The organism is Methylobacterium hispanicum (genome assembly GCF_022179285.1).
Classification (GTDB): domain Bacteria; phylum Pseudomonadota; class Alphaproteobacteria; order Rhizobiales; family Beijerinckiaceae; genus Methylobacterium; species Methylobacterium hispanicum.
Map to the genome: position 1 here is coordinate 54075 of NZ_BPQO01000019.1, position 56370 is coordinate 110444.

Below are 56370 nucleotides of genomic sequence, written 5' to 3' on the forward strand. Positions count from 1 at the left end.
TCCGCTCCGACGACCCCAACGGCAACGCCGTCGGCCTGCTGCACCAGGAGATGCGCACCCTCGGCTCGCTGATCATGCGGGCCGGCGACGCGCATCAGGTGCCGGCCGGCGGCGCGCTCGCGGTCGATCGCGACGGGTTCTCGGAGGCGGTGACCGCCGCGCTCGGCGCCCATCCCAACGTCGAGATCCGCCGGGAGGCGATCGACGACCTGCCGCCCGAGAGCTGGGGCCCGACCATCGTGGCGACCGGACCGCTCACCGCGCCCGGCCTCGCCGAGGCGATCCGTGGGCTGACCGGCGCGGAATCGCTCGCCTTCTTCGACGCCATCGCGCCGATCGTGCATCGCGACTCGATCGACATGGGCAAGGCCTGGTTCCAGTCCCGCTACGACAAGGCGGGTCCGGGCGGCACGGGGGCCGACTACATCAACTGCCCGCTCGACCGGGAGCAGTACGACGCCTTCATCGCGGCGCTGATCGCCGGTGAGAAGACCGGGTTCAAGGAGTGGGAGGCCTCGACCCCCTATTTCGACGGCTGCCTGCCGATCGAGGTGATGGCCGAGCGCGGCCCGGAGACCCTGCGGCACGGTCCGATGAAGCCCGTCGGCCTGACCAACCCGCACAATCCCACCGTGAAGGCCTGCGCGATCGTCCAGCTGCGCCAGGACAACGCGCTCGGCACGCTCTACAACATGGTCGGCTTCCAGACGAAGCTGCGCCACGCCGAGCAGGTGCGGATCTTCCGCACGATTCCCGGCCTGGAGAACGCGGAGTTCGCCCGCCTCGGGGGTCTCCACCGCAACACCTACCTCGACAGCCCGCGGTTGCTCGACGCCACGCTCCGGCTGAGGGCGCGGCCCGCCTTGCGCTTCGCCGGCCAGATCACCGGCTGCGAGGGCTACGTGGAGAGCGCCGCGGTCGGGTTGATGGCGGGGCGCTTCGCGGTGGCCGAGGCCGAGGGCCGTCCGCTGGCGCCCCTGCCGCAGACGACGGCGCTGGGCGCGCTGATCGCCCACATCACGGGCGGGCACGTGGAGGCGGCCGACGAGGGCGCGCCCCGCTCCTTCCAGCCGATGAACGTCAATTTCGGCCTGTTCCCCCCGCTCGACCGGATGCCCCGCAACGAGACCGGCCGGCGCCTGCGCGGCCCCGAGAAGGCGGCGCTGAAGAAGCGCGCGCTGACCGACCGGGCGCGGGCCGACCTCGCGGCGTGGATCGGCGGGGACGCGCCGCGCGCGGCGGCGGAGTAGGGCCGCGGCGGCCTCGCGGGCGCCCGGGATCCCTGAGGATCGAAGCACCCCGGACCGGGCTCTCGCAGCCGGGTCCCGGAGCCGGTCAGCGCAGCGGGATCTCGACCGTCCGCGGCGCGCCCTCCTTCGGCCCGTCGAACAGCACCAGGGCGCGCAGGCGGTCCTGCGTCCGCTCCAGCGGCAGGAGCGCCTCGGGCTTGACCTTCCTGCCGTAGCCGTCGAGGGCGAGCGCCTGGACGGGGGCATCCGCACCGTTCCAGCGGAAGATCGCGTAGTCGCCGGCCTCCACGCCGTCGCCCTTCGGGTCGAGCATCGGGCCGGCCAGGATCAGGAAGCCCTCCGGCACGGCGGCGAGGTCGCGCACGCCCCGCGCCCGGCCCTCGCTGTCGCGCCCGAGCGCCAGCCGGCTGACCGCCGCGGCGCCCGCCTCGCCCTCGAACAGCCCCTCCAGCGGCACCGAGAGGATCACGGCGTCGCCGTCCCGGAGGACGGGGCCGCGGAAGCCGACATGGAGCCGGCCGTCCCGCACCGCCACGCCCTCGACCGTCACCCCGCCCTCCTCGAGCGGCCGGTCGTGGAAGGGCCTCAGCAGAGGTTCGTCCCCGATCAGCCGCGCCAGAGCCCGCGTGGCGGCGATCTCGGGCGCGCCCGTGAGCACGCCGGTCTCGCGATCGACCGCGCCCGGGTCGAAGCGGATCCGGAACAGCTGCCGCGTCGCCTCGGCCCGCGCCACCGTGCCGGCCTCGGGCTTGCCGGCGGCGTGCCGCGGGCGGCCGTGCGAGCCGATCACGTAGAAGGCGCCGTCGGCGTAGGCGACGCCCTCCGCGTCCAGTTCGAGCGGCTCGCCCTCGTGGGCGGCGTCGGTGAGCCGGATGAAGCTGCCGGCCCGCATGGCCCCCTCGTGCAGGACCACGATCTGCGCGCCCTGGGACTCGTCGTCCGCCACGAGGCAGACGCGCGGGAAGCCCGCATCGGTCGCGCAGGCGATCCCGCTGACGTCGTCGGCCTTGGCGCTCGCGGCGGCGTCCTCCGGGCGCTGCCTGTCCGGCTCGCCGTAGAGCTTGCCCGAGACCCGCCAGGGCTCGGTGCCCGCCGCGCGGGCTGGCGGGCTCGCGGGTGCCGCGAGCAGGGCTGCGAGGAGCACGGCCGCGGGGCCGGGCCGGAGGGTCGGTCGGGCAGTCATGGAGCGTGATCGGGGATCGAGGGAGGCGATACCCTAGACGATGGACGCCGCGCGAAGAAGCGTGGCCGGCGCGTTGCCCGCCTCAGGCTGCCTGTCCCCAGACCATCACGCGCCGGCCCGGCCGGTGGCCGTCGTCGCCGGTGTCGCGGAAGCCGAGCTTGGTGAGCAGGCCCCAGGAGGCCGTGTTGGCCGGGCGGCACTCCGCCACGATCGTGCGATGGGGGAACCGGCCCTTGAGGAGGCCGAGGATGCCGGACACCGCCTCGGCGCCGAAGCCGCGCCCGCGCGCGGCGCCGCCGATCCAGTAGCCGATCTCGACCGCACCCTCGCCCCTGAGATGCGCGCCCACGACGCCGACGAGGGCGCGGTCGGCCCGCGCCCAGGCCCCGAGGAACCGGTCGCGGCCGCGTCGCCCGCTGGCGATCATGGCGTGCGCGTCCTCCAGCGTGAACGGATCGGGCAGGAAATCGACGGCGCCGGTGATCGCCGGGTCGTCGGTGAGGCGGCGCATCGCCTCCGCGTCGCCGGGGACGAGGCCCGCGATCACGAGCCGCTCGGTCGTCAGGCGGGGCAGGTCGGCGAGCGTGTCCCGGCGGATGCGGCGGAGGAACATCACGGCGCAACTGGGGCGCCGCGGACCGTCGGGAAGGTACGGTTCCGCGTCGAGGCCTAATCCCGAGCGCGCACGAAAAAACCCGCCCCGGAGGTCCGGGGCGGGTCGGTCGGTCCCAGCCGTACGGGCCGCGTCAGTTCGGGTGGATCACCATGGCGCTGAACGGGTGCACGTAGGCCTGCAGCATCACGAGGCCGCCCACGAGGCAGGCCAGCACGATCGAGTGCCAGAACACGAAGCGCAGGATCTTGCCCTCCTGGCCGAAGTAGCCGGTGGCCGTCGAGGCCACGACGATCGACTGGGCGTCGATCATCTTGCCCATCACGCCGCCCGACGAGTTGGCCGAGGCCATCAGGATGCCCGACAGGCCGAGCTGCTCCGAGGTGATCTTCTGCAGGCCGCCGAAGAGCACGTTGGAGGCGGTGTCCGAGCCCGTCAGCGCGACGCCCAGCCAGCCGAGCAGCGTGCCGAAGAACGGGTAGAGGATGCCCGTGCCGGCGAAGGCGAGGCCGAGCGTGGCATCGACGCCCGCGTAGCGGGTGAGCACGCCGAGCGCCAGCATCGCCGCGATGGTGATGAGCGAGTAGCGCAGCACCCAGATCGTCTCGATGTAGGCGGTGACGAGGCGCTTGGGCGAGAAGCGCATGATCAGGCCGGAGATGAGCGCCGCGAACAGCACGCCGGTGCCCGTGTAGGACATGTAGGTGAAGGCGAAGACCGCGGGCTCGGCCTTCGGGTGCGCCTCGACCGGCGGCACCTTCATGATCACGTTGTGCAGGCCCGGCACCTCGTACTTCCAGGTGAAGAGCGGGTTGACGATGCCCTTGAACCAGCCCGTGCCCCAGATCGCGACGACGACCGAGAGGATGATCCACGGAACCCACGCCATCATGATCTCGCGCGAGGTCGCGGTGCGGCCGCCGAGTTCGACCTTGGGCAGGTCGCCGGGCACCGCGGCGCCGAGCGAGGCGGGGCGGGGCGTGCCGTAGCCGATCGACGGGTCGTTGCCGCGAAGTGCCGGCGAGGCCCAGATCTCCTTGGGCTGCCAGAACTTCAGGAACAGGACGAGCGCGCCCATCGAGACGAGGGAGGCGCCGATATCGACGATCCACGGGTTGACGTAGTTCGAGATCAGGAACTGCGCGGCCGCGAAGGAGGCGCCGCAGACCAGGATCGGCGGCCAGATCTTGATCATGCCGCGGAAGCCCGCGAACACCCAGATCAGCCAGAACGGCACGATCACCGAGAAGAAGGGCAGCTGCCGGCCGATCATCGCGCCGAGCACGTAGGGGTCGTAGCCCGTGACCGAGGCCAGCCCCTGGATCGGGGCGCCGAGCGCGCCGTAGGCCACCGGCGCGGTGTTGGCGATGAGCGAGAGGCCCGATGCCGCCAGCGGCGAGAAGCCGAGGCCGATCAGGATCGCGCCCGTCACCGCCACCGGGGTGCCGAAGCCGCCCGCGCCCTCGAAGAAGGCGCCGAAGGCGAAGGCCACCAGCAGGAGCTGGATGCGCCGGTCCGCCGTGATGCCGGCGACCGATTGCTGCAGGGTCGCGAACCAGCCCTTCTCCACCGTGAGCCGGTAGAGGAAGATCACGTTGAGGATGATCCAGCCGATCGGGAAGAAGCCGGTGACCATGCCGAGCACGGAGGCGCGCAGCGCCAGATCCATCGGCATGGTGAAGAGGACCGTCGCCACCAGAAAGGCGATGATGAGCGAGAGGACAGCGGCGATGTGCGCCTGAACTTTGCCGCTCGCGATCATGCCGAGCAGCGCAATCACAGGAAGCGAGGCAGCCAACGTCGACAGCCATGCATTCCCGAATGGGTCGTAGACTTGGTTCCAGGTCGTCACAGGGCGCGTATCCTCCGGTCGGGCCGCTTTGGAACGGTCCCGTTGCTGGGCCTCTAACAGAGCCGTGCTGTCCGCTCAACGGCCGCTCGCCCGCGTCCGGGGCGGACGGGCCGTTAGGCCACGGCTAACCATCCGGACCTTCGGCGGGCCGCCGCGGGCCGGCCTTAGCCCGCACGAAACCACTGCCGTGTCTCATTGGTCGGGCGGGAGAGACGAGCGATGGTGAGACGCGGCAGCTGGGGGGAAGGCGAGCTCTACGAAGCGCTCTGCCTGCTGACGATCGGGGCCTGCCTCTGGATCATCGGCGCGCAGTTCCACGTCTTCGAGGAGCTGAACGCGTTCGTGACGCGCCACGGGGTCTCGGACCTCTTCATGCTGTTCGCGCTGATGGGGCTGGCGATGTTCGGCGCCAGCGTCCGCAAGTCGCTCCTGCTGCGCGAGGCCCTGCGCGAGCGCGATGCGGCGGCGCGCGAGGCCGAATCCATCGCCCGGCACGACGTGCTGACGGGGCTCGCCAACCGCCGGCTCTTCCTCGAATCCGTCGAAGCGGAGCGCGCGGCCGCAGGCCCCGTGCCGACCCGGGCGGTGCTGCTGCTCGACCTCGACCGCTTCAAGCCCGTCAACGACATCTACGGCCACGCCGCCGGCAACGCGGTGCTCTGCGCGGTGGCCGAGCGCCTGCGCCGGATCATCCCGGCGGGCGGCGTCGCGGCGCGGCTCGGCGGCGACGAGTTCGCCGTGCTGGTCCCGCTCGACGGGGGCAGCGACGGGCTCGTGCGCCTCGCCCAGGCGATCATCGCGGCGATCGGCGAGCCGGTGCTCTGGTGCGGGAACGCCCTGAAGGTCGGCGGCACCGTGGGCATCGCGCTGATCGAGCCCGACATGGCCGACGCCGACGCGGTGCTGCACGCGGCCGACCTCGCCATGTACCAGGGCAAGAAGGACGGCCGCGGCACCTACCGGGTCTTCAAGAGCGCGATGGACCTCGAGCTGCGCGCCCGCGCCCAGCTCGAGAGCGAGCTGCGCGACGCCATCCAGCGCGGCGAGATCGAGCCGTTCTACCAGCCCGTGGTGGCGCTGCCGGAGAAGACGCTCATCGGCGTCGAGGTGCTGGCGCGCTGGCGTCATCCGGTCCGCGGCCTGCTCACGCCCGGCCACTTCATCGCCATCGCGGAGGAGACCGGCATGATCGCCGACCTCAGCTATCGCCTCCTCCGCGAGGCCTGCCTCGACGCGCGCGACTGGCCCTCGCACCTGCTGCTGGCGGTCAACATCTCGCCGCAGCAGTTCCAGGACCGCTGGCTGTGCGAGCGCGTCCTGGCGATCCTCACCGAGACGGGCTTCCCCCCGTCGCGCCTGGAGGTGGAGATCACCGAGAGCGCCCTGGTGCAGGATCTGGAGGCGGCCCGGACCACGCTGACCTCGCTGCAGAACCTCGGCGTGCGCATCGCGCTCGATGATTTCGGCACCGGCTATTCCAGCCTCTACCACCTGCGCGAGCTGAAGTTCGACAAGCTGAAGATCGACCGCTCCTACGTCGACACGATCACGATGAGCGACGAGCGGGCCAAGCTCGTCGACGCGATCATCAAGCTCTCGGCGAGCCTCGGCCTCGTCACCACGGCAGAGGGCATCGAGACGGATGCCAGCGTCGACTGGCTCTCGGGCCAGGGCTGCGACTTCGGCCAGGGCTACCTCTTCGGCGCGCCGATGCCGAAGGCCGAGATGACGGCGCTGCTCGCCGCGCCGGACGCGCACGGGATGAGCGCGCCGATGAGGGCGGTGGCGTGACGGCCCCGCTACCGCGCGCTCCGGGCGGCCCGCCATAGGCGCCAGAGGCGGCGCCAGCGCGGGATCTCCACCAGTGTGTTGAGCGGATCGTAGGAGACCCGCTCCATCGCCGCGAGATAGTCCTCGGCCAGCGCGAGCGGCAGGAAGGCGAGGCGCGCGGCCGGCGCCAGGGCGGCGTGCTGGGCGCGGACGGCCTCGAGATGGCGCCGCGCCACCCCCCGCAGGTCGGCGCAGGCGCCCTTCAGTCCCGGGCCGCCGCGTCCCGTCACGATGTCCTCGCGGGTGACGCCGTGCCGGGTCAGGATGTCGGCCGGCAGGTAGACCTGGCCCGAGCGGGCGTGCCAGGGCAGCGCCCGCAGCAGGCCGACGATGCCGTAGGCGACGCCCGCATGGCCCGCCGCCGTCGCGCCGCCGGGATCGGCGCCCTCCGCCACGATCAGGCTGGCGATCCGGAACAGGCTGGAGGCGGTCTCGCCGCAATAGCCCTCTAGGTCGTTCAGGCGCGGCATCGGGTCGTCGTAGAGGTCGAAGACCCGGGCGTCGATCAGGTCCACGAAGGGCTGGCGCCCGAGGCGGCGCCCGACGATCGCGTCCTCCAGGGCCGCCGCGACCGGGTTCGCCCGGACGTCGCCGCGCGCCTCGCCCTGGAGCGCGTCGCGCCACCATTGCAGGCGGATCTCCCCGGCCATCGGGTTGGTGGCGGCCTCGCGCACGCGGGCGACCGTGAGGCTGAAGGCGTAGAGCGCGAAGAGGTGGGGCCGCGCCGCGGCCGGAGCGAAGAGCGTGGCGAAGTAGCGGTCCGGGTCGCCCGCCCGCACCAGCGCCTCGCAGTGGCGGAGGGCGAAGTCGAGGCCTCCCCCCTCACCCGCAGGCGCCGCGTTCTCGCTCACCCGGTCGGCCATCCGGTTCCTCAGCCCACCGCGATCAGGGCGGCGGCGACCTTGCGGTTCTCGCCCGCCAGGATGTTGTAGGTGCGCGCCGCCGCGCCCGTCTGCATCACGTCGAGGCCGACGCCCATGTCCTTGAGCCAGACCCGCAGGTCGGGGGGCAGCGGCACGATGTCGGCGCCCGTGCCCACGAGGAGCAGCTCAATCGCCCCAGCCTCGGCCTGGACCGGGCGGAGCGCCGTGCGGTCGATCCGACGCGGGTCCGCGACGTCCCAGGCCCGGATGCCGGCGGGCAGGACGAGGATCGAGCCGCGATGCGACATGTCGGCGAAGCGGAAGCCGCCGTTGCCGTAGGCGTCGATCGGGAAGCGCCCCGGCAGGAAGCCCGCGTCGAAACCCGCCAAACCGCTACTCCGCCGCCTGGGGCACGCCGCCCCGGCTCTCGGAGGCCCGCTTCACGCCCGAGAGCATCAGGCCGAGATAGATCAGCACCGGGGTCGAGACGAAGATCGCCGAGTAGGTGCAGATCACCACGCCGCAGAGCATCACCACCGCGAAGCCCTTGATCGCCTCGCCGCCGAACAGCACCAGCGCCAGCAGCGACAGGGCCGTCGAGATCGAGGTCATCACGGTGCGCGACATGGTGGAGTTGATCGAGAGGTTGAGCAGCTCGACGGTCGGGATCGTCTTGTAGCGGCGCATCAGCTCGCGGGTCCGGTCGAACACCACGACCGTCTCGTTGAGCGAGTAGCCGACGATGGTCAGGATCGCGGCGATCGAGGTCATGTTGAACTCGATGCGGCTGATGATGAAGATGCCGACCGTCAGCACGATGTCGTGGAGCGTGCCCACGATGGCGCCGAGCGCCAGCTCCCGCTCGAAGCGGAACCAGAGGTAGAGCAGCACGGCGACGACCGAGAGCACGACGCCGAGCGTGCCGGACTGGACCAGCTCGCCCGAGACGCGCGGGCCCACCGTCTCGGTGCGGCGGAAGTCGTAATCGGCGTCGAAGGCGGCGTGCGCCTTGTTCATGACCGCGGTCTGGCCCTGCTCGCCGGCCTGGAGCGGGAAGCGCACCAGCACCTGCCCCTCGCCGCCGAGTTCCTGCACCTCGGTCTCGCCGAAGCCGAAGCCGTTGGCCGTGTGGCGGATCGCGCCGACATCCGTCGTCTTGCCGGGCTTGGCCTGAAGCTCGACCAGGGTGCCGCCCTTGAAGTCGATGCCGAAGTTCAGCCCCACGGTCACGAACAGCACCACGGTCGCCACCGACAGGATCGCCGAGAGCGGGAAGGTGATGCGCCGGAAGCGCATGAAGTCGAAGTGCGACTCGTCGGGCCAGAGGCGGAGCAGGCGCATGATCGGTCTCGTGCTCGGGAAGGCTTCTCGCGGTCTCCCCTGGTGTTACGGGCTCGGAACGGCAGGGTCTTCAGAACGGCAGGGCCTTGGGCCGGAAGGTGTTGTACCAGAGCGCGATCATCATCCGGGTCAGCGTCACGGCGGTGATGACCGTGGTGAGGATGCCCAGGATGAACACGACCGCGAAACCCTTCACCGGGCCGGAGCCGAGGAAGAACAGGATGATGGCCGCGATCGCCATGGTCGAGTTCGAGTCGATGATGGTGGCGAACGCCCGGTCGAAGCCGGCCTGGAGCGCCGAGATCAGCGAGCGCCCGGCGCGGGCTTCCTCGCGCATGCGCTCGTAGATCAGCACGTTGGAATCCACCGCCGTGCCGATGGTGAGCACGATGCCGGCGATGCCGGGCAGCGTCATGGTCGCCTCGAGCACCGACATCAGGCCGAGGATCAGGCCGACGTGGACGATCAGCGCGATGTTCGCGATGAAGCCGAAGGTGCCGTAGGTCGCGAACATGAAGGCGATGACGAGGCCCGCCGCCACGAAGGTGGCGAGCTTGCCGGCCTCGATCGAGTCGCGGCCGAGGCCGGGGCCGACCACGCGGCGCTCGACGACCGTGAACTTCGCCGGCAGCGCGCCCGCCCGCAGCAGCACCGAGAGGTCGTTGGCCTGCTGCACCGTGAAGTTGCCGGTGATCTGGCCCGAGCCGCCGGTGATCGCCGTGCGGATGACGGGCGCGGAGACGACCTCGTTGTCGAGCACGATCGCCATGCGGCGGCCGACGTTCTCGGCGGTGGCCTGGCCGAAGCGCTGGGCGCCCTTCAGGTTGAACTTGAAGCTGACCATCGGCTCGCGCGACTGCTGGTCGAACGAGGGCTGGGCGTCGGTGAGGTCGCCGCCGTCGGCCATGATGCGTCGCTCGACGGGGACGCGGGCGCCCTTCTCGTCGCGGGAGGGCAGCAGGTCGACGTCGCCCGAGGGCGAGTCGGCCAGCATGCGGAACTCGAGCTTGGCGGTCGAGCCGAGGAGCTTCTCCAGCCGCTCCGGGTTCTGCTCGCCCGGCACCTGGATCAGGATGCGGTCGGCGCCCTGCTGCTGGATCGACGGCTCGGTGGTGCCGGTCGAGTCGAGGCGGCGGCGGATCACCTCGATGCCCTGACTCACCGCGCGCCGCGTGCGGTCGGTGATGCCCTGGTCCGTCAGCGTCATGCGGATCAGGCCGTCCGGCTGCTCGGTAATGTCGAGGGTGCGCGCGCCCGTCTGGCCGACCAGCGCGTTGGAGATCGGCTGGGCCAGCTCGCGCAGCTTCGGCATCGCCTTGGCGCGCGCCGCCGCGTCCGCGATGCGGACCTGCACGCCGCGCGGCTGCAGGCCGATGCCGCCGTCGGCCCGCACGCCCTCCTGCTGCAGGATGCGGCGCACGTCGTCGCGCAGGGCCTTGGCCTGCGAGGCGACGAGTTCGTTCTGATCGACCTCGAGCAGGAGCTGCGAGCCGCCCTGCAGGTCGAGGCCCAGCACGATCGCGCGGCTCGGCACGATCCAGGCCGGGAACCAGCTCGGCAGCGAGGCCATGAAGGCCTTCCGGCTGTCGGCCGGGAAGAAGCTCGGCACCGCCAGGCTGAGGCCGACCAGGATGACGGCGAGCGTCGCGAAGATCTTCGAACGGGAAAAGCGCAACATCCGCCGTCGTCTCTTGTGTTCTCAGGCCCGCCGCGGGGGCGGGCGTCGCGCGTGAGAGCCGTCAGGCGGCCTTGACCGGGCCGCCCTTGACGCGGACCTCGGAGATCATCGTCCGGACGATCTTCACCCGCACGTTCGGCGCGATCTCGACCTCGATCTCGGAGGCGTCGTCCTGCACCTTGGTGACGCGGCCGACGAGGCCGCCCGTGGTCACGATCGTGTCGTCGCGGCGCACGTTCTTGACCAGGGCCTGATGCTCCTTGACCCGCTTCTGCTGGGGTCGCAGGATCAGGAAGTACATGATCACGAAGATGAGGACGAACGGGACCACCTGCAAGGCGATCTCCGCGCCTCCGGCCGGGGCGGATCCTTGCGCGAAGGCGGGGGTGATCAAGCGCGTCTCCTGAAACAACACAGGGGCCGGCACGCGGGCCGGACCCCTCGAAAAGCGCGCGGACTATAGCCGCCGCCGACCCGAAAGCAACGGCGCTCGGCGGACCTTCCGCCACAGTTCCGGCGATCGGTGCGCGGGATCGATCGCAATCGACGGCCCGGCTCCCGCAAGAGGCGCGGGTCCCCTCTCCCATAGGGAGAGGTCTGCTTTCGCAGAAAGCCGGGTGAGGGGTATGACGTCGCGGGATGGGGCTCGGCGCTGAACGCGCGTCGACGGCGTGCGCGATTCTGTGAGGTCATACCCCTCACCCCAACCCTCTCCCTACGGGAGAGGGAGTGCGGCGCGGTCCCGTGCCCGAGCCTGGGGCAGCGTCATGCGATCGCCCCGGGTGGATCGCGTGGGCTTGGCGGGTGTATGCGCCGGGGCAGACGCTACCCTTGCGCCACCCCCGGATGCACCCCGCGATGACGACGACCCTCGACGACCTGATGCCGCTGCTGGAGCGGATCGCCACCGCGCTGGAGCGGGCGGCCCCGCCGCAGCGGCTGCCGACCGACGTGAGCGCCGCCGACGCCTTCGTCTGGGGGCCGGACCGCCGGCTGCAGCCGGTGCCGCAGGTCAATCGCGTCGAGATGGGGCTTCTCACCGGCATCGACCGCAACCGCGACATCCTGGCCGACAACACCGCACGCTTCGCCAAAGGGCTGCCCGCCAACAACGCGCTGCTCTGGGGCGCGCGCGGCATGGGCAAGTCCTCGCTCGTGAAGGCGGTGCAGGCCGAGGTGAACGCCCGGCGTGCCGCAGGCGACCTGCCGATGAAGCTCGTCGAGATCCACCGCGAGGACATCGAGGCGCTGCCCGACCTGATGGCCCTGCTGCGACCGGACCCGCACCGCTGGATCGTGTTCTGCGACGATCTCTCGTTCGACGCCGACGACACCTCGTACAAGTCGCTGAAGACGGCGCTCGACGGCGGCATCGAGGGGCGGCCCGGCAACGTCCTGTTCTACGCCACCTCGAACCGGCGGCATCTGCTGGCCCGCGAGATGGTGGAGAACGAGCGCTCCACGGCGATCAACCCGGGCGAGGCGGTGGAGGAGAAGGTCTCGCTCTCCGACCGGTTCGGGCTCTGGCTCGGCTTCCACAAGTGCAGCCAGGACGAGTACCTGGCGATGATCCGCGCCTACGTTGACCATTACGGCTTGAGCTTGGACCCGGATCGGCTGCGGGCCGAGGCGCTCGAATGGTCGACCACCCGCGGCTCGCGCTCGGGCCGCACCGCCTTCCAGTTCATCCAGGATCTCGCCGGCCGGCTCGGACAGCGGCTCGGCTGAAACGCGAACGGCGGCCGTCGCCGGCCGCCGCTCCCAGATCCCATGTCCCGGACAATCAGTTGCTGGCGAGCTGGCTCATCGGGTCGATCGGCGCGCCGCCCTTGCGGATCTCGAAGTGCAGCTGGGGCGAGGTGACGTTGCCCGAGGCGCCGGACTTGGCGATCGTCTGGCCGCGCTTCACCTTCTCGCCGGGCTTCACGTCGATCTCGCCGTTGTGGGCGTAGGCCGAGACGTAGCCGTTCTGGTGGCGCACCAGCACGAGCTTGCCGTAGCCCTTCACGTCCGAGCCGGCGTAGGCGACCGTGCCGTCCTCGGCGGCCTTCACCTGCGTGCCCTCCGGGACCGCGATGTTGATGCCCTCGTTGCCGGACGTGCCGTAGCCCGAGATCACCCGGCCCTTGGCCGGCCAGCGGAAGTTCTGCTCCGGGGCCGCCGGGGCGGCCGGCGCCTGGGCGACCGAGCCGGTGCTCGCGGGCTCCGCCTTCTCGGCAGGCTTGGCGGCGACCTTCTTCTCGGCCGCGGCGGCCTTCTCGGCGGCCAGCTTCTCGGCGGCGGCCTTGTCGGAGGCGGCCTTCGCGGCCTCCTTCGCGGCGTCCTTGGCGGACTTCGCCTCGGCGAGCTTCTTGGCGGCCTCCTTGGCGGCCTCCGCCTTGGCGAGCCGGGCCTCGGCCTCGGCCTTGCGGGCAGCTTCCGCCTTCGGGTCGGGCTTCGCCTCGGCCTTCGGCTCGACCTTGGCGGTCTGGCCGGGGCGGACGTGCTTCTTCTTCTCGGCCTCGAGCGCCGCGGCCTTCTGGGCAGCCTCCTTGGCGGCCTTGGCCTCGGCGAGCTTCCTCGACGCTTCCTTGGCCGCCTCTCGGGCGGATTCCTTGGCGGCTTCGGCCTTCGCCGCCGCCTCGCGGGCGGCGGCCTCGCGCTTGGTCTCGGCGACGCGCTTCTGCTCGTCCTGGCGCTTCACCTCGGCCGCCTTCAGGCGCTCGGCCGGTGCGGCCGGCACGGCGCGGGCGCTCATGGCCGGCGTCGCGGCCGGGTTCATGCCGGACGCGTTGTAGACCGGGATCACGATCTGGCGGCCGGGGGTGATCTGGCTGGCGCTGGTGAGCCCGTTGGCCGCGAGGATCGCCGAGGCCGGCACGCCGAAGCGGGTCGACATCTGGTTCAGGCTGTCGTTCTGCGCGACCGTGATCGTGGTGCCGCCGCTGGCCGACCAGCCGGCCGCGCCCGTCGAGGCGACCCGGGTGGCGGGCGCGGCGGATGCGGGCTTCATCGCCACGGGCGGCGGCGCCGGCAGGGCGCGGGGCGTGATCGGCGCCGACGGGGCACCGAGCGCCTCGGACTGGATCCGGCCCGTGCGGATGGCGGGCGCCGGCGCGAGGTCGGTGTCCGGCAGGCTGCCGGTCGCGGCCGGCTCGCTCGCGCGGTTCGACGCGAACGGGTTGGTGAAGGGATCGCCGAGACGCATCGTGTCCGACGAGCAGGCGGCGGCACCGCCGCCGATGATTCCGATGAGGGCGACGCGCGACAGCGTCCGCATCCCCCGACCAGCCACGCGAACCCGCATCGACGCACCCGTTTGCCTGACGCAACTTGATGCGGTCATTCAAACCGGATTCAGGTTAAGCAACCGTTCCCGTAAACCACGTTCGGCGAGGGTGCGGAACTCTCCGAGGACTTGGCCCGGATAGGGCGCGGGGCATCCGGCCGGCCCGACGCTCGCCGTTTCCGAACGCGGCGCCCCCCTCTCCCCGCGTGCGGGGAGAGGGGATCCGGCGTCACCGGCCGAAGCCTGTCTACAGGGCGAGCGCCCGCCCAGGAACCAGTCCGGCGAGCCGGGCCGGCGGACCGGTCTCGCAGCCCTCCGGGGCGTGGCGGTAGAGCGTCAGCCGGCAGTCGCCCGCGTGTCCGAGGCCCGCCACGAGGCGCCCGTCCGGGGCGAGCGCGGCGATCCAGGCGGGGCTCAGCGCGCCGACCGCGCCGTTGATCAGGACCCGGTCGAAGGTCTCCGCCCCGGCCCAGTCCAGCCCGTCCGCGTGCAGGACGGCGACCGGCGCATCCGGGGTAATCCGTCCGCGCGCCGCGTCCGCCAGGGTGGCGTAGCGCTCCAGGCTCGTCACCGCGGCGCCGAGTTCGGCGAGCAGCGCCGTCACGTATCCGGAGCCCGTGCCGACCTCCAGGACGCGCTGGCCGGGCGCGACGCGGAGCAGCGCCAGCATCCGGGCGACGGTGCCGGGCGCCGTCATCACGGCCCCGCAGGCCAGGGGCAGGGCGAGGTCGCGCCGGGCGAGGTCGGCGTGCTCGGGCGGCGCGAAGCGGGCGCGCGGCACCCGCTCCATGGCGCGCAGAACCGCCCGGTCGCGCAGGCCCCGCCCGAGCAGCGCCAGCACGAAGGCCGCGTTGCCGACGGCCTCCTCGGCGGGGCCGTCGTGGAGGGCCGCCGCGGCGGCGCCGTCGGGCTGCACCCGCGCTACTCGGCAAACGCCTGGGCGAAGCGGGTCAGCGTCGGCTCGTCGGTGAGGTCGAGGCGCAGCGGCGTCACCGAGATGCGGTGCTCGGCGATGGCCTTGAGATCGGAGCCGTTGCCCGGCTCGAAGCGCGCCTTGGCGAAGGCGAGCCAGAAATACGGGTTGCCGCGCCCGTCCGTGCGGGCGTCGATGGCGAGCAGCGCCTGGTTGCGCTGCCCTTGCGCGGCCACCGCGATGCCCTGCACGGCGCCGGGCTCGCAATCGGGAAAGTTCACGTTGACCAGGATGCCGGGCTCGATCCCCGTCTCCAGGATCTTGGCGATCACCCGCTTCCCGTGCTCCCGGGCGCAGTCCCACTTCAACGAGCCGCGCCCGCCGGGACCGTAGGCCTGGCTCAGCGCGATCGAGCGGATCCCCAGGATCGTGCCCTCCATGGCGGCGGCGATCGTGCCCGAATAGGTCACGTCCTCGGCGACGTTCTGGCCGCGGTTGACCCCCGACAGGACGAGGTCCGGCGGATGGTCGGCGAGGATGTGGCGCACGCCCATGATCACGCAGTCGGACGGCGTGCCCTTGATGGCGAAGCGCTGCTCCGAGACCTGGCGCAGGCGTAAGGGATCGTTCAGCGAGAGCGAGTGCGACACGCCCGACTGGTCGGTCTCGGGCGCGACCACCCAGACGTCGTCCGAGATCTCGCGGGCGATCGCCTCCAGCGTGGCCAGGCCCGGCGCGTGGATGCCGTCGTCGTTGGTGACGAGAATGCGCATCAGTTCGCGGGTCCCTCGATCCGGGTGAGGCCGCCCATATAGGGCTGCAAGGCCGACGGCACCGTGACGCTGCCGTCGGGATTCTGGTAGTTCTCCATCACGGCGATGAGCGCGCGGCCGACCGCGACGCCCGAGCCGTTGAGCGTGTGCACGAACTGAACGCCCTTCTGGCCCGTGGGGCGGTAGCGCGCGTTCATCCGCCGCGCCTGGAACTCGCCGCAGACCGAGCAGGAGGAGATCTCCCGGTAGGTCTCCTGGCCCGGCACCCAGACCTCGATGTCGTAGGTCTTCTGGCTGGCGAAGCCCATGTCGCCGGTGCAGAGCGTCATCACCCGGTAGGTGAGGTCGAGCTTCTTCAGCACCGCCTCCGCGCAGGCCAGCATGCGCTCGTGCTCTTCGGCCGACTTCTCGGGGGCGGTGATCGAGACGAGTTCCACCTTGTTGAACTGGTGCTGGCGCAGCATCCCGCGGGTGTCGCGGCCGGCCGCACCCGCTTCCGCGCGGAAGCAGGGGGTGAGCGCGGTGAAGCGCAGGGGCAGCTCGTCCTCGGCGAGGATCGATTCGCGCACGAGATTGGTCAGGGGGACCTCTGCCGTGGGGATCAGCCAGAAGTCGTCGCCCGCCGCGAACTGGTCGTCCCGGAATTTCGGCAGCTGCGCGGTGCCGAACATCGCCTCGTCGCGCACCAGCACCGGCGGCGCCACCTCCGTGTAGCCGTGCTCGGTGGTGTGCAGGTCCATCATGAACTGGCCGAGCGCCCGCTCCATCCGGGCGAGGTGGCCCTTGAGCACCACGAAGCGCGAGCCGGAGATCTTCGCCGCCGCCTCGAAATCCATGAGCCGCATGGCCTCGCCGATCTCGAAATGCTGGCGGCCCGCGCTCAGGCGCTCGCGGCCGGCCTCGTGGCGGCGGTACTCGACGTTGCCGTGCTCGTCGGCGCCCTCCGGCACGTCGGGCTTGGGCCGGTTCGGGATCGCGGCGAGGCGCTCGTCCAGAACCCGGCCGGCCTCGGCCTGGGCGGCCTCCAGCGCGGGTCCCTCCTCCTTGAGGCGGGCGACCTCGGCCATCAACTCCGCGGCGCGGGCCTCGTCCCGCGCCTTCTTGGCGGCGCCGATCTCCTTGGCGAGCGCGTTGCGGCGCTCCTGGTTGGCCTGGGCCGCCGAGGTCGCGGTCTTGCGGGCGTCGTCGAGGGCGACCAGCTCGGCCGACAGGGGCGCGAGGCCGCGGCGCTCGAGGTCGCGGTCGAAGGCGTCCGGGTTCTCGCGGATGGCGCGGATGTCGTGCATGGGCTGGCTCGGGCGATGATGCGCCCGCTTTGCCGCATCGCGCCCGGCGCGACAAGGTTTGGGAGGACGCGACCCAGGCGCCGCTTCGGCTTCGACCCGCGCATCGCTCTCCCTCCCCCCTCTGCGGGCAGGGCGATCGCGTATGCCGGGCGAGCCTGACCGCGGTCAGGCGCGGGTCCCCTCTCCCATAGGGAAAGGTCTGCTTTCGCAGAAAGCCGGGTGAGGGGTATGAGGTTTCCGAACGAGACGCTGCCCTGAACGCGCGTCGACCGCGTGCTCAGGTCTGCGGCGTCATACCCCTCACCCCAATCCTCTCCCTATGGGAGAGGGGGCGCGGCGCGGTTCCAGTGGCGATCTCGGAGACGACCCCCGCCCTATGCGATCGCCCTGCCCGCAGAGGAGGGAGGGAGGCGCGGCGGGGATCGTGCGCCTTCTCTAAGACAAAAGTCTTGACATACGAGAACAAAACGAGTACATCCCTCGCACGCGCCGCCCCGGTGTCGCGGCGGGGCCTGCACCCCGCCGCGGCGCCGCAGCAGGGAGCCTGCACCGGATGACCGCCGGAGCGGGTGCATGGGCGGCGCGGCGGTTCCCGCGTCACCGGCCGGTCAGCCGGTGCCCCGGGCGCCTCTGCGCGACTCAGGGCCGTTCTCGGCCGCCAGCCCGGAGCAACACGGGACAGCGCCGACAGTCCGGCCTGCACAGGTCGTTGGAACCGATGCCGGGCCCACTACGAGGTCCGGTGCAGGACGCGTGAAGTCTGCCGAGCGGAGGGTGGGAGCGCCGGGCAACGGCATGACCCGCCCCCGCAAGATCGGGGTCGATGCAGGCGGGAGAGAAGAAACCGCGACGACAAGCCGGGCCGGACCGGGCGCAGACGCCTCTCCGACCCGCGGGACGCCGGGGAACTCGGCATCCGTACGCACAACACTCAGGGTTCCGCGGCGTCCCGCGTCCCCTCTCGGATCCTCTCTTCGGCCCAACCTCCGGCGGTGCTCACCGCGCGGAGCCGAACCCGCATCGGAGCACCGCCATGATCCGGCCTGCCCGGCCGCGCCGCCGATCCATCGACGGGCCGACCGGTCCCGCTCAGGCCGCGAGCCGCTCCGCCGCCTCCGCCGGGGCATCCGCGCGGGCGGCCTCCTCGCGCAGGCGCTCCTGCTCCTCGCGAAAACTCGCCAGGATCGCGCCGGGCAGCGCGTCGAGAACCGCGTCGAGGGCGTCGGGCGCCGCGTCCGGGGCGGGCGGCTCGGACGCGGCCTCCCGCACGGGCTCGGGGGCCGCCGGCGCGGTCCGCATCGCCCGCGCGGCGCCCTGCGCCGCCGCCCAGGCCACGCCCTCGTCGCGGCTGGCGCGGCGGGCCGCCTCGCGGGCCGCTGCCGCCTCGGCGATGGCGCGGGCGACCTCGCGGGCCTCGTCGCGGGCGGCCTCCGCCTCGAAGCGGGTGAGCAGCGCCATCACGGCCTGCATCTCGCCGAAGGGCATGTCCTCGCAGGCGGTGAGCGCCCGCTCGATCATCCGGCGCGACAGGCCGGCACCCCGCGCCGCGGTCGCGCCGTCCTGCGCCTCGCGCCACGCGCCGAGCGCGGCGGCGATGGCGGGCAGCAGCGCCTCGGCGAGGCCGGCGCGCCGGTGCAGTTCGGCGACGCCGCGGGGCTCGCGCATCAGCACCGCGACGCGGGCCGGTTCGAGCTCGGCGAGGTCCGCGAAGGCGATCTCGGCGAACCCGACCTGCCCGGAGAGGATCGCCCGCAGGATCAGGCCCGCGTTGAGCTGGCCGGTGGCGCGCAGGTGCCGCACGACCCGCGCGACCGAGGCCGCACCGGCCCCGGCGCAGAGGTCGAGCACCGCCCGCTCGCCGGCCTCCCGGCTCATCCGGGCGCCGCGCTCCGGCGTGAGCCAGCCGCAGCCGGTGACGAAGTGCTCGAGGTCGCGGGCGAGCCGCGCGCCGACCGCGTGGCGGACCTCGATCGGCAGGTCGGGCCGCGCCAGCAGCGCCTCCCGGAGCACGGGCGCGGCGCCGTGGCGCTCGACCATGCGCAGCATCCGCCCCGTTGTGATGCGGGCGGTGGGGTTGCGGGCGAGCACCGCCAGGGTCTCCGGCCCGGCGATCTCGGCGAGCGCCCCGGCGACCGCGTGGGAGAGGTGGTGTCGGGCGGCGATCGCGGCGCGCACCGCCTCGCAGCCCATCGCGGCGGCGTCCACGAGGTCCGCCTCGGTGAGGACCGGCGAGCGGGCGAGGACGAGGCAGGCCACCTCGGTCTGGTCGCTCGCGAGCGCCACGATGAGGGGGCGCGGCGCCCGCGCGGAGGCCGCGCAGGCCTCGGCGAGCGCCCGCCGCACGACCGGGGCCGGGTCGTCGAGGAGCGAGAGGATCGCGGTCTTGGCCTCCCAGGCGGCCTCCGGCCCGAGATTGCCGTAGAGGTAGGCCCGGGCCAGCGCCTGGGCGGCCTCGGCCCGGTGGCCGGCGGACGTGTGCTGCGTGGAGGCCAGGAACTGTCGGATGATCATGGACCGCTCCGGGTGGCGAAGAGCGAGGTCTGGAGGGCGGGCGCCGGGAGGGCCGCGAGGTCGGCCGGGCGGCGGGGCGGCAGCGGCGGATTGCGGATGACCGCGCCCGGCGCCGGCAGGGCCGCGGCGAGCGCGCCGGTCGTCGTCGGGGCGTCGGCCTCGACCCGCACGACGTCCGCGCGCGGGTCGGAGCGCGGGAAGTAGCTCGGGGCGGGGCGCTCGGGCGGGGCCGACGGCCCCTCTGCCCGGCCCTGCCAGAGCCTGCCGACCCCCTGCGCGACCGGGCCGGTGCGCCGGTCGGTCTGGAACAGGCTGCGCAGGTCCGCGCCCGCGGCGTAGGCCGAGGCCGCGTAGGAGGTGGTGGCCTGCGGCAGGCCGCTCGCCTGGGCCTGGATGCCGAGGTCGGCCACGCCCCGCGCCGCCGCCGAGAGGGTGGCATAAAGCTCGGAGACGCTGCGCGGGCGCCCCGCCCGGTCGTAGAACAGGGCGCGGTTGGCGGCAGCCGCCTCCGGCATGTCGAGGGCGGCGGCGCGGTCCGGCGTGTCGCGGGCGGCACCGATGAGGGAGGCGGCGCCGCGCGCGCCCAGCACGTGGGCGACGTAGAGGTCGCCCGCATTCGGGTCGCGGCCGAGCGCGGCGGTGAGCGCCTCGCCGTTCTTCTGGGTGAGCGCGCCCGCGAGCGTCGCCGAGATCTTCGGGTCGCGGCGCAGGTCCAGGATCTGCTGGCGCTGGGCGGGGTCCTCCACCGCGTAGCTGCCGTCGGGGCGCGCCGTGATGGCGTCGGCGTAGGATGAGAGGCCGAGCCGGGGGCCGGCGTTCTTCATCACCCCGAGCCAGGTCTGCTCGATGAACTGGAACAGGCCGGTGGCGCTCGACGTGCCGGCCTTGGCCGCGGGGTCGAGGGCGGATTCGCGCTGCGCCGTGGCGAGCAGGTAGTCGAAGCCGGCGCCGCTCGCCCGGGCTCCCTCGCGGATCGCCTGCACGACCCCTGCATTGACGCCCGCACTGGCGCCCCGCGGCGCCGCCGCGGCGGGCTCGGGGGGGCTGGAGGGCGTGGTGAACAGGAACATCGGGTCCGCCGCGAGAGGAACCGCGCCGGTTCGGGAAGCCCCTGGCGCCGGGGCGGCGCGATCCGCGCCTTCCCTGCCCGACCCTGTTGCCGGTATGGTAAAGAAAGCTTGAAGTGCGGCCCCGCTCCGCTCACCCTGCGGCCGCGATGCGCTGTACGCTGAGGCTCCGGCCGGACGAGGATCCGCGCCCCTACGCCGTGCTCGACCGGGCCGAGGGCGATCCCGCGGCGGCGCTGGTCCCGGTTCCGGCGGGCGTCGTTCTCCTCGGCGCCGAGCACGGGCGCGACGTCGTGCGGCTCGGCGCGCTGCTCGCGGTGCACGAGGCGCAGGCCGGGCTGCCGGATGGCGGCTTGCGGATCGTGCCGGTGCTGGGAACCGCCCGCGCGGTGCTGTGGGCGGCGAGCTTCGCGGAGGCCGGCCCGCGCCTCGCCGCGCTCGGCCTCGACCCCCGGGCGCTGGCGGAACAGGGTCTGGCCGAGGCCGAGCGCGCCCTGGCGCGGACGATGGCGGCGCTCAGTGCCGCCGCCGCCGGCGTGCCGCTCGTGGAGGTCGTGCGCGACGCGGCGGGCACGCTCAGGGGCGTTTGAAGTCCCCGCCGCCCCGCGGCCGGCGCATCTCGAACCGGTTCTCGGGCGTGATCCGGAAATAGTCGAAGTAGCCGCCGCGCAGGATCGGCTCCATGGCGGCGGTGTCGACGCGCCCGTCCGCCACGAAGCGGTCGTCGATGTAGATCGAGACCACCTGCCCGATCACCAGGAAGTTGGCGGGCTCGGACCCGTCCAGCGGCCGCAGCGGAACGGTCTGCAGCCAGCGGCACTCGATCGCCGCGGCGGCCTCCGCCACGCGGGGCGCGCGCACCTTGCGGGAGGGCGCCGTGGCGAGGCCCGTGTGGGCGAACTCGCTCTCGCCCCGAGGCAGCGGGGCGGAGGAATCGTTCATCGCCTCGCGAAGGCCGTGGCTCGCGAGGTTGCAGACGAAGTCGCCGCCCTCCTCCGCGAAGGTCATGGCGTCCTTCCGGCCCGAGGAGGAGAACGCCACCATGTCGTCCGCGACCGCGTTGAAGAACGAGTAGGGCGCGAGGTTGAGCCGTCCGTCGCGGTCCATCGTGCTGATCCAGCCGATCGGGCGAGGCGCGACGATCGCCTTGAGCGGGTTGTGCGGCAGGGTGCGGTTCTGAAAATCGTAGTCCATGGCGACCTCAGAGCCGCGTGACGATCTGGGCCAGCTCCGGCCGCGGCCGGTCGCTCGGGATCTCGGCCGGGCGGCCGATATGGATGAAGCCCGCCATCCGTTCGGCGGGCGCGAGGCCGAGCGCGTCGAGCGCGCGGCGGTCGTAGGCGAACCACTCGGTCAGCCAGGCGGTGGCGAAGCCCGCCGCGTTCGCCGCCACCACGAGGTTCATCGCCGCCGCACCGGCCGAGAGCACCTGCTCCCATTCGGGGATCTTCACGTGCGGGCCCGCGCGGGAGACCACGCCGACGACGACCGGCGCGTGGGCGAGGCGGTTGCGCTCGAGTTCCAGCCGGGCGGCGTCGGCACCCGGATTGTCGGCGGCGTGGATCGCGGCCAGCGTCTCGCCGACCCGGTGGCGGGCCTCGCCCTCGATCACGATGAAGCGCCAGGGCGCGAGCTTGCCGTGGTCCGGCACCCGGGAGGCGATGGTGAGGATCGCGTCGAGCGTCTCGCGGTCGGGGCCCGGCGCCTCGAGGCGCGGCGGCGGCACCGAGCGGCGGGTGCGGAGGAGGTCGAGGGTGGCGGTCATGCGGCGCGTCTCGCGAGGGGGCTCGCCCGGACTTGGCACGCGCGCCGGCCCGAGGGAAGCGGCGGCGACGCCTTGCCGCCGCCACGGTCTCGCGCCAGACCGCGGGCGGGGCCGTCTGCGGCCCGGTCGGAGAGGTGGGATGGACGTGCGGGTCGTGGGTTGGCGGCGCGGGGCTTGTCTGCTGGCGGCGCTCGCGCCCGCCGGGGCGGCGGCGCAGGACGCCTTCCCGAACCGCCTCGGCTCCGGCGTGCCCTCCCCGTCCATCACGGCGCCCGCCTTCCCCACCGGCCCGGCGGAGGCCGAGGCGAGCCTCACGCTCAGCGCCATCCTCGCCGGCATCGGCGAGCCGCTGCGGACAGGTCTCGCCTGGCGCATCTACGACGACCGGGGCGACGGCAACCGGCCGAGCATCGTGGCCCGCTCGACCGACCCCGAGCCGAGCTTCCGCCTCGCGCCCGGTCCTTACGTGGCCACCGTGACCTACGGCTTCGCCAGCGCCTCGAAGCGCATCACCATGGCGGGCCAGCCGCAGGCCGACACGCTGCGGGTGAGCGCGGGGGCGCTGAAGCTCTCCGGCGCGGTCGGCGACCAGCGGATCGCGCCCGCGCAACTCGCGTTCTCGGTCTTCGTGCCGGTGGGCACCAACTCGGAGGGACGGCTGGTGCGCAGCGGCGTCAAGGCCGGCGAGCTGATCCGGCTGCCCGAGGGCACCTATCACGTGGTCTCGACCTACGGGGAATCGAACGCGATCCAGCGCGCCGACCTGAAGGTGGAGAACGGCAAGATCACCGACGCCACCCTCAACCACCGCGCCGCCACTGTGACCCTGAAGCTCGTGGCCGCGCCGGGCGCCGAGGCCTTCGCGGGCACGGCCTTCTCGGTGCTGACGCCGGGCGGCGATACGATCCGCGAGGCGATCGGCGCCTTCCCGCAGGTGACCCTGGCCGAGGGCGACTACGTGCTGATCGCCCGCCACGACGGGCAGGTCTACACCCGCGAGTTCAAGGTCGAGAGCGGCATGGACCGCGACATCGAGGTCGTGGCGAAGGGGTCGTGACGCGCACGGGGCGGTATCTCACGCAAGACGCCGCGCCCCCGCCGCGCAGGCCGCCACTGTGGCCGCGACCAGGGGCATCGCGGGGTCGATCGCCTCGCCGAGGACGAGGGCGGCGATCCCGATCCCCATGAAGGGCTGCAGCAATTGCAGCTGGCCCGTCACGGCGATCCCGCCCCGCGCGAGCGCCCGGTACCAGAACACGAATCCGACGAGCGCGCTGAGTGCCGACACGTAGGCGAGCCCGGCGAGCGCGGAAGGCGTCATCGGGCCCGGATGCGCGGGCAGCAGCCAGAGGGCGGCGGGCAGCGTCGCGGGCAGCGCCAGCACCGTTGCCCAGGCCACCACCTGCCAGCCGCCGAGGCGGCGAGCCAGGCGCGCGCCCTCGGCGTAGCCGAGGCCGCAGACGAGGATCGCCGCGAGCATCAGCCCATCGCCGACGAGCGAGCCGGGCCCCGCCCCGCGCGCCGCGAAGGCGACCGTGACGGCGCTGCCGAGCCCGGAGAGCAGCCAGAAGGCCCGGGAGGGCCGCTCGCCCGCCCGCAGCGCGCCGAACAGGGAGGTCGCGAGCGGCAGCAGTCCCACGAACACGCTCGCGCGTCCCGCGCCGATCTGGCCGAGCGCGAAGGCGGTGAAGAGCGGGAAGCCCAGCACCACACCGAAGCTGACGGCAGCGAGAGCCGCGAGGTCGGAGCGGCGCGGCATGGGCTGGCGCAAGACCATCAGCACCGCGCCCGCCGCGAGGCCGGCCAGCGCCGCCCGCGTGAGCGTGAGGGCGACGGGCTCGAACGCTTCGAGGGCGAGGCGCGTCGCCGCGAGGGTACCGCTGAAGATCGCCACGCCGACGAGTCCGTCGCGCAACGCCCCGGCCGGCGGAGCAGGCCGCGCCTGCGCGGGCGCTGCGAGGATGCGGGTCGTCATCGCTCAGCTCAGCGGCAGGATCAGCGGCAGGGCGAGGCCGATCCGTTGGCCATGAGCAGGACGAGGTCCACGAGTTGCCGACCGATCCGCGTCGCCCGTTGCCGGTCTTCGTCCGCCGCAAACATCCTGATCTCCTCAAACCGCCGGGCATGCTGGATGCGGCGTTTTCCGGTTACGCGACAGGCACGCATCCGGTACGATCCAGGCGAACTGTCCGGTACGATCGGCAGTACGGTCGAGGTTCGCGATGTCGCTCGGTGTTCTGAAGCCACAACTCGATCCGGCGCTCACGCGGGTCGAGGCGGCGATGGCGGCCATCGAGGCACGCATCGCCGGGCGCCACCTCGCGCCGGGCGCGCGCCTGCCCTCCGTGCGGGCCTTCGCGGAAAGCCTCGGCGTCTCGAAATCGACGGTCGTGGAGGCCTACGACCGGCTGGCGGCCCAGGGCGCCATCGTCTCGCGGCCGGGCTCCGGCTTCTACGTGGCGGGGCGGCCGGAGCCGTTCTGCCTCGCCGCGGCCGGCCCCCGGCTCGACCGCGCCGTCGATCCGCTCTGGATCAGCCGGCAATCCTTCGAGACCTATCCGGACGTGCTGAAGCCCGGCTGCGGCTGGCTGCCGCCGGAATGGATGCCCGAGGAGGCCCTGCGCCGGGCGCTGCGCTACGTCGCCCGCGCGGGCGGCCCGGCCCTCACCGGCTACGACGAGCCGCGCGGCCTCGCGCCCTTGCGCGAGCACATCGCCCGCCGGATGGGCGAGCGCGGCATCGCCGCCCACCCGGACCAGATCGTGCTGGCCGATTCGGCGACGCAGGCGCTCGACCTGCTCTGCCGCTTCCTGATCGAGCCGGGCGACACGGTGCTGGTGGACGATCCCTGCTACTTCAACTTCCAGGCGCTCTTGCGAGCGCAGCGGGTCAAGCTCGTCGGCGTGCCCTTTGGCCCGCAGGGGCCGGACCTCGCCGCCTTCGAGGCGGCGCTCCGCGAGCACCGGCCGCGCTTCTACCTCACCAATTCCACGCTCCATAACCCGACCGGTGCCTCGCTCGGGCCCGCGATCGTGCACCGCATCCTGCGGCTGGCCGAGGCCCACGACACGCTGGTGGTGGAGGACGACATCTACGCCGACTTCGAGGTGGAGCCGGCCGCCCGGCTCGCGGGCTTCGACGGGCTGGAGCGGGTAATTCAGATCGGCGGCTTCTCGAAGACGCTCTCGTCGGCCGCGCGCATCGGCTACGTCGCGCTGCGCCGGGACTGGGTGGAGCGCTTCCTCGACCTGAAGGTCGCGGTGACGCTGGGCGACCCGCACCTCGCCGCGAGTGTCGTGCACCGGGCGGTCACCGACGCGCGCTACCGCCACGACCTCGAGGCGATGCGCGCCCGACTCGCGGAGGCCCGCGGGCGCGCGATCCGGCGTCTCGCCGCGCTCGGCATCGCCGTGCCGTTCGTGCCGGGCGCCGGCATGTTCCTGTGGGCGCGCCTGCCGGACGGGCTGGACGCCGCCGAGGTCTCGCGCCGGGCGCTCACCGAGCGGGTGATCCTCGCGCCCGGCAACGTCTTCAGCGTGAGCCAGAGCGCGCCGGACTACCTCCGCTTCAACGTCGCCCAGTGCGCTGACCCGCGGATCTTCGCGGTGCTGGAGCGGGCTATGGCGCGGTGACGGAGCCTACGCCGAGCTACGGCGCCGGCGCGACCACGTGCTGGCCGTCGAGCGTTGCGTCCGCGCTCGGCCGGGTCTCGGCCACCGCCTCGGCCCGGCGGATGTCGGGCGCCGTCGCCTCGTCCACGAAGGCGGCGACCGCCTCGGCGAGCGGCAGCGTCCGCGTGCCCTGGCTGCCGAGACGGCGGATCGAGACGGTGCGCTCCTCGGCCTCGCGCCGGCCCAGCGCCAGGATGACCGGGACCTTGGCCAGCGAGTGCTCGCGGACCTTGTAGTTGATCTTCTCGTTGCGCAGGTCCGCCTCGACGCGCAGGCCGGCGCGCTCGAGCGCGCGCACCACGTCGCGGGCGTAGGCGTCGGCCTCGCCGGTGATCGTCGCCACCACGATCTGGGTCGGGGCGAGCCAGAGCGGGAAGTGGCCGGCGAAGTGCTCGATCAGGATGCCGGTGAAGCGCTCCATCGAGCCGCAGATCGCGCGGTGGACCATCACCGGCGGCTTCTTCTGGCTGTCGGCGTCGACGTAGAAGGCGCCGAATCGCTCGGGCAGGTTGAAGTCGACCTGCGTGGTGCCGCACTGCCAGTCGCGGCCGATCGCGTCGCGCAGCACGTACTCGAACTTCGGCCCGTAGAAGGCGCCCTCGCCCGGGTTGACCGCGGTCTTGATCCGGCCACCCGACTGCTCCTCGATCTGGGCCAGCACGCGCGTCATCACGCTCTCGGCGTGGTCCCAGAGCGCGTCCGAGCCGACGCGCTTCTCGGGGCGCGTGGAGAGCTTCACCAGGATCTCGTCGAAGCCGAAATCCGCGTAGGTCGAGAGGATCAGGTCGTTGATCTTAAGGCACTCGGCGGCGAGCTGATCCTCGATGCAGAAGATGTGCGCGTCGTCCTGGGTGAAGCCGCGCACGCGCATCAGGCCGTGCATGGCGCCGGAGGGCTCGTAGCGGTGCACCACGCCGAACTCGGCCATGCGCAGCGGCAGGTCGCGGTAGGATTTGAGCCCGTGCTTGAAGATCTGCACGTGGCCCGGGCAGTTCATCGGCTTCAGGGCGAACCAGCGCTTGTCCTCGGCCTCCTCGCCGGCGGATTGGGCCGCGAACATGTTCTCGCGGTACCAGCCCCAGTGGCCCGAGGTCTCCCACAGCGCCTTGTCGAGGATCTGGGGCGCGTTCACCTCGGCGTAGTCGCCTTTGAGGCGGCGGCGCATGTAGGCGATCAGCTCCTGGAAGATCGTCCAGCCCTTGGCGTGCCAGAAGACGACGCCCGGGCCCTCCTCCTGGAAATGGAACAGGTCCATCTCGCGGCCCAGGCGCCGGTGGTCGCGGCGCTCGGCCTCTTCCAGCCGGTGCAGGTAGGCGTCGAGATCCTCCTTCGTGGCCCAGGCCGTGCCGTAGATGCGCGTCAGCATCGGGTTGTTGGCGTCGCCCCGCCAGTAGGCGCCCGCGACCTTCATCAGCTTGAAGGCGGTGCCGACCTTGCCGGTCGAGGTCATGTGCGGGCCGCGGCAGAGGTCGAACCACTGGCCCTGGCGGTAGATCTTCAGGTCCTCGCCCGGTGGGATCGCATCGACCAGCTCGACCTTGTAGCCCTCGCCCTTCTCCGCGAAGAGGTTACGCACGTCGTCGCGCTTCCAGACCTCCTTGGTGAAGGGGGCATCGCGCGCGATGATCTCGCGCATCTTGGCCTCGATCGTCGGGAAGTCCTCGGGCGTGAAGGGCTCGTTCCGGGCGAAGTCGTAGTAGAACCCGTTCTCGATGACCGGCCCGATCGTCACCTGCGTGCCGGGCCAGAGCTCCTGCACGGCCTCGGCCAGCACGTGGGCGCAGTCGTGCCGGATCAGCTCGAGGGCGCGGGGATCGGTGCGGTCGAGGAACTCGATCGCCACGTCGCGCGCGATCGTGTCGTCGAGGTCGGCCACTACGCCGTCCAACGCCATGGCGACGGTGCGCTTGGCCAGCGACTTGGCGATGCCCTCCACGACCGCGCGGCCGGTCACGGCCGCGTCGTAGGCGCGCGTGTTGCCGTCGGGGAATGTCAGCGTGGGCATCGCATGTCGCTCCGAGCTCACTCCTGCGAACGCGGCAGGTAAGCGGGGGATTGAGGTAGGCCCCCGAAATGGGGGGAGCGGCCGTTTAGACCGATTTCCGTCGGGATGAAACGGGCACGGTCAGCTCCGGCGGACGAGCCGGCTCACGAAGAAGCCGTCGAGGCCGCCGCGCGCGTCCGTGCCGCCGCCGAGGTGGCAGGGCAGCGTGCGCAAGTCGCCGTTCGGATCGATCAGCTCGGCGAGGCCGCCGACCTCCTCGGGCGCCACGGGCACGCGGGCGAACGCCGCGTTGCGGGCGAGGAAGGCCGCGACCTGGGCCTCGCCCTCCTCCGGCTCGAGCGAGCAGGTGCAGTAGACGAGGCGCCCGCCCGGCCGCAGCAGCGTCGCCGCGCGGTCGAGCAGGCGCGCCTGCAGGAGGCCGAGGCGGGCGATGTCCTCGGGGCTCTTGGTCCAGGCGACGTCCGGGTGGCGGCGGACCGTGCCGGTGGCCGAGCAGGGCGCGTCGAGGAGCACCGCGTCGAACCCCTCCGGCCGGTCGAGGGCGAGCGCGTCGCCGACCACGACCTCGGCGGTGAGGCCGAGCCGTTCCAGGTTGCGGCGCAGGCGCTCCAGGCGCGGCGCCGAGCGATCGACAGCGGTGACCGCGGCCCCGGCCGCGGCGAGCTGGGCTGTCTTGCCGCCGGGGGCGGCGCAGAGGTCGGCGACCTGCTCGCCGGCCTGCGCGCCGAGGAGCTTCGCGGGGAGTGCCGCGGCGGCGTCCTGCACCCACCACGCGCCCGCGTCGAAGCCGTCGAGCGCGGTGATCGGTCCCGAGTCCGGGGGCAGGCGCAGCGAGCCGGTCTGCAGCAGCGCGGCACCGAGGCGCTCTGCCCAAGCCTGCGCCTCCGCCTTCACGGTGATGTCGACTGTCGCGCCGGCCAGATGCGCCCGGCCGATCGCCTCCGCCCGCTCCGGCCCGTAGGTCTCGCGCCAGCGGGCGGCGAGCCAGTCCGGCGCGCCATCGCCGAGGGGATCGCCCGCCGCCAGGATGGCGTCGCGCTCGCGGGCGACCCGGCGCAGGACCGCGTTGACGAGGCCGCCGAGATGCTGCGTCCGCCGGTCCGCCTTGGCGAGGCGCACCGCGAGATCGACCGCGGCGTGGTCGGGCACGGCGAGGTCGAGGATCTGGGCGGCGCCGGTGGCCAGAAGCGCCAGCAGCAGGGGCTGGTCGTCCGGCAGGCCGTGATCGAGCCGGCTGCCGAGCGCCGTCCGGATCAGGCCGAACCGGCGGAACGTGGCGGTGGCGATGGCGCGCGCGAGCGCCGCCTCGGCGGGGTCGAGCCCGCGCGAGGCCTGCGCCAGCGCGTCTTCCAGGGCGAGCGCCCGGTTCTGGCCGATCAGCTCGGCCACGGCGCGCTGGGCGGCGGCGCGCGCGCCGAGGCCCGCGACCTCCGGCAGCGCCTCGGCGGGCGCGCCGTCCTGCGCTGCCGGAGGTCGCGGGCCTCGTCCGTTGCGCGGTGTCTGCCGTGATGCCACTTGTCTCGTCATCCCGAAGCCTGCCGGCCCTCGCGCCGACGCCCTGCCCTTCCATCCGAGCGAGCCCGATGCAAGACGAAATGCCCGCCGACGCAACGCTTGCCGCCGCCGCGCCGCCCCCGCGCACTCTCACCCCGGCCGCCGAGCGCGCCCTCGCGGAGGCCGCCGCGCGCCGCGCCGCCGTCGATACCCGCGCGGCCGAGATCGCCGCCCGGCCCGAGCGCCTGGGCCGCGGCGGCCTCGAGCCGGTGCGCTACGACGACTGGGAGGTGAAGGGCCTCGCCGTCGATTTCTGAGGCGGCTCCGGCCCCGCGCCCGAGACCACCCCGAAGCGCCTCTGGGAAGCGCCCGCGCCGCACTGCGGTACGATCGGGCTAATCCCGGATTGGAACTCCCAAAACCGGCTCGGGCACGATCCTATCGCCCCGTCCGGCGCCCGCATCTGGAGCCGGGCCGCGCGTCTCGGGGGACATCCCGACGCCGCGCGGACGGCGCGCGATGGCGAGGGCGGGATGAACTGGGTTCCGGAGCAGCCGAACAGGAACGGGAGCCTGTCTCTGCGGGCGCATTACGAGGCCCGCAACCTCGGCATCCTCACGGCGATCTGGCGCCGCCGCCGGGTGATCGCGATCCTGCTGGCGACAGCCCTCGTCGGGGCCGGCGCCGTCTGCCTGAGCCTGCGCGACCGCTACACCGCCGAGGCGATCCTTCAGGTCGATCTCGGCCGGCCGGTCTCGGTACAGCCGGGCCAGCCCGCCCAGAACGTCGCACCCGATACCGGGGCGATCGTCGAGAGCGAGGCCCGGGTGATCCGCTCCCGGGCGGTCGCGCGGCGGGTCGTGGCGGATCTCGACCTCGTGAACGATCCCGCCTTCACGGGGCGCTCGCTCCTCGACCGCCTCGCCTGGTGGCGCGCGGAGCCGGCCGGCCCCGATCCGGACGCCGCCGAGCGCATCGCGGGGGCTCTGGCCTCCGGCCTCACGGTCACCAACGACAGCCGCTCCTATCTGATCACCGTCGCCTACACGGCGGGCGATCCGGTTCGCGCGGCCCGGATCGCGAACGCCTTCGTGGACGCTTACCTGGGCAGCCGCCTGGACATGGGCGTCGCCAACGCCGAGCGCGCCGGCAGCTGGCTCGACGGCCAGATCAAGGCGAGCCGGGCGGAGCTTGAGACGGCCGAGGCCGCCATCGAGGGCTACCGCCAGCGCACGGGTCTGGTCGAGGGCGGCACCGCGAGCATCAGCCTGCCCCAGCAGGCGCTGCGCGACGCGACCGTCCAGCTCGGCGCCGCGACGCAGAACCGCACGGCTGCCGAGGCGCGTCTCGCCCGGGCGCAGGAGATCTTCCGGTCCGGCGGCGTGCCCTCGGCGCAGGATCTCGCCGGCGCGCCGGTGATCCAGCGCATGCTGGAGAACGTCGAGACGGCCAAGCGCGAGGTCGCCGCGCAACTGCTCACCGGGCCGCGCCACCCGCGATACCTGCAGGCCAAGGCCGCGCTCGAGGATGCCGAGCAGCGCCTGCGCGAGGAGGTCGACCGGGCGGTCGACAACCTGAAGAGCGAGGTGCGCACCGCCGCCACGGAGGAGGAAGCCCTGACGGCCCGGGTGGCGGGACTCAAGGCCGAGGTGATCGAGGCGATGGGCTCGGAGGCCAAGCTCCGCGGCCTGCAGGCGAACGCCACCGCGATCCGCGAGCGCCTGAAGCTCCTCGGCGACGCCCACGCCCAGGCGCTGGCGCTGGCCGCGATGAAGTCCTCGACCGCGCAGGTCGTGATGCGGGCCCAGAGCCCGATCGCGCCCTCGGGTCCCCTGCGGGCCCTCTATATCGGGCTCGCGGTGGCGGGCGCCGGGGCGCTCGGGATCGGCTACGCCCTGCTGATGGGCCGGCGCGACACCGGCTTTCGTTCCGGCAGCGAGCTCGCCGAGGACACGGCGCTGCGCTGCCTCGGCATGGTGCCGGACATCTCGACCGCGTCGGGGGCGGGCGAGATCCGGATGTTCGACGAGGCGATCCGGCTGGTGGCCGCCTCGCTCGGCTGGCCGCGGGCCACCGGGGCGCCGCGCGTCCTGCTGGTGGCCTCGTCGGTGCCGGACGAGGGCAAGTCGCTGGTCTGCATGGCGCTTGCCAAGCTGCTCGCCGCGCGGGGCACCCGCACCCTCGTGATCGACGCGACGGGCGCGCGGCCCGCGAGCCCGACGAGCCGGATGCCGAGCCTCGAAGACGCGGTCCTGGGCGATCAGGCCGCGTTCTTCGCCGGCGCACGGGACCACGCCGTCACGGTGCTGCACGGCCGGGGCCGGGCGACCGCGCAGGACTTCTACCTCTCGGACGCCTTCGAGCGCTTCATGGACGGCGCGCGCGAGGCCTTCGACCTCGTGCTGATCGAAGCGCCGCCCGCCATGCTGGTGCTCGACTTCGTGCCGCTGGCCCACGTCGCAGACGCGGCGATCCTCGCGGTGCGCTGGGCCTCGACTCCGCGCAAGACGGTGCTGGCGACGCTGCAGCGCCTCCAGGACCTCTCAGTGCGGGTGCGCGGCCTCGTCCTCACCCGGGTCGATCTCGACCAGCACCGGCACGAACCCTTCGCCGACCAGTGCTCGCACTACCACCGCTACCGGAGCTTCTTCGAGGGCGGCGCTCCGTCGGCCGCGGAAGCCTCGGCGGGCGCGGCGGCGGCCCGGGCCGGCCTGCCCCGTCCGGGCAAGCGGGCATCCGCGGAGCGGACGCCCGCGGAAGCGCGGTTCCCGGACGCGAGGCCGGCCGAGAAGGCCGCCGAGCCCAACCCGCCCGGCCCCAGGTCGGCCGGTCCGAAGGTGGCCGAGCCGCGGCAAGCGGTGGCCGTCCGCGCGCCCTAGGCGCGCGAGCCCGCGCATCCCGCCACACGCAACCGCAGGAGCGACCCCGATGAGGATTATGGTGATCGGCGGCAACGGATTCGTCGGCCGGCCGCTGACGCGGATGCTGGCGGACGGACACGAGGTCTGCGTGCTCGACGCCCTGCGCTACGGGCCGCCGCGATTCCCTCCCGAGGAACTCGCACGCCTCTTCATGATCCACGCCGACATCACCGACCCCGATCAGGTCGCGGCGGCGATGCGCAGCTTCTCGCCGGAGGCGGTGATCCATCTGGCGGCGATCCACTACATCCCGGAATGCGAGCAGGATCCGGTGCTGGCGGTGCGCACCAACGTGGCCGGCACGATGAGCCTGCTCGCCGCCTGCCCGCCGGGCTGCCGCTTCGTCTTCGCCAGCAGCGGCGCCGTCTACGCGCCGGAGAGCCGGCCGCACCGGGAGGACGAATCCCCCCTCGCGCCCAGCGACGTCTACGGCTTCACCAAGCTTCACGGCGAGCACTACGTCCGCCACATGGCGCGCCAGCGCGGCCTCGCGGCGGTGGTGGTGCGGCTGTTCAACGTGATCGGGCCGGGCGAGACCAACCCGCACCTCCTGCCCGAGATCCTCGCCCAGCTCATCGCCGGCCACCGCCGGATCAGCCTCGGCAACCTCACGGCGCGGCGGGACTACATCCACGTGGAGGACGCCGCCCGCGGCTTCCGGGCGGCGGCGCTCGCGGGCGCGGTGGCGCCGGGCGAGTGCGTCACGGTCAACCTCGGCACGGGCCAGGCCTACGCGGTGGGCGAGATCCTGAGCCGCCTGCGGCGCATCGGGGGCGCCGACTTCACGGTCAAGACCGACCCGGCCCGGCTGCGTGCCGTCGACCGGCCGGTGCTCGCCGCCGACATCGCGCGCATCCGCGAGCTGTTCGGCTGGCACCCGCGGCACACGATCGACACCGCCCTCGCCGACCTCTGGGAGCGGCCCGACCTGCCGGCCCACCTCACGGCGAAGTACCGGCCCGTTCCGCTGCCCCGGCCCGCCGCGCGCGAGCCGCTGGCGGCGCTCATGACGCCCGCCTCCTAGGCCACATCCGTTTTCCCGACGACACCCGGAAGGTCCCCAGACGCATGTCCTCGCCCGTCGCCTCCCCGAAAGCCCGCCTCGCCATCATCGGATGCGGCGCCGTGGTGGATCACCACCTTCTCCCGGCCCTGAAGCGGCAGGGCTGGGCTCCGAGCGTGCTGGTCGATCGCTCGCCCGAGCGCCTCGCCCTGCTCGCGGCCCGGGCCGGGCGGCGGCGCGCCGACATCGTCACGGCGTCCGACTGGCGCGAGGTGGCCGACCGCTTCGACGCCGCGCTGGTCGCGACCCCCCACACCACCCACGGCCCGATCGGGCTCGCCCTGCTGGAGGCCGGCAAGCACGTCTTCATGGAGAAGCCGCTGGCCACCACGAGCGCCGCGGGCGAGGCGATGATCGCGGCGGCCGAGCGCCGGGGCCTCGTCCTCGCGGTCGGCCTCCTGCGGCGCAACCTCACCATCGCCGCCTGGACGAAGGCCCTGATCGAGTCCGGCACGATCGGGGCGATCCGGCGGGTCGATGCGCGCGAGGGCTTCGTCTTCAACTGGGCGACGAGCTCGGACGCGCTGCTGCGCCGCGACCTCTCGGGCGGCGGCGTCCTGATGGACACCGGTGCCCACACCCTCGACATCCTGGGCCACTGGCTCGGCGCGATGACGCCGACCCGCTACCGCGACGACGGCGCCAGCGGCGTCGAGGCCGATTGCGTCGCCGAGTTCCTGCTCGATGCCGGCGGCAAGGTCCGGGTCGAGCTGAGCCGCACCCGCAACCTCGCCAACACCGCCCGGATCGAGGGCACGCACGGCCATGTCGAGGTCGCGCTCTACCGCAACGAGGTGGTGGCGGGCTCGGCCAACGCGCTCGCCTTCACGCATGCGGGCGTGAGCGGAAGCACGATGAAGCCGCAACTCTTCCCCGCGCTCTTCGATGCCGAGATGCGCGACTTCCGCGATGCCGTCGCGCAGGGCCGCGCCCCCGCGGTCGGCGGCGCCGAAGGCTTAACCTCGGTGCGGCGGATCGAGCGCTGCTACGCGCTGCGCGAGCCGCTGGAGCAGCCCTGGGATGCCACCCAGGCAGCGCTGGCCGACGGCCTCGCGCCCGGCGCCCGCGTGGTGGTGACGGGGGCGAGCGGCTTCATCGGCGGCCGGCTGGTCGAGCGGCTGGTGCGGGCGGGCATCGACGTCACCTGCATCATCCGGGAGATCGGCAGCGCGACGCGGCTCGCCCGCCTGCCCGTGCGGCTGGTCAAGGCCGACCTCACGGATGCCGCCGCGATCGGCGCGGCGCTCGAGGGCGCCGACACGGTGTTCCACTGCGCCTACGACCCGCGCTCGCGCCGGCAGAACCTGGAGGGCGCGCGGGTCCTGATCCAGGCCAGCGCCGACGCCCGGGTCCGCCGGCTCGTCCATGTCAGCACCTTCTCGGTCTACGAGCCCTTCCCGCCGACGCCGCTCACCGAGGAGACCCGCGACGGCGACCGCGCCTGGATCTACGTGAAGGACAAGCTCGACATCGAGGCCCAGATGCTCGCCGCCGCCCGAGAGGGGCGCGTTCCGGCGACCGTGGTGCAGCCGACCATCGTGTACGGCCCCTTCTCCAAGCCCTGGACGAACGCGCCCGCCGAGGAGCTGATCTACGGCGAGGTGGTGCTGCCGGACGGCGGCGCGGGCCGCTGCAGCGCGGTCTTCGTCGACGACCTCGTGGACGGCATGCTGCTGGCCGCGACCCGCGACGCGGCGGTGGGCGAGCGCTTCATCCTGTCCGGGCCCGATACGGTGAGCTGGGGTACGTTCTTCACCGAGTTCGCCCGCGCTCTCGGCGTGCCCGGCCCGACCTCCTGGCCGCTCGCCGAGGTCTCGAAGCAGAACCAGGGCTTCGTGCGCGACGTGAAGCTGGTGCTGCGCAACCCCAAGCGCATCGTGCAGATCATCGTGCGCTGGCCCCCGGCGCGCTCGGCGCTCCAGGCGGGGCTCGACGCGCTGCCCAAACCGCTGCGCGCCCTGGTGGACCGCTACTATTTCGGGGGCGGCGGCCCGGTCTTCGGCGCGCTCATCGTGCCCGATCCGCAGAAGACCGCCCTTTACACCACGACGGCGACCGCCGAGATCGGCAAGGCGCGGCGGATGCTCGGCTACGCGCCGCGCTTCGACTTCGCGGACGGGATGCGCGCGACGACGCCCTACCTGGTCTGGGCCTATGCCGACCTCGTGCGGGCGTCGCGGCGCGCGCGCGGCACCGCGGCGCCGCCGGCCGCGCCCGTCGGGACGCCGGTCGCGGACGCGCGCTGACACGGCCGGTCGGCCGGCGGGTCGCGCCCGGTCCGGGAGCGGGTGGGCGTGCCCCGTCCCGCTCCCGCGCTCACGCCGTCAACCCCCGGGGCCGCCGCGTGTCGGCCGAACGCTCTGCCGGGGATCCACGCACACCGAGGTTCCAGGACGAGACGATGCGGCGCTCATGGATTTCCGGCCCGCCCGCGGCGCTCCAGGCCGTGGGCGCCCTGCGCCGCCGTGTCGGCGACCAAGCCGGCCGCCTCGCCTGGCCGCTGATCGACCAGGCCATCGCCAGCGTCGGCACCTTCGGGCTGACGATCGTGCTGGCCCGCGCGCTACCGCCCGCGGAGTACGGCACCTTCGCCCTGCTCCTCGGCGGGCTGATGATCCTCCACATGGTCACCTCCTCGCTGGTGTTCTACCCGCTCTCGGTCCGGGCCGGCGCGGCCGGGCCGGAGGCAGGCGCCGGTCTGATGCGGGCGAGCCTCGACCTCCTCGGCCTGCTCTTCCTGCCGGCCGGGGCCGCGCTTGCGCTCGCCGCCCTCGCGGCGGGCCGGGCCGACCTGATCCTGCCCGCGCTCGCCTACTTCCTGCTCTGGCAGATCCAGGAGGCCTTCCGGCGCTACCTCTTCGCGGAGCTGCGCTTCGGCGCGGCGATCGCGGGCGACGCGGTGAGCTATCTCGGCCAGGTCGCCCTGGTGCTCGGGCTCGGGTGGGGCGGGCACCTGACGCTGGGCACCGCGCTCTGCGCGATGGCCCTCGCCGCCGGCCTCGGCGCCGTGCTCCATGCCGGGCGCGCCGGGCTCGGGCGGGGGGAGGCGACCGCGCCGCGCCTGTCCGCGATCCTCGGCGATTTCTGGCGGCTGGGAGGCTGGTCGCTCGCCAACAACCTGCTCGGCACGCTGCGCGGGCAGGTGCTGTTCTGGCTGCTCGCCGCCCTCTCGGGCGCGGCCCTGACGGCGCAGCTTCAGGCGAGCCAGAACCTCGTCAACCTGATGAACCCGCTGGTGATCGGGCTGTGCAACATCATCCCGCAGACCGCCGCGCGGGCCCATCCGCGCGGCAAGGCGGAGGCGTGGCGGGCGGCGCGGCCCTTCGCGCTCTCCGGCGTCCCGGTGGCGCTGCTGTTCTTCGCCGTCCTGTTCGCGGCGCCCGAACCGGCGCTGCGCCTCGTCTACGGCGCGGCTTCGCCGTATCTCGGGCTCGCCGTGCCGGTGCGCCTCCTCGCGATCGCCGCGGTGGCCGCCTACGCCACCGACATGGTGTGCTCCTACTTCCACGGCGTGGAGGCCGCGCGCCACGCCCTGGTGGTGAACGCCGCAGGTACCGTCGCGGTCCTCGCGGCGTCGTTGCCGCTCGCGCTCCGGTTCGGGCTCGAGGGCGCCTGCGGGGCGCTGGTACTGGCGAGCCTCGTGCGGCTCCTGCTCTCGCAGCTCCTGCTGCGCCGCCTCCTCGCCGCAGACCTGCCGCGACCGCTGCCGGCCGCGTGAGGCCATCCCGGACCGGGCCCCGGATCGAGTCCCGGACCTGGTCCCGGACCGGGGGACGCTCCCCACGACCGGGGCTCCCGGCGCGCGGGACCGCGCCACGCTCCGACGCGGGGGCGACCCCGCGCCCTAGCCCGGGTCGCCGATCGCCCGCACGAGGCCCGCCCGGTAGATCATGCTGGCCCCGATCCCGAGGCCGATCACCGACCAGAAGCAGACGCCCGACATCGGCCCCTCCAACGCCACGTCGAAGGAGGCGTTCACGAGGATGCCGGCGCCGTAGCAGGTGATCCAGACGAAGACGGCGGCCCAGCGCCCGTGGCCGGCCCGGCGCGCCAGGAGCAGGCTGTGCACCAGCATGCCGAACCAGGCGGCGAGCAGCCCGGCCCAGAGCGCGAAGCCCGGCACCCCGGCGCGGGCCAGGATCGTCATGTGCCCGTTGTGCGGGCTGCGCAGGGTCGCCTCCTGCGTGACGAAGGTGTGGTAGCCGTCCTCCATCGCGAGATTCACGCCGAAGCCCTTGCCGTTCCAGAAGTAGGGGCCGTGCAGGGTATATTCCCGGATCGTGCGCCACCAGCGCAGTCGGAACTCCTTGGTGCCCTCGAAATTCGCCGCCTCGCTCGCGCCGAACACGCTGCTGATGCCCTCGACGATCTGCATGGCCCCGACCTCGCGGTCTCCGGGCATCATCACGCGCAGGTCCGCGAGCGCGGCCCCTGCCAGCATCGCGACCCCGATCAGCGCGGCGGGGGCGAAGCGGCGGAGCTGGCGCCCGAGCAGAACGCCGAGCAGAATCGGCACGAGGCAAGCGAGCGTCGCGGCCCGGCTCACGGTCACGGCCGCCATGTTGATGCACAGGGCGACGCACCAGAGCGCCCCCACGCGGCGCAGCCCGACCAGCATGAAGACCGCGGCGGCCCCGAGATGGAACGCCGCCTCGCCGGCCCGGATATAGGGCAGCTGGATCTGTGTGCCCGGGATGCGGAGCTGGTCGGCCATGGTGACCGTGACGACGAACAGGAAGCCGCCGATGAGCCCGTACAGGAAGGCGAAGCCCGCGTAGACGCGCAGGATCCAGCCGAGCCGGAGCGGGTTCTCGATGAGGAGCGCGATCACCACGAAGGCGAACAGGCCGTAGACGACGATCACGCTGTCGCGGACCGCGTCGATCCCGTAGATGCCGAGAAACGGGACGGTCCGGATCAGCACCCAGGCGATCAGGGCGGCGAGCAGCAGGCTCGCGGGCGTGCCCAGCACCGCGAACCAGCAGCGCGACCGCATCAGCGCGAGGAGGCCGAGGCCGAGCGCGAGCTCGCCGACATAGAGCGGCGCCACGCCCAGCACCGCGAAGCCCTTGCCGAAGACTGCGTAGCCCACGAGCGCGCAGGCGAGGCCGCGCAGGTAGAGGTCATTCGGATCCCGCGGGGCCGGGCGGACGGCGACGGCGCTTGCGTGCATGGCGTGCCCTCCGGCCGGATCAGCCCGCGAGCCTGAGGTCGGTCCCCTGGGTCGCGTAGAGATGCTGGAGCGCTTCCGCCGAGCGGGCCCAGTCGCCCGTGACGAGCGCCATCGCGTGGGCGGCGCGCGACATCCGCGCCCAGGCCTCCGGGGTGAGCCGGGCGGCTCGGCCGAGGGCTTCCGCGACCGCATTCGTCGTCAGGTCGCGCACGACGAAGCCGGCGCCGTGGCGCTCGACGGCGTCGGCGAGGCCGGTCGCGGTCGAGACGATCAGCGGCAGGCCGCAGAGCGCGGCCTCCACCGCGCCGATCGGCAACCCATCGAAGCGCGACGACTGGACGAAGAAGTCCCAGCCGCGCAGTGTCCGCTCCTTCTCAGGCCCGAAGACAGGCCCGCCCACCGCGACCGACCCGCCGATGCCGGCCCCCTGGGCGAGCGCGCGCAGCGCCGCGCCCTCCCCACCCGTCGCGCCGTTGCCGGCGAGCGCGAGGCGCCCGCGCCCGCCCGCGGCCAGATGCGTCGCGAGGCCGCCGATCAGCAGGTCGAGCCCCTTGTGGTGCGCCGCGTAGCGCCCGCAGAACCCGAAGAGCGGGAAGGCGGGCGAGGGCCCGGTCCGGCCGGGCGGCGGCGGGGCCGCGTCGAAGGCGCTGGAATAGGCCGCATTCGCCACGATCTCGATGCGCGCGCGGGGGGCGATCTGACGGATCGCCCCGGCCTCCTGATCCGTCAGCGCGTGGACGAACCACGCCCGCTCCAGGATCCGGCGCTCGAACATCGCGAGGTAAAGGCTGGTCGAGCGGTGGGCCCGGCGCATCTGCGCGTCGGCGACGTGCGCGTAGCGGCCGTGGATGGTGACCACGTAGCGGATGCCCCGGCGCGCCAGCTCACGACCGATGGCCAGCAGCAGCGGCCGGCGCGCGCAGTGGAGGTGGACCAGGGTGCGGGGTCCCGCGCCCGCGACCAGCGCCGCGGTGAGGCGCGGCGCCGGCTGGACGAGGTGGCCGAACAGGCTGTGGCCCTCGAGGGGCAGCGCCTCGACGGGCGCGTCCCATACCCCCCGCTCGACGGTCCGGCCCGGCGGGTGCAGCACCACGACCCGGACCGCCTGTCCGAGGCGGATCTGCTCGCGGGCGAGCCGGTTCGCCACGAGGTGCACGCCGTTCATCCGGGACTGCTCGGCCTCCTCGACGACGAGGTGGCGGATGTCGAGGCCTGGCTGTGCCCCGGTCTGGTCGGTCATCGGGCTGCTCGGTCGCTGGGATGAGGCCCCTCCCCCCGGCGGGGGGAGGGTTCGGGTCCGCTTCCGGAGGCGACGCTACTCGGCCGCGTCGGGCAGGCGGCCGGCGCGGCCGGCGGCGAGTTCGGCCTCGATCCAGCGGTAGGTCGGCGCGAGGCCCTCGCGGATCGTCGTGGCGGGCTCCCAGCCCAGCACCTTCCGGATCAGCGCGTTGTCGCTGTTGCGCCCCCGCACGCCCTGCGGCTTCGAGACGTCGTGGCGCTTGGCGATCCGCTTGTCCGCGACGGAAGCGGCGATGTCGACGAGATCGTTGATGCTGATCATCTCGTCGGTGCCGAGGTTGAGCGGCGCCGTGTAGTCCGACTGCATCAGCCGGTAGAGGCCCTCGACGCAATCGTCGATGTACATGAACGAGCGCGTCTGGAGGCCGTCGCCCCAGACCTCGATCGTGCCGCCGTCCGGGCAGAGCGCGACCTTGCGGCAGATCGCGGCCGGCGCCTTCTCGCGGCCGCCGTCATAGGTGCCGAGCGGGCCGTAGACGTTGTGGAAGCGCACGACCCGGGTGGAGAGGCCCCAATCCTCGGTCATGTACTGGCACAGCTTCTCCATGTAGATCTTCTCGAGCCCGTAGCCCTCCTCGGGCTGGGCCGGCCAGGCGACGTCCTCGGAGAGCGGCGTGACGTCCGGCGAGGTCTGCAGGTGCATCGGGTAGACGCAGGCCGAGGACGAGAACAGGAAGCGCTTGACCCGGTTGTCGGCTGCGGCCTTGGCCATGTGCGCGCTGATCAGCGTGTTGTTGAGGGTGATCTCGGCGTGCGAGCCGCTGATGAAGCCGATGCCGCCCATGTCGGCTGCGAGGTGGTAGACCTGCTCCATCCCCTGCGCCGCCCGCTGGCAGGCGTCGTGCAGGCGCAGGTCGCATTGCAGGAACTCGTGCGCCGCGCTGGGCTCGTACTCGGGAAGCTTGATGTCGGCGCCGCGGACCCAGTAGCCCCGGCCGACGAGATACTTGACGAGATGGTGGCCGATAAAGCCACCGGCTCCGGTTACGAGGACGGGGATCATCTTGGGCAGTCCTTACCTGTGATGAAGGCAGGTAATTACTGACATGATCGCCGATGTGCTTTCCATTCGGCTTGCGAACTAAGCCGAAAGAGCGGTATGCCTCAGGCGAAGGGACCGATCAGGCGCTTGTACTCGGCCTCGGCGAGGCCGTAGCTCTCGCCCGCCGCCCGGATCAGCCGCGCGCGGTCGATCACGGTAATCTGGCCGCGCCGCGTCGCGATCATCTGGGCGCGTTCCAGCTCGTGCAGCGCCACCGTGATGCCCGGCCGGTGCGTGCCCAGAACCTGGGCCAGAGCCTCGTGGGTCATCACGATCTCGCTGCCGTCGATGCGGTCGGTGGCCAGAAGCAGCCAGTGGGCGAGGCGCTCCTCGATGCGGTGGCGGCGGTTGGAGAGCGCCATCTGGCTCATCCAGAGCATCGCCACCTGGACGTAGCGCATCAGCACCTCGCGCAGCACGCCGCTCTGCACCATCATCTGCCGCAGCGCGCCGGCCCCGATCCGCAGGGCGGTGCCGGGCACGCGCACCTCGACATCGACCGGCATGTGCTCGACGCCGAGCACCAGCGCCGTGCTGACCATTCCGTCGCGGCCGACCACGAGGGTCTCGTAGGAACCGCGCTCGGCAGTGTGCAGCATCACCGAGGCGAGACCGCTCTCGAAGAACCAGGCATGGGGGATCGGCTCGCCCGCGGTGACGACCCGTTCGCCGGCCGCGAGCGGCACCTCCTCGAGGAGCGGGAGCATCAGGCTCAGCACCTCGCCTGGAAGCGCCCGCAGCAGCCGATTCTGCACGGTCGGCGTCTGAGCGGGCAAGGTCGGCGTGTTCATCGTCGGCCCTCCAGGTCAGGCGCGCGCTCCAGATCCACTCTGGTCGAGCATTCGGCTGGCGAATGCGCAAGCATCTCATGATCTTGCACAACTTTGCAGTTGGTAAGATCCGTACGGACGGACTAATACCCTATCTTCCGTCTCGTATTTGATTTTTGAGCATCTGGTCCTCCCCGGCACTTCGCGGCGCGCCTCGCGGACGACCTGAGGGAGCGCTGCGAAACCTGGTCGTTCCTGGCTCGCACGGATCGGTCAGCGTCCGGTCGCGGAGCGCCGTGATCGCCCGAGCGATGGCGCGGGTGCTGCGGAGGGACGGACCTCGCGGCGTTCGGCCGGCCGCGGGCGGGCGGGGTCGGACGCCGCGAGAACCTGCCGGTAGGCCGCGTGGGCCTTGGCGGCGGCCGCCGCCCAGGTGAAGCCGTCCGCCACGCGCGCGCGGGCCTGGAGGCCCATCCGGCGCAGCCGCGCGCGGTCCTGCACGAGGCGCTCGATCGCCGCGGCGAGCGCGGCGGCGTCGTTCGGCGGCACGAGCTGCCCGCAGCCCGGGTCGATCTGGTAGGGGATCCCGCCGACCGCGGAGGCGAGCACCGGCACGCCCTGCGCCATCGCCTCGAACACCACGAGAGGCAGGGTGTCGGCGAGGGTCGGGAAGACGAAGAGGTCCGCCCTGCGCATCAGCGCCCCGACCTCCGCATCCGAGAGCCGGCCGGTCACCACCACCCGCTGATCGGGCGGCAGCGCCCCGGTGAGGCCCGCATAGTCGATCTCGGCTCTCCGCTCGCCCCCGACGACGAGATGGACGGGGCGCCGCAAGATCCGCAGGCTCCTGAGGAGGACCGGCAGGCCCTTGTTGGGCGTGTGGTTTGCCAGGAACATCAGGGTCGGGGGGCCGTCCGGGTCGGGCTCGGGCAGCGCGAAGCGGGCGAGGAGCGCGGCGTCCTCGGCGGGGTCGGCGGGCGCCGGGACGGCGACGCCGTTCGGCACCACCTCCAGCAGCCCCTCGCGGAAGCCCATGGCCCGCACGATGTCGAAATCGGCCGGCGACAGGGCGAGGATCCCGGCGGCGCCGCGCACGGCCTCGGCCACCGGCGCGTGGACGAGGCTGCGCCACGCCGCCCGGCGGACCGGCCCGAACCCGTAGATGGCGCCGCCGTTGGCGACCTCGTTGAAGCCGTGGGTCGAGATCACGTAGGGCACGCCCGCCGCCCGGGCGGCGCGGGCGATCCGGGCCATCTCCAGGGCCGGCATCGGGTTGTGCAGGTGCAGGAGGTCGTAGCCCGCGACCCGCCCGGGGATGTCCGAGCGGTAGAACAGGGAGCGGTAGCGGTTCGGCAGGCGCGACCAGGGCAGGCCCGGCGGCAGACCCGTGCGGACGGGCACGCGCCCGCAGGGCCCGGGCTCCTCCGGGGTTCCCATCATGCTGGCAACGTCGACGCGGCAATGCGCCTGAAGCGCCGCGCTCAGCATCTCCCCCGCCCTCGCCCCGCCGCTGACGGACATGTGGGGCGGCACCACGATCGCCGAGAGGACGCGGATCATCGGGCGTTTCCTCGTGTTGGGGCTGTTGCTCGGTCGTTCGGTGAGGCCGGCGGGCCCCACTCCCCGCGTTCGGGGAGTGGGGTGATCCGAACCTCGACGCGGTCGCGCGGGTCCTGGCCGAGGTGGTCCTCGCTCGCCCCTCACACCCGCGCGTAGACGTCCTCGATGCGCACGATGTCGTCCTCGCCGAGGTAGCTGCCGTGCTGCACCTCGATGATCTCGACGGGGGTGTTGCCGAAATTCTCCAGGCGGTGGACCGCTCCGAGGGGGATATGGGCGTGCTGGTTCGGCCCGAGTTCGCGCACCTCGTCGCCCACGGTGACGCGGGCATGGCCCGCGACCACCACCCAGTGCTCGGCCCGGTGGCGGTGCTTCTGGAGCGAGAGGCGCCCGCTCGGCCGCACGCAGATGCGCTTGACCTGGAAGCTCGATCCCGCCTCGATCACCTCGTACCAGCCCCAGGGCCGGTTGACCCGCGGATGGTGCTCGGCCTCCGGTCGCCCCCGGCCGCGCAGGGCGGCGACGATCTCCTTGACCTCGCCTGTGCGGCGGCGGTCGGCCACCAGGATCGCGTCGCCGCTCGACACCACGACCACGTCCTGCAGCCCGAGCACCGAGGTCAGCGGCCCGTCGCTCGCCACGTAGCAGCCGCGGGCGTCGCGCAACTCGGTCGGCCCCCGCGCGACGTTGCCGTCGGAATCGCTCTCGCCGAGCGCCCAGAGGGCGTCCCAGCTGCCGACGTCGGACCAGCCGCAGGCCAGCGGAACCAGGGCCGCGAGCCGCGTGTGCTCGAAGACCGCGTAGTCGATCGATTGCGCGCGGGCGCGCCCGAAGGCCTCGGGCTCGAGCGTCGCAGCGCCGATCTCGCGCCGCGCCCCCGCCACCGCGGCGGCGACGGCCGCGCAGGTCGCCGGATCGTGCCGCTCGTACTCGCCGATCAGGGCTCCGGCGCGGAACAGGAAGTTGCCGGCGTTCCAGAGGTAGCCCTCGCGGATGTAGCGGGCGGCGAGCGCGGCTTCGGGCTTCTCGGCGAAGCGCAGCACGGCGCGGGCGCCCGCCGCGATCTCGGGCCCGGCCTGGATGTAGCCGTAGGCGGTGGAGGGATGCGTCGGCACCACCCCGAAGGTGACGAGATGACCGTTCGCCACGGCGCCGAGCCCGTCCCGCACGGCCTCATGGAACAGGGCCTCGCCCTGGATCGCCTGGTCGGAGGCCAGGACGAGCACGGGCGTGTCCGGATCCTCGCGGGCGATCTCGTGGGCGCCGGCCAGGATCGCCGGCCCGGAATCGCGCCCCTGCGGCTCGATCAGGATGTCGGCCTCGATGCCGATCTCGGCGAGCTGCTCCTCCACGAGGTAGCGGTGCAGCGCGTTGGTGACGACGAGCGGGCGTAAGGAGAAGCCCGGCCGCGCCACCCGCAGCACGCTCTGCTGGAAGGTCGAGCGCTCGCCGATCAGGATGGCGAACTGCTTCGGCAGCGCGGCGCGCGAGACCGGCCAGAGCCGGGTGCCGTTGCCGCCGCAGAGGATGAGCGGCCTGATCTCGGTCATGATGCCTCTCCGATGATCGCTGGTGTTCGAGTTTCAGTTGGATCCCGTGCCGGAGCCGGAGCCGGAGCCGCGGCGCGCCTCAGCGCGTCCCGGCCGCGGCGATCTGCCCCGCGACCTGCCCGGCGGGCTCCAGGGCCGCCTGGGCCGCCCGCGCCGGCGGCTCGCGCCGGACCTCGACGATGTCGCCCGGCATCAGGGCCGCCCGCTCGTCGGCCTCGAAGGTCTCGGGGTTGCCGTCCCGGAGGCGGGTGATGAAGACCTTGCGGGCGAGGCTGCCCTGCTGCGCCAGCGTTCCGAGCGCGCCGCCGGCCTGGAGCCGGGCCTCGCGGATCTCGCGGGCGCTCGGGAGTTGCGTCTCGATCTCGTTGAGCCGCCCGGTCACGTCCTGCAGGTCGGCCATCACCCGGCGGCGATAGGCCTCGACCGTGTCCTGGATGCGCAGCGCGAGGTCGCCGATGGCGAGATCGAGCCGGGCGAGGTCCGCGTTGAGGCGCGCGATCGCGGCCTTGTTGCGGGCTTCCTCGCGGGCGAACTCGATGCCCTGGTAGCGCCGGGCCAGCCCGCTCGCCATCAGCTTCTCGTAATCCTCCATGTGCGCCTGGATCAGGCGCAGCTGCGTCTCCTCGGAGGCGCGCTGGGCCTGGACGCCCGTGATCTCGCTCTCGAGCCGCGGCTTCTGCGCCCGCAGCAGGTCGAGCGACTGGTCCAGCGCGCCGCGCTGGCCCTTCAGGATCTCGCGTTCCTCGACGAGCGCGGCGGTCAGCCGGGGGTCGCCGTCCATCCCGGGGGGCGGCTCGAAGGCGTCCTTGTCCCGGCGCTGCGCCTCCAGGCGGGCGCGGCGCACGGTGAGCAGCCTGCGGTTGGCCTCCAGCACCCGCACCCGCTCGTCCGCGGCGAGGAAATCCGTGCGCTGGCCGAGCTGCACCTGCTGCGGCTCGGCGAAGCCGCCCGCGAGGGCGATGCCGCTCAGCACCGAGGCGCCGTACCGGAAGGGGAAGCTGCCGGGCGAGCGCACGTCGCCGAGCACGTAGAAGGGCCGCATCTCGGTGACGCGCAGGGAGACGACGGGCTGCTGCAGGAAGCCGTCGGCGAGCCGCTCGACCACCCGCGCCTGCGCGTCCGGCAGCGTCATGCCCCCGACCGCGACCTCGCCGACCAGCGGCAGGAACAGGTGGCCGCCGCCGCCGACGGTGTACTCGCCGGTCAGCTCCGCCTGGCCGAACACCGAGACGTTGACCCGGTCCCCCGGGCCGAGCCGGTAGCTCGCGTCCTGCGCGGCTGCGGCGACCGTCAGCCCGAATGCCAGCAGGGGCGGCAGCGCTGGCCCGAGCAGGGTCCGCAGGCGGAGCCTCGACTGGATCGGGGGTCGGGTGGGCGTGCCGGTCATGCGCCTCATCTCTCCTGGCCCGGGGCGTCGGCCCATGAGCGGGCCGGGCCCGGCAGGTCCGGACCGAGGCGGATCCTAGTCGGCACGCCTCTCGCGGTGCCCGCGCCCTTCGGATGAGGGGGCGGACGCGATCGGATTACCTCCGGCGCCGATACAGTCGAGCTGCGTCGAAGTACGGATACCGTTCCGTGATTTCGGTCATGAACAGGCCGTTCGTCAGTATTACCGCCGAAGCTGTTCGCATCGCTCCCGGCTCCGCCGGATGCTCCGTTGTCGCGGTGCAGCGCCCCGCTCCATTGTCCCGGTACATCCGGACGGGGCGCGACGCGCTTCCGGAGCGGTGAACCCGACAGTGGGACGAGGGATATCCGGCATGAAGCGGATCTTGGTGACGGGCGGGGCCGGCTTCATCGGCTCGCACCTGTGCGAGCGGCTGCTGGGGCAGGGGCACGAGGTGCTCTGCGTGGACAACTTCTTCACCGGCTCGCGGGCGAACTGCGAGCCGATGCTCGGCAACCCGCGCTTCGAGCTGATGCGCCACGACGTGACCTTCCCGATCTACGTGGAGGTGGACGAGATCTACAATCTCGCCTGCCCGGCCTCACCGATCCACTACCAGCGCGACCCGGTCCAGACCACGAAGACCAGCGTCATGGGCGCGATCAACGTGCTGGGGCTCGCCAAACGCCTGAAGGTCCGCGTGCTCCAGGCCTCGACCTCGGAGGTCTACGGCGACCCGGACGTGCACCCGCAGCCCGAGAGCTACTGCGGTTCGGTCAACATCGCGGGACCGCGCGCCTGCTACGACGAGGGCAAGCGCTGCGCCGAGACGCTGTTCCACGATTACCGGCGCCAGCACGGGATGTCGGTGCGCGTCGCGCGCATCTTCAACACCTACGGCCCGAACATGCACCCCCAGGACGGGCGCGTGGTCTCCAACTTCATCATCCAGGCGCTCAAGGGCGAGCCCATCACCATCTACGGCGACGGCTCGCAGACGCGCTCGTTCTGCTACGTGGACGACCTCGTCGAGGGTCTGATGCGGCTGATGGCGGTCGATGCGCATCCGGGCGACGTGGTGAACCTCGGCAACCCGGTCGAGACGAGCGTGCTGGCGCTCGCCCGGCGCGTGGTCGAGCTCTGCGACTCGCCCTCGACGATCACCTGCCATCCCCTGCCGCAGGACGATCCGCGGCGGCGCTGCCCGGACATTGCCCGCGCGCGCGCGGCCCTGCACTGGTCGCCGCGCGTCGATCTCGACACGGGGCTTGCCCGCACCATCGCGTATTTCGAGGGGCTGCTGGCGCGCCAGGACGGGTCCGTCCTGCCGCTCGGACAGGGCCGGCGGACCATCCCCGCATGAGCCCGCAGGCTCCTCCCCGCGCGCGCTGGCTCGGGCCCCGGGCCCCGGTCCTCGGCCTCGGCGTCAGCGCGATCACCTTCCGGGACGCGCTCGACGCGCTCGACGCCTTCGTGCGCGCGCGCCGGCCGCACTACGTCTGCATCACGGGCGTACACGGCGTCATCGAGAGCCGGTCCGACCCGCAGCTCAGGGCGATCCACGAGGCGGCCGCCCTCGTCACGCCGGATGGCATGCCGCTCGTCTTCATGGCCAACCGGCTCGGCTTCGGCCCGGTCGAGCGGGTCTACGGGCCCGACCTGATGCGGGCGGTCTGCAGCGACTCGCCCCGGCGCGGCTACCGGCACTTCCTCTACGGCGGCGCGCCGGGCGTGGCCGAGGGGCTCGCCGAGGTCCTGCGCCGACGCTACGCCGGCATCGCGGTGGTCGGCACGCACTGCCCGCCCTTCCGGCCGCTCACCGACGCCGAGGACGCGGCCGTCGTCGCCGAGATCAACGCGGCCAAGCCCGACATCGTCTGGGTGGGGCTGAGCACGCCGAAGCAGGAGCGCTGGATGTCGGCCCATCTCGGGCGGATCGACGCGCCCGTGATGATCGGCGTCGGCGCCGCCTTCGACTTCCTGGCCGGCACCAAGCGGCAGGCGCCGCGCTGGATGCAGCGCAGCGGGCTCGAGTGGCTGTTCCGGCTCGCCACCGAGCCCCGGCGTCTCGCGCGCCGCTACGCCAGCATCGTGCCGCGCTTCCTCCTGCTCGCGGGCCTCCAACTCGCCCGCCACGCGCTCGCCGGATCCCGGCGCGGCGGACGGCGCGATCCCGAGCACGGACCGGCGCGGGGCTGAGGCGCGGCCACCCGCGCCGCCCCGCAACACAGCGACAGATCGCCCCGAGGGCCCGTCATGGACACGACCGAGACCGTCGCCACCGCGATCGAGCTGAGCGGGCGCGCAGCCCCAGACCGCGCCGCGCGGCGCGCGCGAAGCCGCTGCGCCCTCGTCGCGGCGGCGCTGATCCTCGGCGACGCCGCGGCGGCGCTCGCCGCCGGCGCCGCCCTGGCGCTGGGATGGGCCGCCCTCTCGGGCACCCCCGTGGGCAGGACCGCGCTGCTCGCCGGCCCGCTCCCGCTCCCGGTCTTCTGCGTGCTTCCGATCTTCGCCGCGCTCGGGCTCTACGCGGTCTACGGCCCGAGCCCGCCCGAGCGGCTCCGGCTGCGCGCCCTCGGCGTCGCCGTCTACCTGATCGGCTGTCTCCTGGTGACGGGGGCCGCGCCGGCGGCGCCGCTCCTCGGGCAGGTCGCGGCGGCGGGGCTCCTCCTCGTGCTCGCCGGCTTCTACGGCGAGGCGGCGGTGCGCGCCGTCCTGATCCGCCGAGCCGCCTGGGGCGCGCCGACCGTGATCGTCGGCGCCGACGCCCACGCGCAGGCGCTCGCCCGGACCCTGCTGGCCCAGCCCGAACTCGGCCTGCGGCCGATCGGCTACCTGACCGACCCGGCCCGGCCCGCCGACGCCGCGACGGCCCGCACGGGCCCCCCCCTGCCCCATCTCGGCCGCCTCGACGCCGTCTGCGGCGTCGCCGCGGAGGTCGCGGTGTTCGCCTCCTGCGCCGACCTCGCGCAGCACGAGGGCCGGCTCGGCCGGCTGCCGTTCGGCCGGGTCGTGCTCGCCCAGCAGATCCAGGACCTCCAGAACATGTGGATGCAGGTCCGGCCGCTCGGCGACGCCATCGGGCTCGAGATCCGGCGCGAGCTCTACCGGCCGCGCAACCTCCTGCTCAAGCGCCTGCTCGACGGGGTGCTGGCCGGCATCGGCCTGATCCTGCTCCTGCCGCTGATCGCCGTCCTCGCCGGGGCGATCCGCTGGATCGATCCGGGCAGCCCGTTCTACGCGCAGGTTCGCGTCGGCCGACACGGGCACCCGATCCGGGTCTGGAAGCTGCGCACCATGTACCGCGACGCGGAGGAGCGCCTTACCAAGCATCTCGCGACCGATCCCGCCGCCGCCGCCGAGTGGGCCCGCTTCTTCAAGCTGCGGGACGACCCGCGGGTGCTGCCCGGGCTAGGCCGCCTCCTGCGCCGCACCAGCCTGGACGAGCTGCCCCAGCTCTGGAACGTCCTGCGGGGCGACATGAGCCTCGTGGGCCCCCGCCCCTTCCCGGCCTATCACATGGACGGGTTCGAGCCGGCCTTCCGGGCGCTGCGCACCAGCGTTCCGCCGGGCCTGACCGGCCTGTGGCAGATCTCGGCCCGCAGCGACGGCGACCTCGCGGTCCAGCGCAGCCAGGACGGCTACTACATCCGCAACTGGTCGCTCTGGCTCGACCTCTACATCCTGCTGGCGACGATCCCCGCCGTCCTCTGCGCCCGCGGGGCGCGGTAGCGCGCGGGCCCCCTCGCACGGGTCGGGCGATCGCGCGGGTCGGCCGATCGCTCCGCGGCGCGCGCAGGCGTGTGCCCGCGGGGAAGCGCCGGATCCGCACCCGCGCTTCCGCCCCGGTGCGGGCCCGTACCATCCCCGCCCCCGTGGCCCCCGTCCGATTCGGGACGCGATCCCATCCCTCCCGGCCTGCCGAACTCGGCCGACCGGACGCCCGCGAAGCGGCGGATGCCTCGGATCCATGCCGATCCGGGCCACGAACGTGCTGCGTCCGCGAGGCCGTCCCGCCCCGCCAATCCCGCTCCGCCGCGCGGGAGGCATCCCGCGTGTCCCGCCCTCGCCTTGAGCCGCCGAAGGCCGGCGCAACGAAAAGGCGGCGCTTTCGCGCCGCCTCCCCGCTCGCCTTCCGCATCCGCGGCTGTCCGGAATGCCGCCCGGCGCCCTACTGCGCCGTCGGCCGGACCGGAAGGCGCGGGATGCCGTGCTTGAGGACCCAGACCGCGGCCTGCGTCCGGTTCTGGACGTTGATCTTGCGCAGGATGCCCTTCACGTGGATCTTCACCGTCGCCTCGGCGATGGCGAAGCGGCGCGCGATCAGCTTGTTCGACTGGCCGTCCGCGAGGCAGGACAGGATCTCGATCTCCCTGTTGGAGAGCGCGCGCGCGCCCGGAGGCATCTCTGCCCCCGCGTTCTGGACCGAGAAGCGGACCGCCTGAGCGCCGTCGCCGCCCAGATGCGGCACCGCGCCCATCGGCATCACGATGTTGCCGCGCATCACCACGTTGAGCGACTTGATCAGGGCCACCGGCCGCGTGACGTGGTCGAGGCAGGCCTGGGCGCCCATCTCCAGCGCGTACCGGAAGGTCGTGGGGTCGCGCATGTCGGTGAGGACGACGATGCGGGCGCGCGGGAACATCGAGCGCAGGAGGCCGATCGTGCCGTCCGCCATCTGCGCGGGACCGAAATCCGTGAGCAGCACGAGGGCCGGGTCGCTGCCCGGGTCGATCTCCGCGGCCGTCTCGAGGCTGTCGAGGACCGCGTAGCCGTGCGCGTCGAGGATCCGGACGAGCCCGTCACGGGATAGCCCCGCCGCGCCGATGAGCAGTGTCGTGATGGTCGTCGCACCCGGATGCGGCCGCGCCTGCATCGGGAGGCGGGTCGCGCCACGTGCGGTTCCGTACTGGAAATCGATCATGCCCGGCATCCATCCAGCTCCAGATTGGCGTGCGAGGTCCATGGGCCGAGCGCGCCCGCTCCGGCGCACAAGCCCCCGTAAGATCCCCTGTGTCTGACTTGCGTGCCGCCGCTTGGCGTAACGTGGGGGTACCGTAATCCATGTTATCTGAATTGCAACAGCCTATACAGACAACTTGCGAGGCAAAATCAGGATACGGTCCTTAGCGCGTCAGTAGGCCTCCCAGTGATCCCCCAAATGGAGGACGCGGATAAACATTTGATAGGCGCGAATTTCGTCCGCACGGTGGATGATCGGTCGTGCGGCATGTGCTTCTCCCGGCGTGCGGCATCCACCGGGGCAACGCGTGTCGAACGCGCCCACGGGAAATTGAACATGCGGGCGGCTAGACGGCGCCGACCATCGGACGGGAGAACGAATATTCGGTCCGCACCGATACCCTTGCTGGCGGGTCGGCCGAAACCGGGTCGGCGCGTCAGCCGAACAGGTCGTTCCGGGTCGGCCAGTCCGGGTCGATCAGCGCCTCGGCGTCGGCGGGCATGAAGGTCCGCGCCGTGCTCTCCTCCGGAGCGCCGCGCACCAGCTCGTCGGTCTCGCAGCGCTCGCCCGCCCGCAGCTGCTCGGCCAGGAGCTGCAGGTAGCTCGCGGCCGCGGTCGCGCCGAACGCCTCGGCGAAGCAGTGATGCGCCACCTCGACCATCGTCTCGATCACCGCCTGGGGCGGCGCGCCGTTCGAGACCGCCGCGTCGAGGGTCGAGCGCCACGCGCGGGACAGCTGGTCGCGGATTTCCGGGGTGTCGTCCAAGGTCGGGCTCTTTCGGGACCGGGCGCACTCAGTCCTCTTTCCCGGTACGAAGTCAAATCCGTCGCGGGCTCACGGCGCGCGCGGGGCGAGGCCGAAGGTCTTCTCCAGCGCGACGCGGCCGGCCCTCTCCACCTGGAAGCGCGCGGTGTAGGCGCCGGCGGGCCAGCCCTCGGCCGGGCGCTTGCGCCCGACGAAGAGCAGCGACTGGGCGCGGGGGCGCTCCAGGGCGGGCTGGACGCTCCGCGCGACGACCGCGCCGGCCGGATCGGTGAGGACGAGGCTCTGCACGTCGCCCGTTTCCAGCCCGATCGCCCGCACGTAGGCGACGAGCGCCCCCGAATCCGCGCCGGGCACGCGCAGCGTGTCGGTCTCGACGCCCTCCATGCTCACCGGCCCGTCGGCGAAGCCCGCGTTGAGGACGCTGCCCGCCTGATAGCCCAGGAGGGCGGCCGCCTTCGGCTCCCACAGCGTGCCGCCGCGGCCGGGCGCCGCCGGATCGCAGGCATCGGCCGGCGATCCCGGGGCGAAGGGATCGACCACCTGCCCGCCGTGCCGGAGCGTGAGGTGGAGGTGGGGGAACTCCGTCATCCCCGAGAGCCCGACCTGACCGAGCGGCTGCCCGGCCGCGACCGTGTCGCCCGGGCGCACCACGAGGCTGTTCCGGGCCATGTGGCAGTACTGGCTCTCCCAGCCGTCCGCGTGGGCGACGACGAGCCCGTTGCCGCACTCGGCGCCCTTGATCTCGGCGGCGTCGGCTCCGCGCACGCGCCCGTCCGCCATGTCCGCGCGCACCCGCAGGACGCGGCCCGGCGCCACGGCGAGCACGAGCCCCGCCCTGCCCCGCGCCTCCGCCCCGGTGCGCACGCGGAAATCCGTGCCGTTGTGCCCGTCGTAGGTGCGGCTGCCGCAGGCGTAGTCGCGCGCGCCCGGGCCCGCGTCGCGATCGACGTAGTGCTGCACGAAACAGGTTCGGCCCGGCTCGCAGGCGAGCGGGAGGTGAAGGCTGATCGCGGGCGCGCGCGCCTCCTCCGCCCGCGCGGTGCCGACGGCGAGCGCGGCGAGCAGGAGGGCGAAGGGCGCCCGGAGGATCCGGCCCTGCGCGCGGCGGATCGTGCGGGTTGGGGTACGGCTCGTCATGCCGCCACTAGCCCGAAGGCGACCTCCCGGCGCAACCCATCGCCGTGCCGATATGGCCGGGAGGGTCTATTTCGCGCCGCAGCCGATGCAGATGCCCTTCTGGATCTTGTCGTCGGTCTTCATCATCGGCGTCCGCTCGGACCGGTCCATCCGGTCGTCCGCTTCGACGCCGCCCGAGCCGGGGCGGGGCATCACGCGGCCGACCGAGGAGGCGTTCGGCGCCGTGACCGTCGACGTCGGGCCGCCGCCGGTACCGGTCTGGGCCTGCGCCCAGGCGCCGCCCGGGGCGGCGAGGATCGCCAGGATCATGAGGGTGCGGGCGCGGTGCCCACGGGACAGCACTGAGTGGACCATCGGAAGATTCTCCTTTCGCGCCCCCAACGCGGCAGAACGGCGCCGGTTCGCCGGAACGTGCGCGCCAGCGCGCGGTCCGGGCGCGCCCGACCTTTGCAGATCGCCGCCGTCACCGTATCAGGACGCGCCTTCCGCGCCCGTGCCCTCTAGACACCCCCGGAGCCGCCACCGCGATGCGGGACCCGAACGCGATCGACTTCTGGCGCGGCCTCGCCCTGGTGACGATCTTCATCAACCACGTGCCGGGCAACACGTTCGAGCGCTACACCTACTCGCAGTACGGCATCTCGGACGCGGCCGAGCTGTTCGTGTTCCTGGCCGGATGGTCGATCGGGATCGCCACCCGCGGGCGCGACGGCCACCCCGAGCCGCGCGGGCGCACGGTGATTCGTCTCCTCTCGCGGACGATCGAGGTCTATCGCGCGCAACTCACCGTGATGCTGTTGGCGCTGGCCACCATCGCCGGGACCGCGCTCGTGCTCGACAACCCCCTGATCCTCGAGTGGCACAACGCCGGCACCTTCTTCGCCGACCCGATCCAGACGATCGTCGGCGTCGCGCTGCTCACGCACCAGCTCGGCTTCTTCAACATCCTGCCGCTCTACGTGGTGCTGCTCGGGATCGCCCCCGTCTTCGTCCTGATCGCCCGGGAGAGCCGGACCGCGGCGCTCGTCTTCTCCGGCGGCCTCTATCTGCTCAGCCTCATCGAGGAGTGGAACCTGCCCTCCTGGCCGGGCGAGGGAGACTGGTTCTTCAATCCGCTGTGCTGGCAATTCCTCCTCGTCCTCGGCTTCGTGCTGCAGGACTGGAATCGCGAGTCGGACACCCTCGCGCGCTGGTCGCGCCGACTGATGCCGGCGGGCGTTGCGCTGGTCTTATTCGGCATCGCCCTCGCGGTGCTTGAGATTCGGCCCGATCCGTTACGGGTTCCCGAGCCGCGGCTGCTGTTCACCTTCGACAAAACTTACCTCACGCCCGCGCGACTGATACACTTCCTGGGCGTGCTGCTGGCGTTCCGCGCCGTCTACGGGTTCCTTGCCCCGCGGATCGGGCCGGTCGCCGGCTACCTCGCACGCCTCGGCCGGAATTCCCTGGCCGTGTTCTCGATGGGGTCGCTCCTGAGCCTGGGCGGGCAGCTCCTGCGTTTCTGGACGGGGGGCGGCCTCCTGATCGACCTCACCATCCTCTGCCTCGGCCTGCTCGCGATGGGCTTCACCGCATGGTTCGTCGAATGGCGCTCCCGCAAACCGCGCCCCCGGGTCTGAGACCGCTCCTCGTCGCGGCGCTGCTCTTCGCGGCGGCGAGCGCGCGGGCCGAGGAGCCGGCGCCCCAGCCCGTGCCGAGGCCCGCCCCGACGGTGATCTCGCCTCCGACCAGCGCGGAGGCCGGCGATGCCAGCCTCTCGCCCGAGTGCCGGGTGCCGGGCTCGCAGCTCTACACGCTCGCCAAGCTCCGGGCCGTGAAGGCGGCCCTGAAGGAGAAGCGCCCGGTCCGGGTGCTCTCGATCGGCGGCATCTCGGCCGGGCTCGGGGCCTCGGCGACCTACCCGGTCAAGCTGGAGACGGCGCTGGAGCGCTCGCTTCCGGACGTCGACGTCGAGGTCGAGGCGCGCGGGCTGCAGGGCGAGATCGCCTCGGGCGCGGCCGAGCGCCTGCGCAGCATGGTGGCGGAACTCGAGCCCGACCTCGTGGTCTGGCAGGTCGGCACCCACGACGCGCTCGCCCGGGTCGAGCTCTCGGCCTTCTCGGATGCCCTCGACGACACCGTGCGCTGGATCAAGTCGCACGACATCGACGTGGTGCTGGTCGATCCGCAATACACCGCGAGCCTCGCCGACGACGCCTACTACAACGACGTGGTGCGCACGGTACGCGAGATCGCCGCTCGCGAGCACGTGCCGCTGGTCCAGCGCTACGAGGCGATGCGCTACCTCGCGGGCCGCGCCGACAAGGGCGAGGGCCACATGCTGGGCCGCCAGTTCCGCCTCAACGATCTCGGCCTGCGCTGCATGGCCGAGCACGTCACCCGGGCGATCACGCTCTCGCTCCTGCAGCAGGAGGGCGGATCCCGCGAGGCGCCGGCCCAGCAGGCGGGCCAGCCCGCCCCGTCGCGTTAAGGGCCCGGCAAGCCGCCCGGCCCCATAGAGGACGCCGGGTCTTCGCGTGGAGCGGGCATGACGGTCTCGGCTGTTGCGGGCGCGGCCTGGCTGCGCCTGCGGACCGGCGCCGCCGGCGCCGCGCTCGGCGTCTTCGCGATCCGGGTCGGGGCGGCGGTCCTCGGCTACGGTGCCCAGGTGATCGCGGCCCGGCTGATGGGCTTCGAGGGCTACGGCGTCTACGCGAGCCTCTGGGTCTGGACGGCCATGCTCGGCCACACCCTGACGCTCGGCCTCTCCCAGGGCGCCTGCCGGTTCCTGCCGACCGATCAGGCGCGGGGCGACCTCGACCACGCCCGCGGCTACCTCCTGGCCGGCGTCCTGCTGACGCTGGCGGTGTCCGCGGTCGCCGCGCTGTTCGGCCTCGGCCTCGCTTGGCTGCACCCCGGAACGCTCGCCGAACCGTACGGGGCGCCGTTCGCGCTGGCGGCGTGCCTGCTGCCCGTCCTGGCGCTGCAGGACTACCTCGAAGGGGTCGCCCGCAGCCAGAACTGGGTCGTGCTCGCGATCCTGCCGCCCTACCTGCTGCGCCAACTCGTCATGGTGTCGGCGCTGGCAGCCGCGGTGCTCGCGGGCGCGCCGCCCCGGGCCGAGACCGCGATGGCCTGCATGCTGTCGGCGGCTCTGGTGTCCGCGGCGCTCCAGGCATGCCTCGTCGCCCGCCGGCTGCGGCGGGTGCTTCCGGCGGGACCGCGCCGCTTCCGCGTGCGGGCGTGGCTGCGGGCCTGCCTGCCCATCGCGCTCGTCGATCTGGCCACCACCGCCTTCGGCTTCGTCGATGTCCTGCTTCTCGGGCTGCTGATGCCGCCCGCGGCGGTGGGCGTCTACTTCGCGGCGACCCGCGTGCAGCAATTCGTCCCCTTCGTG

At 73.1% G+C, this 56370-nt stretch carries 47 protein-coding genes (2 of these 47 running past the window's edge); 17 read left to right on the forward strand and 30 right to left on the reverse strand.

Annotated elements, in window-relative coordinates; translation table 11 throughout:
* A protein-coding gene (trmFO, locus tag MFF56_RS20315; protein WP_238230686.1) for a methylenetetrahydrofolate--tRNA-(uracil(54)-C(5))-methyltransferase (FADH(2)-oxidizing) TrmFO crosses the window boundary here: on the forward strand, window positions 1-1250 show its 3' portion. 172 nt of this gene lie to the left of the window's left edge; 1250 of the gene's 1422 nt are visible here — the last part of the coding sequence; the start codon falls outside the window, past its left edge; its stop codon occupies window positions 1248-1250.
* Window positions 1251-1335: 85 nt separating this feature from the next.
* Here trmFO and MFF56_RS20320 read toward each other — a convergent pair whose 3' ends face one another.
* From MFF56_RS20320 to MFF56_RS20330, 3 genes are all read right to left on the reverse strand, one after another.
* On the reverse strand, window positions 1336-2433 hold the full coding sequence (locus MFF56_RS20320; protein WP_066926693.1) for a DUF3616 domain-containing protein: 1098 nt from the start codon (window positions 2431-2433) through the stop codon (window positions 1336-1338).
* Window positions 2434-2515: 82 nt separating this feature from the next.
* The gene (locus MFF56_RS20325) at window positions 2516-3046 is read right to left on the reverse strand and encodes a GNAT family N-acetyltransferase (RefSeq protein WP_066926691.1); all 531 of its coding nucleotides are present in this window, start codon (window positions 3044-3046) and stop codon (window positions 2516-2518) included.
* Between the two features lie 133 nt (window positions 3047-3179).
* Window positions 3180-4898: an L-lactate permease gene (locus MFF56_RS20330; protein WP_066926689.1), complete on the reverse strand. Its 1719-nt coding sequence runs from the start codon at window positions 4896-4898 to the stop codon at window positions 3180-3182.
* A 219-nt stretch (window positions 4899-5117) separates the two neighbouring features.
* On the opposite strand from MFF56_RS20330, the gene MFF56_RS20335 reads away from it, so the two are divergent.
* A complete protein-coding gene (locus MFF56_RS20335; protein ID WP_066926687.1) occupies window positions 5118-6689 on the forward strand; it encodes a putative bifunctional diguanylate cyclase/phosphodiesterase in 1572 nt (523 codons plus the stop codon).
* Between the two features lie 8 nt (window positions 6690-6697).
* On the opposite strand, the gene MFF56_RS20340 is transcribed toward MFF56_RS20335, so the two are convergent.
* The 5 genes from MFF56_RS20340 to yajC all read right to left on the reverse strand — a co-directional run bounded on the left by MFF56_RS20340 (window position 6698) and on the right by yajC (window position 11004).
* On the reverse strand, window positions 6698-7591 hold the full coding sequence (locus MFF56_RS20340) for a phytoene/squalene synthase family protein (RefSeq protein WP_066926685.1): 894 nt from the start codon (window positions 7589-7591) through the stop codon (window positions 6698-6700).
* Between the two features lie 8 nt (window positions 7592-7599).
* Window positions 7600-7980: an Mth938-like domain-containing protein gene (locus MFF56_RS20345; protein ID WP_066926679.1), complete on the reverse strand. Its 381-nt coding sequence runs from the start codon at window positions 7978-7980 to the stop codon at window positions 7600-7602.
* A gap of 4 nt (window positions 7981-7984) precedes the next feature.
* A complete protein-coding gene (gene secF / locus MFF56_RS20350; protein WP_066926677.1) occupies window positions 7985-8932 on the reverse strand; it encodes a protein translocase subunit SecF in 948 nt (315 codons plus the stop codon).
* A 70-nt stretch (window positions 8933-9002) separates the two neighbouring features.
* On the reverse strand, window positions 9003-10610 hold the full coding sequence (gene secD, locus MFF56_RS20355; protein ID WP_066926676.1) for a protein translocase subunit SecD: 1608 nt from the start codon (window positions 10608-10610) through the stop codon (window positions 9003-9005).
* A 61-nt stretch (window positions 10611-10671) separates the two neighbouring features.
* A complete protein-coding gene (gene yajC / locus MFF56_RS20360; protein WP_066926674.1) occupies window positions 10672-11004 on the reverse strand; it encodes a preprotein translocase subunit YajC in 333 nt (110 codons plus the stop codon).
* A 464-nt stretch (window positions 11005-11468) separates the two neighbouring features.
* On the opposite strand from yajC, the gene MFF56_RS20365 reads away from it, so the two are divergent.
* Entirely contained in the window at window positions 11469-12338 is an 870-nt protein-coding gene (locus tag MFF56_RS20365) for an ATP-binding protein (RefSeq protein ID WP_066924841.1), read from the forward strand.
* A gap of 55 nt (window positions 12339-12393) precedes the next feature.
* Here MFF56_RS20365 and MFF56_RS20370 read toward each other — a convergent pair whose 3' ends face one another.
* The 6 genes from MFF56_RS20370 to MFF56_RS20395 all read right to left on the reverse strand — a co-directional run bounded on the left by MFF56_RS20370 (window position 12394) and on the right by MFF56_RS20395 (window position 20431).
* Window positions 12394-13896: a peptidoglycan DD-metalloendopeptidase family protein gene (locus MFF56_RS20370; RefSeq protein ID WP_066924843.1), complete on the reverse strand. Its 1503-nt coding sequence runs from the start codon at window positions 13894-13896 to the stop codon at window positions 12394-12396.
* A 229-nt stretch (window positions 13897-14125) separates the two neighbouring features.
* Entirely contained in the window at window positions 14126-14794 is a 669-nt protein-coding gene (locus MFF56_RS20375; protein WP_066924845.1) for a protein-L-isoaspartate O-methyltransferase family protein, read from the reverse strand.
* A 5-nt stretch (window positions 14795-14799) separates the two neighbouring features.
* Entirely contained in the window at window positions 14800-15564 is a 765-nt protein-coding gene (gene surE, locus MFF56_RS20380; protein WP_066924847.1) for a 5'/3'-nucleotidase SurE, read from the reverse strand.
* Window positions 15564-16850: a serine--tRNA ligase gene (gene serS, locus MFF56_RS20385; RefSeq protein ID WP_066924850.1), complete on the reverse strand. Its 1287-nt coding sequence runs from the start codon at window positions 16848-16850 to the stop codon at window positions 15564-15566. The genes surE and serS overlap by 1 nt, the downstream gene beginning before the upstream one ends.
* Before the next feature lie 1089 nt (window positions 16851-17939).
* Window positions 17940-19361 (reverse strand): DUF2336 domain-containing protein, encoded by a 1422-nt coding sequence (locus MFF56_RS20390; RefSeq protein WP_238230687.1) that lies wholly within the window; start codon window positions 19359-19361, stop codon window positions 17940-17942.
* Complete coding sequence (locus tag MFF56_RS20395; RefSeq protein ID WP_238230688.1) at window positions 19358-20431, reverse strand: lysozyme family protein; 1074 nt, start codon at window positions 20429-20431, stop codon at window positions 19358-19360. The genes MFF56_RS20390 and MFF56_RS20395 overlap by 4 nt, the downstream gene beginning before the upstream one ends.
* A gap of 146 nt (window positions 20432-20577) precedes the next feature.
* Here MFF56_RS20395 and MFF56_RS20400 point away from each other — a divergent pair, with 146 nt between their 5' ends.
* Window positions 20578-21018 carry an aldolase/citrate lyase/malate synthase family protein gene (locus MFF56_RS20400; RefSeq protein ID WP_066924453.1) on the forward strand — a complete coding sequence of 147 codons (441 nt, stop codon included), beginning with the start codon at window positions 20578-20580 and terminating at the stop codon, window positions 21016-21018.
* Here the strand turns inward: MFF56_RS20400 and MFF56_RS20405 are convergent.
* Together MFF56_RS20405 and MFF56_RS20410 are read right to left on the reverse strand one after the other, a co-directional pair.
* The gene (locus MFF56_RS20405) at window positions 21005-21622 is read right to left on the reverse strand and encodes a flavin reductase family protein (protein ID WP_066924450.1); all 618 of its coding nucleotides are present in this window, start codon (window positions 21620-21622) and stop codon (window positions 21005-21007) included. The genes MFF56_RS20400 and MFF56_RS20405 overlap by 14 nt on opposite strands.
* Before the next feature lie 7 nt (window positions 21623-21629).
* Entirely contained in the window at window positions 21630-22193 is a 564-nt protein-coding gene (locus MFF56_RS20410; RefSeq protein ID WP_066924449.1) for a nitroreductase family protein, read from the reverse strand.
* 139 nt (window positions 22194-22332) lie between these two features.
* Between MFF56_RS20410 and MFF56_RS20415 the strand changes: the two genes are divergently transcribed.
* Window positions 22333-23250, forward strand: coding sequence for an RgsD C-terminal domain-containing protein (locus tag MFF56_RS20415; RefSeq protein WP_066924448.1), 918 nt, complete (start codon window positions 22333-22335; stop codon window positions 23248-23250).
* A gap of 18 nt (window positions 23251-23268) precedes the next feature.
* Here MFF56_RS20415 and MFF56_RS20420 read toward each other — a convergent pair whose 3' ends face one another.
* Window positions 23269-24168 (reverse strand): DMT family transporter, encoded by a 900-nt coding sequence (locus tag MFF56_RS20420; RefSeq protein WP_082773170.1) that lies wholly within the window; start codon window positions 24166-24168, stop codon window positions 23269-23271.
* A gap of 247 nt (window positions 24169-24415) precedes the next feature.
* Between MFF56_RS20420 and MFF56_RS20425 the strand changes: the two genes are divergently transcribed.
* Window positions 24416-25825 (forward strand): aminotransferase-like domain-containing protein, encoded by a 1410-nt coding sequence (locus MFF56_RS20425; protein ID WP_066924447.1) that lies wholly within the window; start codon window positions 24416-24418, stop codon window positions 25823-25825.
* Between the two features lie 16 nt (window positions 25826-25841).
* Here the strand turns inward: MFF56_RS20425 and thrS are convergent, their stop codons facing one another.
* Together thrS and MFF56_RS20435 are read right to left on the reverse strand one after the other, a co-directional pair.
* Complete coding sequence (thrS, locus tag MFF56_RS20430; protein ID WP_066924445.1) at window positions 25842-27869, reverse strand: threonine--tRNA ligase; 2028 nt, start codon at window positions 27867-27869, stop codon at window positions 25842-25844.
* 120 nt (window positions 27870-27989) lie between these two features.
* Window positions 27990-29384, reverse strand: a complete 1395-nt coding sequence (locus tag MFF56_RS20435; protein WP_373324141.1) for an RsmB/NOP family class I SAM-dependent RNA methyltransferase — start codon at window positions 29382-29384, stop codon at window positions 27990-27992.
* Window positions 29385-29452: 68 nt separating this feature from the next.
* Here MFF56_RS20435 and MFF56_RS20440 point away from each other — a divergent pair, with 68 nt between their 5' ends.
* From MFF56_RS20440 to MFF56_RS20460, 5 genes are all read left to right on the forward strand, one after another.
* Complete coding sequence (locus MFF56_RS20440; protein WP_373324142.1) at window positions 29453-29680, forward strand: DUF1674 domain-containing protein; 228 nt, start codon at window positions 29453-29455, stop codon at window positions 29678-29680.
* 216 nt (window positions 29681-29896) lie between these two features.
* Complete coding sequence (locus MFF56_RS20445; RefSeq protein ID WP_082772932.1) at window positions 29897-32242, forward strand: GumC family protein; 2346 nt, start codon at window positions 29897-29899, stop codon at window positions 32240-32242.
* 49 nt (window positions 32243-32291) lie between these two features.
* On the forward strand, window positions 32292-33308 hold the full coding sequence (locus MFF56_RS20450; protein ID WP_066920155.1) for an NAD-dependent epimerase/dehydratase family protein: 1017 nt from the start codon (window positions 32292-32294) through the stop codon (window positions 33306-33308).
* Window positions 33309-33352: 44 nt separating this feature from the next.
* Window positions 33353-35593, forward strand: coding sequence for an NAD-dependent epimerase/dehydratase family protein (locus MFF56_RS20455; RefSeq protein ID WP_238230690.1), 2241 nt, complete (start codon window positions 33353-33355; stop codon window positions 35591-35593).
* Between the two features lie 155 nt (window positions 35594-35748).
* A complete protein-coding gene (locus MFF56_RS20460; protein ID WP_066925554.1) occupies window positions 35749-37065 on the forward strand; it encodes a lipopolysaccharide biosynthesis protein in 1317 nt (438 codons plus the stop codon).
* Window positions 37066-37191: 126 nt separating this feature from the next.
* Here MFF56_RS20460 and MFF56_RS20465 read toward each other — a convergent pair whose 3' ends face one another.
* The 7 genes from MFF56_RS20465 to MFF56_RS20495 all read right to left on the reverse strand — a co-directional run bounded on the left by MFF56_RS20465 (window position 37192) and on the right by MFF56_RS20495 (window position 46128).
* On the reverse strand, window positions 37192-38520 hold the full coding sequence (locus MFF56_RS20465) for an O-antigen ligase family protein (protein ID WP_066925551.1): 1329 nt from the start codon (window positions 38518-38520) through the stop codon (window positions 37192-37194).
* Window positions 38521-38539: 19 nt separating this feature from the next.
* The gene (locus MFF56_RS20470; RefSeq protein ID WP_066925549.1) at window positions 38540-39760 is read right to left on the reverse strand and encodes a glycosyltransferase; all 1221 of its coding nucleotides are present in this window, start codon (window positions 39758-39760) and stop codon (window positions 38540-38542) included.
* Window positions 39761-39835: 75 nt separating this feature from the next.
* On the reverse strand, window positions 39836-40822 hold the full coding sequence (locus MFF56_RS20475) for an NAD-dependent epimerase/dehydratase family protein (protein ID WP_066925545.1): 987 nt from the start codon (window positions 40820-40822) through the stop codon (window positions 39836-39838).
* Between the two features lie 101 nt (window positions 40823-40923).
* Window positions 40924-41652, reverse strand: coding sequence for a Crp/Fnr family transcriptional regulator (locus MFF56_RS20480; RefSeq protein ID WP_066925542.1), 729 nt, complete (start codon window positions 41650-41652; stop codon window positions 40924-40926).
* Between the two features lie 252 nt (window positions 41653-41904).
* The gene (locus MFF56_RS20485) at window positions 41905-43191 is read right to left on the reverse strand and encodes a glycosyltransferase family 4 protein (RefSeq protein WP_082773255.1); all 1287 of its coding nucleotides are present in this window, start codon (window positions 43189-43191) and stop codon (window positions 41905-41907) included.
* A 140-nt stretch (window positions 43192-43331) separates the two neighbouring features.
* Window positions 43332-44741 carry a mannose-1-phosphate guanylyltransferase/mannose-6-phosphate isomerase gene (locus tag MFF56_RS20490; RefSeq protein WP_066925539.1) on the reverse strand — a complete coding sequence of 470 codons (1410 nt, stop codon included), beginning with the start codon at window positions 44739-44741 and terminating at the stop codon, window positions 43332-43334.
* A gap of 79 nt (window positions 44742-44820) precedes the next feature.
* Complete coding sequence (locus MFF56_RS20495) at window positions 44821-46128, reverse strand: polysaccharide biosynthesis/export family protein (protein WP_066925536.1); 1308 nt, start codon at window positions 46126-46128, stop codon at window positions 44821-44823.
* Window positions 46129-46501: 373 nt separating this feature from the next.
* Here MFF56_RS20495 and MFF56_RS20500 point away from each other — a divergent pair, with 373 nt between their 5' ends.
* The 3 genes from MFF56_RS20500 to MFF56_RS20510 are packed head-to-tail and all read left to right on the forward strand — an operon-like array spanning window position 46502 to window position 49860.
* A complete protein-coding gene (locus tag MFF56_RS20500; protein ID WP_238230691.1) occupies window positions 46502-47491 on the forward strand; it encodes a UDP-glucuronic acid decarboxylase family protein in 990 nt (329 codons plus the stop codon).
* Window positions 47488-48327, forward strand: coding sequence for a WecB/TagA/CpsF family glycosyltransferase (locus tag MFF56_RS20505; RefSeq protein WP_066926615.1), 840 nt, complete (start codon window positions 47488-47490; stop codon window positions 48325-48327). The genes MFF56_RS20500 and MFF56_RS20505 overlap by 4 nt, the downstream gene beginning before the upstream one ends.
* A gap of 57 nt (window positions 48328-48384) precedes the next feature.
* The gene (locus tag MFF56_RS20510) at window positions 48385-49860 is read left to right on the forward strand and encodes an exopolysaccharide biosynthesis polyprenyl glycosylphosphotransferase (RefSeq protein ID WP_066926612.1); all 1476 of its coding nucleotides are present in this window, start codon (window positions 48385-48387) and stop codon (window positions 49858-49860) included.
* A 439-nt stretch (window positions 49861-50299) separates the two neighbouring features.
* Here the strand turns inward: MFF56_RS20510 and MFF56_RS20515 are convergent, their stop codons facing one another.
* The 4 genes from MFF56_RS20515 to MFF56_RS20530 all read right to left on the reverse strand — a co-directional run bounded on the left by MFF56_RS20515 (window position 50300) and on the right by MFF56_RS20530 (window position 53348).
* Window positions 50300-51052: a LuxR C-terminal-related transcriptional regulator gene (locus MFF56_RS20515; protein ID WP_238230692.1), complete on the reverse strand. Its 753-nt coding sequence runs from the start codon at window positions 51050-51052 to the stop codon at window positions 50300-50302.
* Between the two features lie 475 nt (window positions 51053-51527).
* A complete protein-coding gene (locus tag MFF56_RS20520; protein WP_066926786.1) occupies window positions 51528-51857 on the reverse strand; it encodes a hypothetical protein in 330 nt (109 codons plus the stop codon).
* Between the two features lie 69 nt (window positions 51858-51926).
* Window positions 51927-52994 (reverse strand): M23 family metallopeptidase, encoded by a 1068-nt coding sequence (locus tag MFF56_RS20525; RefSeq protein ID WP_066926788.1) that lies wholly within the window; start codon window positions 52992-52994, stop codon window positions 51927-51929.
* 66 nt (window positions 52995-53060) lie between these two features.
* A complete protein-coding gene (locus tag MFF56_RS20530; protein WP_066926790.1) occupies window positions 53061-53348 on the reverse strand; it encodes a hypothetical protein in 288 nt (95 codons plus the stop codon).
* A gap of 173 nt (window positions 53349-53521) precedes the next feature.
* Between MFF56_RS20530 and MFF56_RS20535 the strand changes: the two genes are divergently transcribed.
* The 3 genes in view from MFF56_RS20535 to MFF56_RS20545 are tightly spaced (at most 57 nt apart) and all read left to right on the forward strand, a layout consistent with a single transcriptional unit that may run on beyond the window.
* Window positions 53522-54613 carry an OpgC family protein gene (locus tag MFF56_RS20535; RefSeq protein WP_066926792.1) on the forward strand — a complete coding sequence of 364 codons (1092 nt, stop codon included), beginning with the start codon at window positions 53522-53524 and terminating at the stop codon, window positions 54611-54613.
* Window positions 54580-55464, forward strand: coding sequence for an SGNH/GDSL hydrolase family protein (locus MFF56_RS20540; protein WP_066926794.1), 885 nt, complete (start codon window positions 54580-54582; stop codon window positions 55462-55464). The genes MFF56_RS20535 and MFF56_RS20540 overlap by 34 nt, the downstream gene beginning before the upstream one ends.
* A 57-nt stretch (window positions 55465-55521) precedes the next feature.
* On the forward strand, window positions 55522-56370 hold the 5' portion of the coding sequence (locus MFF56_RS20545) for a lipopolysaccharide biosynthesis protein (protein ID WP_238230693.1). Its footprint extends 501 nt past the window's final position; only the first 849 of its 1350 coding nucleotides appear in the window; it begins with the start codon at window positions 55522-55524; the stop codon falls past the right edge of the window.

What these genes read in the sequence shown, in the direction of transcription:
- MFF56_RS20425 (WP_066924447.1), top strand. Translation starts at nt 24,416, where the DNA reads ATGTCGCTCGGTGTTCTGAAGCCACAACTCGATCCGGCGCTCACGCGG.
- MFF56_RS20460 (WP_066925554.1), top strand. Translation starts at nt 35,749, where the DNA reads ATGCGGCGCTCATGGATTTCCGGCCCGCCCGCGGCGCTCCAGGCCGTG.
- MFF56_RS20540 (WP_066926794.1), top strand. Translation starts at nt 54,580, where the DNA reads ATGGCGCTCCCGCAAACCGCGCCCCCGGGTCTGAGACCGCTCCTCGTC.
- MFF56_RS20335 (WP_066926687.1), top strand. Translation starts at nt 5,118, where the DNA reads ATGGTGAGACGCGGCAGCTGGGGGGAAGGCGAGCTCTACGAAGCGCTC.
- MFF56_RS20445 (WP_082772932.1), top strand. Translation starts at nt 29,897, where the DNA reads ATGAACTGGGTTCCGGAGCAGCCGAACAGGAACGGGAGCCTGTCTCTG.
- MFF56_RS20475 (WP_066925545.1), bottom strand. Translation starts at nt 40,822, where the DNA reads ATGATCCCCGTCCTCGTAACCGGAGCCGGTGGCTTTATCGGCCACCAT.
- MFF56_RS20370 (WP_066924843.1), bottom strand. Translation starts at nt 13,896, where the DNA reads ATGCGGGTTCGCGTGGCTGGTCGGGGGATGCGGACGCTGTCGCGCGTC.
- MFF56_RS20505 (WP_066926615.1), top strand. Translation starts at nt 47,488, where the DNA reads ATGAGCCCGCAGGCTCCTCCCCGCGCGCGCTGGCTCGGGCCCCGGGCC.
- MFF56_RS20535 (WP_066926792.1), top strand. Translation starts at nt 53,522, where the DNA reads ATGCGGGACCCGAACGCGATCGACTTCTGGCGCGGCCTCGCCCTGGTG.
- MFF56_RS20525 (WP_066926788.1), bottom strand. Translation starts at nt 52,994, where the DNA reads ATGACGAGCCGTACCCCAACCCGCACGATCCGCCGCGCGCAGGGCCGG.
- MFF56_RS20515 (WP_238230692.1), bottom strand. Translation starts at nt 51,052, where the DNA reads ATGATCGATTTCCAGTACGGAACCGCACGTGGCGCGACCCGCCTCCCG.
- MFF56_RS20500 (WP_238230691.1), top strand. Translation starts at nt 46,502, where the DNA reads ATGAAGCGGATCTTGGTGACGGGCGGGGCCGGCTTCATCGGCTCGCAC.
- MFF56_RS20395 (WP_238230688.1), bottom strand. Translation starts at nt 20,431, where the DNA reads ATGTTCCTGTTCACCACGCCCTCCAGCCCCCCCGAGCCCGCCGCGGCG.
- MFF56_RS20340 (WP_066926685.1), bottom strand. Translation starts at nt 7,591, where the DNA reads ATGGCCGACCGGGTGAGCGAGAACGCGGCGCCTGCGGGTGAGGGGGGA.
- MFF56_RS20390 (WP_238230687.1), bottom strand. Translation starts at nt 19,361, where the DNA reads ATGATCATCCGACAGTTCCTGGCCTCCACGCAGCACACGTCCGCCGGC.
- surE (WP_066924847.1), bottom strand. Translation starts at nt 15,564, where the DNA reads ATGCGCATTCTCGTCACCAACGACGACGGCATCCACGCGCCGGGCCTG.
- MFF56_RS20405 (WP_066924450.1), bottom strand. Translation starts at nt 21,622, where the DNA reads ATGGACTACGATTTTCAGAACCGCACCCTGCCGCACAACCCGCTCAAG.
- MFF56_RS20470 (WP_066925549.1), bottom strand. Translation starts at nt 39,760, where the DNA reads ATGACCGACCAGACCGGGGCACAGCCAGGCCTCGACATCCGCCACCTC.
- MFF56_RS20455 (WP_238230690.1), top strand. Translation starts at nt 33,353, where the DNA reads ATGTCCTCGCCCGTCGCCTCCCCGAAAGCCCGCCTCGCCATCATCGGA.
- MFF56_RS20450 (WP_066920155.1), top strand. Translation starts at nt 32,292, where the DNA reads ATGAGGATTATGGTGATCGGCGGCAACGGATTCGTCGGCCGGCCGCTG.
- secF (WP_066926677.1), bottom strand. Translation starts at nt 8,932, where the DNA reads ATGCGCCTGCTCCGCCTCTGGCCCGACGAGTCGCACTTCGACTTCATG.
- MFF56_RS20480 (WP_066925542.1), bottom strand. Translation starts at nt 41,652, where the DNA reads ATGAACACGCCGACCTTGCCCGCTCAGACGCCGACCGTGCAGAATCGG.
- MFF56_RS20325 (WP_066926691.1), bottom strand. Translation starts at nt 3,046, where the DNA reads ATGTTCCTCCGCCGCATCCGCCGGGACACGCTCGCCGACCTGCCCCGC.
- MFF56_RS20415 (WP_066924448.1), top strand. Translation starts at nt 22,333, where the DNA reads ATGGACGTGCGGGTCGTGGGTTGGCGGCGCGGGGCTTGTCTGCTGGCG.
- MFF56_RS20495 (WP_066925536.1), bottom strand. Translation starts at nt 46,128, where the DNA reads ATGACCGGCACGCCCACCCGACCCCCGATCCAGTCGAGGCTCCGCCTG.
- serS (WP_066924850.1), bottom strand. Translation starts at nt 16,850, where the DNA reads ATGCACGACATCCGCGCCATCCGCGAGAACCCGGACGCCTTCGACCGC.
- secD (WP_066926676.1), bottom strand. Translation starts at nt 10,610, where the DNA reads ATGTTGCGCTTTTCCCGTTCGAAGATCTTCGCGACGCTCGCCGTCATC.
- MFF56_RS20490 (WP_066925539.1), bottom strand. Translation starts at nt 44,741, where the DNA reads ATGACCGAGATCAGGCCGCTCATCCTCTGCGGCGGCAACGGCACCCGG.
- MFF56_RS20400 (WP_066924453.1), top strand. Translation starts at nt 20,578, where the DNA reads ATGCGCTGTACGCTGAGGCTCCGGCCGGACGAGGATCCGCGCCCCTAC.
- MFF56_RS20420 (WP_082773170.1), bottom strand. Translation starts at nt 24,168, where the DNA reads ATGACGACCCGCATCCTCGCAGCGCCCGCGCAGGCGCGGCCTGCTCCG.
- MFF56_RS20410 (WP_066924449.1), bottom strand. Translation starts at nt 22,193, where the DNA reads ATGACCGCCACCCTCGACCTCCTCCGCACCCGCCGCTCGGTGCCGCCG.
- MFF56_RS20485 (WP_082773255.1), bottom strand. Translation starts at nt 43,191, where the DNA reads ATGATCCGCGTCCTCTCGGCGATCGTGGTGCCGCCCCACATGTCCGTC.
- MFF56_RS20530 (WP_066926790.1), bottom strand. Translation starts at nt 53,348, where the DNA reads ATGGTCCACTCAGTGCTGTCCCGTGGGCACCGCGCCCGCACCCTCATG.
- MFF56_RS20510 (WP_066926612.1), top strand. Translation starts at nt 48,385, where the DNA reads ATGGACACGACCGAGACCGTCGCCACCGCGATCGAGCTGAGCGGGCGC.
- MFF56_RS20465 (WP_066925551.1), bottom strand. Translation starts at nt 38,520, where the DNA reads ATGCACGCAAGCGCCGTCGCCGTCCGCCCGGCCCCGCGGGATCCGAAT.
- MFF56_RS20440 (WP_373324142.1), top strand. Translation starts at nt 29,453, where the DNA reads ATGCAAGACGAAATGCCCGCCGACGCAACGCTTGCCGCCGCCGCGCCG.
- MFF56_RS20320 (WP_066926693.1), bottom strand. Translation starts at nt 2,433, where the DNA reads ATGACTGCCCGACCGACCCTCCGGCCCGGCCCCGCGGCCGTGCTCCTC.
- MFF56_RS20365 (WP_066924841.1), top strand. Translation starts at nt 11,469, where the DNA reads ATGACGACGACCCTCGACGACCTGATGCCGCTGCTGGAGCGGATCGCC.
- thrS (WP_066924445.1), bottom strand. Translation starts at nt 27,869, where the DNA reads ATGCCCACGCTGACATTCCCCGACGGCAACACGCGCGCCTACGACGCG.